35 protein-coding genes and 1 other RNA gene (1 of these 36 cut by a window edge) are annotated in these 47351 nt (G+C 54.9%); 32 read left to right on the top strand and 4 right to left on the bottom strand.

All coding sequences use genetic code 11. From position 1 onward, the window contains the following. The first annotated feature begins 404 nt into the window (after positions 1-404). The 4 genes from HOJ08_06395 to HOJ08_06380 are packed head-to-tail and all read left to right on the top strand — an operon-like array spanning position 405 to position 3459. Positions 405-941, top strand: a complete 537-nt coding sequence (locus tag HOJ08_06395; protein MBT5673063.1) for a hypothetical protein — start codon at positions 405-407, stop codon at positions 939-941. Positions 942-955: 14 nt separating this feature from the next. Further along, entirely contained in the window at positions 956-2584 is a 1629-nt protein-coding gene (locus HOJ08_06390; protein ID MBT5673062.1) for a fumarate hydratase, read from the top strand. Continuing rightward, positions 2544-3221: an alpha/beta hydrolase gene (locus tag HOJ08_06385; GenBank protein ID MBT5673061.1), complete on the top strand. Its 678-nt coding sequence runs from the start codon at positions 2544-2546 to the stop codon at positions 3219-3221. Before HOJ08_06390 ends, HOJ08_06385 begins: the two co-directional genes overlap by 41 nt. A 4-nt stretch (positions 3222-3225) precedes the next feature. Then, positions 3226-3459, top strand: a complete 234-nt coding sequence (locus tag HOJ08_06380) for a ribbon-helix-helix domain-containing protein (protein ID MBT5673060.1) — start codon at positions 3226-3228, stop codon at positions 3457-3459. A gap of 33 nt (positions 3460-3492) precedes the next feature. Here the strand turns inward: HOJ08_06380 and HOJ08_06375 are convergent, their stop codons facing one another. After that, a complete protein-coding gene (locus tag HOJ08_06375) occupies positions 3493-6888 on the bottom strand; it encodes an AsmA family protein (GenBank protein MBT5673059.1) in 3396 nt (1131 codons plus the stop codon). Positions 6889-7056: 168 nt separating this feature from the next. Here HOJ08_06375 and HOJ08_06370 point away from each other — a divergent pair, with 168 nt between their 5' ends. Continuing rightward, the gene (locus HOJ08_06370; GenBank protein ID MBT5673058.1) at positions 7057-7305 is read left to right on the top strand and encodes a DUF4169 family protein; all 249 of its coding nucleotides are present in this window, start codon (positions 7057-7059) and stop codon (positions 7303-7305) included. A gap of 27 nt (positions 7306-7332) precedes the next feature. On the opposite strand, the gene HOJ08_06365 is transcribed toward HOJ08_06370, so the two are convergent. Beyond that, entirely contained in the window at positions 7333-11004 is a 3672-nt protein-coding gene (locus HOJ08_06365; GenBank protein ID MBT5673057.1) for a 5-oxoprolinase, read from the bottom strand. 353 nt (positions 11005-11357) lie between these two features. On the opposite strand from HOJ08_06365, the gene HOJ08_06360 reads away from it, so the two are divergent. From HOJ08_06360 to HOJ08_06350, 3 genes are all read left to right on the top strand, one after another. Beyond that, positions 11358-12476 carry a hypothetical protein gene (locus tag HOJ08_06360; protein MBT5673056.1) on the top strand — a complete coding sequence of 373 codons (1119 nt, stop codon included), beginning with the start codon at positions 11358-11360 and terminating at the stop codon, positions 12474-12476. A 277-nt stretch (positions 12477-12753) separates the two neighbouring features. After that, positions 12754-14118, top strand: coding sequence for a hypothetical protein (locus HOJ08_06355; GenBank protein ID MBT5673055.1), 1365 nt, complete (start codon positions 12754-12756; stop codon positions 14116-14118). A 68-nt stretch (positions 14119-14186) separates the two neighbouring features. Further along, a complete protein-coding gene (locus HOJ08_06350; GenBank protein MBT5673054.1) occupies positions 14187-16175 on the top strand; it encodes a tripartite tricarboxylate transporter permease in 1989 nt (662 codons plus the stop codon). A 1-nt stretch (position 16176) separates the two neighbouring features. On the opposite strand, the gene HOJ08_06345 is transcribed toward HOJ08_06350, so the two are convergent. Beyond that, positions 16177-17340, bottom strand: coding sequence for an amidohydrolase family protein (locus HOJ08_06345; protein MBT5673053.1), 1164 nt, complete (start codon positions 17338-17340; stop codon positions 16177-16179). A gap of 253 nt (positions 17341-17593) precedes the next feature. On the opposite strand from HOJ08_06345, the gene HOJ08_06340 reads away from it, so the two are divergent. The 24 genes from HOJ08_06340 to ligA all read left to right on the top strand — a co-directional run bounded on the left by HOJ08_06340 (position 17594) and on the right by ligA (position 46106). Next, positions 17594-18535: a PAS domain S-box protein gene (locus HOJ08_06340; protein MBT5673052.1), complete on the top strand. Its 942-nt coding sequence runs from the start codon at positions 17594-17596 to the stop codon at positions 18533-18535. Then, entirely contained in the window at positions 18469-19956 is a 1488-nt protein-coding gene (locus HOJ08_06335) for a response regulator (protein ID MBT5673051.1), read from the top strand. The genes HOJ08_06340 and HOJ08_06335 overlap by 67 nt, the downstream gene beginning before the upstream one ends. 86 nt (positions 19957-20042) lie before the next feature. Beyond that, a complete protein-coding gene (locus HOJ08_06330) occupies positions 20043-20744 on the top strand; it encodes an N-acetylmuramoyl-L-alanine amidase (protein ID MBT5673050.1) in 702 nt (233 codons plus the stop codon). 52 nt (positions 20745-20796) lie between these two features. Next, positions 20797-21189: RNase P RNA component class A (gene rnpB / locus HOJ08_06325), an RNA gene on the top strand. A gap of 351 nt (positions 21190-21540) precedes the next feature. Next, positions 21541-22029: a division/cell wall cluster transcriptional repressor MraZ gene (gene mraZ, locus HOJ08_06320; GenBank protein MBT5673049.1), complete on the top strand. Its 489-nt coding sequence runs from the start codon at positions 21541-21543 to the stop codon at positions 22027-22029. Between the two features lie 21 nt (positions 22030-22050). After that, positions 22051-23091 carry a 16S rRNA (cytosine(1402)-N(4))-methyltransferase RsmH gene (rsmH, locus tag HOJ08_06315; GenBank protein MBT5673048.1) on the top strand — a complete coding sequence of 347 codons (1041 nt, stop codon included), beginning with the start codon at positions 22051-22053 and terminating at the stop codon, positions 23089-23091. After that, positions 23088-23420, top strand: a complete 333-nt coding sequence (locus HOJ08_06310) for a hypothetical protein (GenBank protein MBT5673047.1) — start codon at positions 23088-23090, stop codon at positions 23418-23420. Before rsmH ends, HOJ08_06310 begins: the two co-directional genes overlap by 4 nt. After that, a complete protein-coding gene (locus HOJ08_06305) occupies positions 23417-25132 on the top strand; it encodes a penicillin-binding protein 2 (GenBank protein ID MBT5673046.1) in 1716 nt (571 codons plus the stop codon). The genes HOJ08_06310 and HOJ08_06305 overlap by 4 nt, the downstream gene beginning before the upstream one ends. A gap of 4 nt (positions 25133-25136) precedes the next feature. Continuing rightward, on the top strand, positions 25137-26621 hold the full coding sequence (locus HOJ08_06300; GenBank protein MBT5673045.1) for a UDP-N-acetylmuramoyl-L-alanyl-D-glutamate--2,6-diaminopimelate ligase: 1485 nt from the start codon (positions 25137-25139) through the stop codon (positions 26619-26621). Then, on the top strand, positions 26618-28060 hold the full coding sequence (gene murF / locus HOJ08_06295) for a UDP-N-acetylmuramoyl-tripeptide--D-alanyl-D-alanine ligase (protein ID MBT5673044.1): 1443 nt from the start codon (positions 26618-26620) through the stop codon (positions 28058-28060). The genes HOJ08_06300 and murF overlap by 4 nt, the downstream gene beginning before the upstream one ends. Before the next feature lie 6 nt (positions 28061-28066). Next, positions 28067-29155, top strand: a complete 1089-nt coding sequence (locus HOJ08_06290; protein ID MBT5673043.1) for a phospho-N-acetylmuramoyl-pentapeptide-transferase — start codon at positions 28067-28069, stop codon at positions 29153-29155. Between the two features lie 4 nt (positions 29156-29159). Beyond that, positions 29160-30539, top strand: a complete 1380-nt coding sequence (locus tag HOJ08_06285) for a UDP-N-acetylmuramoyl-L-alanine--D-glutamate ligase (protein ID MBT5673042.1) — start codon at positions 29160-29162, stop codon at positions 30537-30539. Then, positions 30533-31657 carry a cell division protein FtsW gene (locus tag HOJ08_06280; GenBank protein ID MBT5673041.1) on the top strand — a complete coding sequence of 375 codons (1125 nt, stop codon included), beginning with the start codon at positions 30533-30535 and terminating at the stop codon, positions 31655-31657. Before HOJ08_06285 ends, HOJ08_06280 begins: the two co-directional genes overlap by 7 nt. Next, positions 31654-32808 (top strand): undecaprenyldiphospho-muramoylpentapeptide beta-N-acetylglucosaminyltransferase, encoded by a 1155-nt coding sequence (gene murG, locus HOJ08_06275; protein MBT5673040.1) that lies wholly within the window; start codon positions 31654-31656, stop codon positions 32806-32808. The genes HOJ08_06280 and murG overlap by 4 nt, the downstream gene beginning before the upstream one ends. Continuing rightward, complete coding sequence (locus HOJ08_06270; protein MBT5673039.1) at positions 32805-34235, top strand: UDP-N-acetylmuramate--L-alanine ligase; 1431 nt, start codon at positions 32805-32807, stop codon at positions 34233-34235. Before murG ends, HOJ08_06270 begins: the two co-directional genes overlap by 4 nt. After that, a complete protein-coding gene (gene murB, locus HOJ08_06265; protein ID MBT5673038.1) occupies positions 34235-35194 on the top strand; it encodes a UDP-N-acetylmuramate dehydrogenase in 960 nt (319 codons plus the stop codon). Before HOJ08_06270 ends, murB begins: the two co-directional genes overlap by 1 nt. After that, on the top strand, positions 35191-36108 hold the full coding sequence (locus HOJ08_06260; protein MBT5673037.1) for a D-alanine--D-alanine ligase: 918 nt from the start codon (positions 35191-35193) through the stop codon (positions 36106-36108). Before murB ends, HOJ08_06260 begins: the two co-directional genes overlap by 4 nt. After that, positions 36096-36995 (top strand): FtsQ-type POTRA domain-containing protein, encoded by a 900-nt coding sequence (locus HOJ08_06255; GenBank protein ID MBT5673036.1) that lies wholly within the window; start codon positions 36096-36098, stop codon positions 36993-36995. Before HOJ08_06260 ends, HOJ08_06255 begins: the two co-directional genes overlap by 13 nt. A gap of 13 nt (positions 36996-37008) precedes the next feature. Then, positions 37009-38274, top strand: coding sequence for a cell division protein FtsA (ftsA, locus tag HOJ08_06250; protein MBT5673035.1), 1266 nt, complete (start codon positions 37009-37011; stop codon positions 38272-38274). A gap of 62 nt (positions 38275-38336) precedes the next feature. After that, on the top strand, positions 38337-40154 hold the full coding sequence (gene ftsZ, locus HOJ08_06245) for a cell division protein FtsZ (protein MBT5673034.1): 1818 nt from the start codon (positions 38337-38339) through the stop codon (positions 40152-40154). A gap of 160 nt (positions 40155-40314) precedes the next feature. Continuing rightward, positions 40315-41265: a UDP-3-O-acyl-N-acetylglucosamine deacetylase gene (locus HOJ08_06240; protein MBT5673033.1), complete on the top strand. Its 951-nt coding sequence runs from the start codon at positions 40315-40317 to the stop codon at positions 41263-41265. A gap of 178 nt (positions 41266-41443) precedes the next feature. Next, a complete protein-coding gene (locus tag HOJ08_06235) occupies positions 41444-42295 on the top strand; it encodes an outer membrane protein assembly factor BamD (GenBank protein MBT5673032.1) in 852 nt (283 codons plus the stop codon). A gap of 6 nt (positions 42296-42301) precedes the next feature. Continuing rightward, entirely contained in the window at positions 42302-43966 is a 1665-nt protein-coding gene (gene recN, locus HOJ08_06230; GenBank protein ID MBT5673031.1) for a DNA repair protein RecN, read from the top strand. A 1-nt stretch (position 43967) separates the two neighbouring features. Further along, positions 43968-46106: an NAD-dependent DNA ligase LigA gene (gene ligA, locus HOJ08_06225; protein ID MBT5673030.1), complete on the top strand. Its 2139-nt coding sequence runs from the start codon at positions 43968-43970 to the stop codon at positions 46104-46106. Between the two features lie 9 nt (positions 46107-46115). Here the strand turns inward: ligA and HOJ08_06220 are convergent, their stop codons facing one another. Further along, positions 46116-47351, bottom strand: the 3' portion of a protein-coding gene (locus HOJ08_06220) for an aminopeptidase P family protein (protein ID MBT5673029.1). 591 nt of this gene lie beyond the right edge of the window; the window shows 1236 of its 1827 coding nt (coding positions 592-1827); its start codon lies beyond the right edge, outside the window; its stop codon occupies positions 46116-46118.

Raw genomic sequence — 47351 nt, 5'->3', positions numbered from 1 at the left:
GACCATGCCGGAATGTTCCGGGGCATTGCTATCAAAGTAGCGGGGGTCTTCACGCATCATCTGCGCCAGGCCACCATGGGCCAGACGTTTGCGGCGGGTTTTGTCAGGGTGTTCGGTCATTGCAGGACTCCTATAAAAAAAAGGCCCGGCAATTGCGGGGCCTTTTAGGGGTTGGGTTGAATTTCAGATACAAAAAAACCCGCAAGCGAACACGCTGCGGGGGATACGGGGGATGCGGGGAAGCTGATCGGCATTAAACCGATGCTGGCAAAAGCCTATGGGATTACGTCCCGGTCTGTCAAGTGACACTTACTGCGCGCCTGCAAAAAGCGCTGCAAAAATAACCTTTAGAAACCGGTGCCCTGTGGGATGACGGGGGGGATGGTTCCATGTATAAATAGACCATGGTTGATGATTCCCTACATTATGATCACATGGTTGATGCCGCGATGCGCAGCGTGATGCGTGATTCGCTGCACGTTGCCGCCCAATATGGCCTGCCCGGCGAACACCATTTTTATATCGGGTTCCTGACCCATGGGGACGGCGTGCTAATCCCGGCCCATCTGAAGGCGCAGTACCCGGAAGAAATGACCATCGTCATCCAACATAAATTCTGGAATTTGGATGTTGGCGAAGATGCCTTTTCCATCGAGTTGACCTTTGACGGCAAACCCCAGGCATTGCACATTCCCTACGCCGCCGTGACCCGGTTTGTTGATCCTTCGGTCAATTTTGGCCTTCAGTTCCAACAAGAAATTGCCAACCCTGGCATGGCATCCAATGCCGACGAACAATTGGGCCCAGAACAGGCAGGCCCCGAACAACCAGACCCGCAAGAACAGACGGCGACCACAGCGCCAGCCCCGGAAGATACAGACACCGAAAAGCCCAAATCCGAAAACGTTGTCTCCCTTGATACGTTCCGGGACAAAAAATAAGAAACGCACACGTCATGACGAATTTTACCCACCACAAAATGTTCCCCCTGGCCCCCCAGGACACACCGTGGCGAAAGCTGACATCTGATTTCGTGAAAACCGGCACCTATAATGGAGAGCCGGTATTAGAAGTCGATGGCCAAGCCCTGACACTGTTGGCGAAAGAAGCCTTTTTCGATATCGCCCATTACCTGCGTTCCGAACATCTGGGCCAGATCGCAAAGATATTTGACGACGATGAAGCATCGGACAATGACCGCTTCGTTGCCTATGAATTGTTGAAAAATGCATCCATTGCCGCAGGTGGCGTGTTGCCCATGTGCCAAGATACCGGCACGGCCATTGTTATGGCCAAGCGCGGCCACCGGGTTATGACGGCTGGCGATGACGAAGCCCGCATGGCCGAAGGCATTGCCAAAACCTATGCCGAAGATAATTTACGCTATTCCCAATTGGCGCCGCTTAGCATGTATGAAGAGGTCAATACCGGCACCAACCTTCCCGCCCAGATCGACCTGTATGGGACGACGGGTGATGCCTATGATTTCCTGTTCGTCGCCAAGGGCGGTGGTTCGGCCAACAAAAGTTTCCTCTATCAAGAAACCAAGGCGTTGTTGAACCCCGAAAGCCTGTTGAAATTTATCGACGAAAAGATGAAGACATTGGGGACTGCCGCCTGCCCGCCCTATCATCTGGCAATTGTCATTGGCGGCACTTCCGCAGAATTGACCATGAAAACGGTGAAGCTGGCATCCACCCATTATCTGGATGGGTTGCCCGATACGGGCAGCGAAGACGGCCACGCGTTTCGGGACCGGGATTTGGAAGAACAGGTTTTAAAACTGTCCCAGCAAAACGGCATCGGCGCACAATTTGGCGGCAAATATTTCTGCCACGATGTGCGCGTCATCCGCCTGCCCCGCCACGGGGCCAGCTGCCCGGTGGGCATTGGCGTCAGCTGTTCTGCCGACCGACAGGTTTTGGGCCGTATCACCGCAGAAGGCGTGTTTCTGGAACAATTGGAAACCGATCCCGCCCGCTTCATGCCAGACATTGATGAAAGCACGCTTTCGGGCGACGTGGTGAAGATCGACCTGGCCGCACCCATGGCCGATATTTTGGCGGAACTGTCAAAACACCCGGTCAAAACCCGGTTGTCGCTGAGCGGGCCATTGGTGGTCGCGCGCGATATTGCCCATGCCAAAATTAAAGAACGCCTAGATGCGGGCGATCCCATGCCGCAATACATGAAAGACCATCCGGTCTATTACGCAGGCCCTGCCAAAACACCCAAAGGCATGGCATCGGGTGCGTTTGGCCCAACCACGGCGGGGCGCATGGATTCCTATGTCGAACAATTCCAGAAAAATGGTGGCTCTATGATCATGCTGGCCAAGGGCAACCGATCACCACAGGTGACAAACGCCTGCAAAACCCATCACGGGTTTTATCTGGGATCGACCGGCGGGCCCGCTGCACGATTGGCACAAGATTGCATTAAAAAGGTAGAGGTTCTGGAGTATCCGGAATTGGGCATGGAAGCGGTGTGGAAAATTGACGTGGTCGATTTCCCGGCCTTTATTGTTGTCGATGACAAGGGCAATGATTTCTTTGCTGCCCTGTCTGTCACCGGCAAGGCGTAGTTCGTTGAAGTTCCTGTATACCGGCCCGAAAGATGCCCCCCTGACATTGGCGCTGGCCCATGGTGCCGGTGCGCCCATGGATCACATCTTTATGACCACCATCGCCAAAGGCGTTGGGGATGGTGGTTACCGCGTTGCCCGGTTTGAATTCCCCTATATGCAAAAGCGCCGGGTGGATGGCAAAAAACGCCCCCCCGATCGCGCGCCTGTCTTGATCCAGACCTTCGAAGACGTGGCCAAACAACTGGGCCCAGACAATCTGGTGATCGGCGGTAAATCCATGGGCGGGCGCATCGCATCTATGGGGGCCGATGATTTGGGCGTGCGCGGGCTGATCTGTCTTGGCTATCCGTTTCACGCGCCGGGAAAACCCGACCGCGTGCGCACCGATCATCTTAAAAAAATCAAAACCCCTGCCCTGATTGTCCAGGGTGAGCGCGACCCGTTTGGCACCCGCGACGAGATCAAGGGCTTTGGGCTCGACCGTAAAATAAAACTGCATTATCTGGGCGATGGCGAACATTCATTCAAGCCACGCAAACTATCCGGGCGCACCGAAGAACAGAACCTGACTGAGGCCATCAAGGTCATGGTTGCATTTCTGGACCGGGTGGCCCGGAAAAAGAAAAAAGCCTAGGCCCATGGGTTTGCGTCGCCACGGCATTCGCATCAACGGCCATGACACATCGATTTCTATCGAAGATGAATTCTGGGCAGAGATCAAACGCGCCGCGATCGATGACAAAAAATCCATCGCGCAATTGGTCACAGAAATCGATCAGGCCCGAATGGCCGCCACCCCATCAGACGATCCGCCGCCCAACCTATCCAGCGCGCTCAGGCTTTATGTTCTGGCTCGGCTAAAATCCGCCTGAACCAAACCGCGCAGGGCGATCATCCCGGCGGGATTACTGTTTTTTCAAAATATCCAGAATGCCGCGCAAGAATAAATCGCGCGGATCGGCCTTTGGTGCCGGTTGTGTGGCGGGCGGCTGAGGCGCCGGCTGGGTCCCGGTTGCGGGCTGTGTTTGGGGGGCAGTTTTGGGCTGTGTTTTTTTGCGAACCTTCAGCAGGCTTCGCAGCACGCTGGCGGCGCCCTGGGCACTGAGCCAATTTTGAAGGGCGTTCATTTTCAAAATTCGGGCGGGCGCATCCAGATTGCCCCGAATGGCAATGCCAAAAGGCGGGGCCTTGGCATTGCCCGAAAGCCGGAAATTGGCATTGGTATCAATCCACCAGAGCGGCAAATTAAGCACCATTTTTCCCTGCCCGGTGCCCCCATCGGCCACCAGCGTCAGATCATCGGAACGAATGACACCTTTTTTGATTTTGAAATTCCCCTTTAAACTGGAAAATTTCGTGGTGCCCCCAGCCATGGCGGTCGATGCCAAGGCCAGAAAAGACAGCGGTTTATCAAGGGATTTAAGCTGCGCGTTGACCTTTGAAAGGTTGAACCCCTGCAATGCGCCATCCCTTGCTTCAAGAATGCCAGACCCAGATAGTCCCTCAATCAAGGCAGCCTCCGTGGCGCCTTTGCTTTTTAAACCCAGCTTAAAGCCAACCTTGCCTCGTTTGATATCAAGGTCGGTCATTTTAAACATGGCCTGTTTCATGTTCATGGGGGAAATATCCACATCCAGCCGCGCAGTGGTAGCTGCGCCCTTTTTGGCTGGGGCCGCAATGGAGGCCGTCATGAGGAAATTACCGCCAGCCATTTTTCCAGAAAGACGCCGCAAATCAAAGGTTCCCTTATCCACGGTGGCATCAATGCGCGGTGTCGCCACCCGCCAATGACGCCAGGAAACACTTTTGGCCTGAATGCGAATATCCGCATTAAGCTGTTTCAGAAAGCCTAGTTCCAAAGGCGTGCGCGACCAGCGCGAAGGATTTTTAGAACGCCGAGCGGGGAAATTCTTTTTTGCATCCCCCGTTGCACCTGATGTTTCATCACGGGCCAAGAAGTGATCGGCCACAAGATCGTCGGCCGAAAGATCAACAACCAACCGGGGGCCGCCAATAAAGCCAAGGCTGCCCTTGCCCCGAAGCCGTGCCTCACCCAAACGGGCGGAAAGCTTTGCCAGTTTTAAATCAAGCCCGGCGCCGTCAACACGGGCCGTCAGTGAAAATGGCCCTTTGGGACGTTTGGCGGGCAGAAAGCCCGGATCAAACAGGCCGACAAAATTGGTGAAATCTGGATGGTTCATATTCAGGTCAAAGCCTAAACGCGGCAAGATGCCAGAGCGATCAACCGCGCCCTTCATCCCCATGTTGATCTTCCCCGCAGCCAAGGCCAGATCAAACGCCATATCTTTTTCAGATCCATCCTTCACCGTACCTTTAAGAGAAAGCGGTGAAAGCAGGTTCGCCGATGACGCCAAGTTGATCCCCACCAGATCAAGAAGCCGTTCTGATTTTTTTGCCAAAATCTTGAACCGGACATCAGGGGCTGGCTTTGAGTCCAAATTTTGAATGCCGCCACTTATGGCAACCGTGGCACCCGCAACATTGGCAATCTTTAATTTTGAAATATTGAGGTTCCCCTTAACAAGGGCACCATCGAACACAACATTTTTAAGCCCCATGCCACGGTAAGTCAGACGCCGCGCACGAAGCCTGAAATTGGCATCAATCCCACCAAGGGCCGATAGAACCCCCGGCCCTGATTTTCCCTTTGATAAGGGCCAAAGCGAAATCTGGTCTGATGGAGGTGTTGTTTTCCCCGGCCCGGGTTTGCCGCCCATGTATGCATCCAGATCAAGCTTATCCAGTTCAAGACGCGTGCCAATGCCAATCCGTTTGCGCAAGGCAACAACCATGCCGCCCCGGAGCCTGGAAGAATCAAACCGAATATCAGTGTTGTAAATCTCTACCCGTTTTGGTGCGGCCCCGATATCAAACCGGTACTTAACCCGGCGCAATCGACCCGGTGCCACCGCCCCAAGATCGCCGCCCAACCAGCGCGCAAAGGCCCTGAAATCATCAGATTTACCCCGAACCCGGCCTTCAAAATGCGGTTGATCCCGGTCCGCAAACAGCTTTCCCGAAAGCGAAAGTGTTGTGCTTCCCGGCATTTGGGCCTTGGCCTTTTTAAGGGTTAAAACACCCCGGTTCAGTCTGGCCGAGATGCTCAGATTACGAAGCACGCCTTTGTTGAGGGAAACCCCCGCAACAAACGCGTCTAAATTAACCCGGAACCCTTCTGGCAGGGAAAAGGGCTTTGAGGGTTGATCCCCCGATTTAGGGGCCGCACTGGCATTGCCCTTCTTGCTCGCCGTTTTAAACCAGGGCGCTGCATCCAACCGGTTGAGGTTTAGGGTCACATCAAATTTTGGCACCGCCCCAAGGGTCCCCGCAACCGCCCCTGTCACCCGCAAACCATCCAGATCAAGCGCCATGTCGTTGATGGAAAATTCATGAGCACGCCCCGTCAGGGCAGCATTAAGGGTGAACTTTCTGGCGATGAAAGGATGACCGTCAAAGTCACCCCCACCCGTTCGGGCCAGTTTCGATACAAGTGCAGAAAAATCGGGACCGGATAGTTCAAGCTTGCCGCGAACCGATGCTTTTTTCTGGACCTCGGCAATGGAGCCAGAAAATTTTACCTTTGATTTGCCGATGCCCATGGCAAGGGTTGCTGCCACCGGGTTTGAACCAACAAATTTTCCGGTGCTTAAATCAAAATCGAGCGGCACCCCGTGATACCGCACGCTCCCTTTTACTGTGTAGGGGCCTGTTAAGGTGGCAGCGGCAATCTGGATATCGATGGCATCAATGCGCTCAACAGTCCGTTTGCGTGAATCGCGATAGGTCAGCCGCCCGCCTTTGATGGTCACCCTGTCCAAACGAATGGCATCCCCCCCGGGGGCACCCGAACCTTCACCTTGAAAATTTGGGGGTTCATTCGAAGAAGCGGTCAGCCCGGGGAAATCCCAATTCACCCGGCCATCGGCCAAATGTTCCAGCTCGATCTCTGCGCCGCGCAAGACAACTGAATGCGCCACCACCTTGCCTTCCAGCAAGGGCCATAATGCCAAATGAACATCAAGGGCCGCCAGTTTCGCCATATCTGCGGTTTTGGCACCATCAAGATTGGCAAGCCTGACGTTGGTGACAGACAGTTTCAGGGCCGGCAGAACTGCCAGCTTGATATGGCCTTCAATGACCAAGCGGCGTCCCGTTGCCTTGCGAACTTGCGATGTGATCTCGGCACGATACGCATTCCAGTCCACAAAACTTGGCGCCACCAAGGCACCTGCAATCAGGACTAAAAATGCAATGCCCACACTGATCAGAAATTTTTTCACTTTAGTTCACCACGCAAGGCGCCACGCCTATCCCCATTTTTTTTATTTCCCAATGATCCAAGGCTTGCGATTCCACCATAAAATTGCGTTAATCTAATTGGTAAAATGTGGCGGTAAAATGGTGGAGGCCATTCCTTGCCAATTTGCTTTTAAAAGGTGTGATCATCAATGGGCGACATCATTAATCTCAATCAGTTCAGAAAGCAACGCGCCCACGTCGAAAAAGAGCGCAAAGCTAAGGAAAACCGCACCAAATTTGGGCGGACAAAAATCGACCGCGAAGCCCAACATCAGGAAATAGAGGCGGCAAAAAAAGAACTGGATGCGAAGCACATGGCCCCTTCAGGGGAATCTGCACCGGAACCGTCTGATCCCCCAAGTTCCCCTGACAGCGATCAAGGCCCAAAACTGGGCTAGTTAAATACCGGTTTTTTTAATGGCTTTCTAATTTCCAGAACCGCTTTCTGGAGACCCATACCCGCCGCCGCCGGGGGTAAGGATCACAAACACATCATCTTTGCCCATGGAAACCTCTGCTGTTGGGCCCAATTTTTCTATCCCGCCATCCATGCGTTCCACCCAGGCCGCACCCGATGCGCCATCTTCCCCACCGTTGATCCCAAATGGTTGGGTCCGATGCCGATTGGCAAGAAGGGCTGCTTTCATCGGTGCCAAAAACCGTATCCTGCGCACCACCCCGTTGCCGCCATGATATTTCCCCTGCCCGCCTGATCCTTTGCGGATTGAAAAACTTTCCAGCAAAACCGGATAGCGCCATTCCAGAACTTCTGGATCGGTCAGCCGTGAATTGGTCATATGGGTCTGCACCGCATCAGCCCCATCAAAGCCCGGCCCGGCACCGGCACCGGAACAGATGGTTTCATAATATTGATAGGTGTCATCACCAAAGGTGAAATTATTCATGGTGCCCGGCCCCGCTGCCAGACGGTTCGTTGCTGCCAACAAGCCATCCACGATGCATTGGGATGTTTCCACATTGCCCGCAACCACCGCTGCGGGCGGGGTGGGTGACAACAGCGAACCTTTAGGAATGATGATGGTGATGGGGCGAAGGCAGCCATCATTCATCGGGATGGGGTCATTCACCAGTGCGCGAAACGTGTACAGCACAGCCGCCCGACACACAGCAACGGGCGCATTAAAATTGGTGGGGGACGCAATGGATGTTCCGGTAAAATCAACCACGGCGGATCGGGCCTTTCGGTCCACCCGAACGGCAACTTTAATAAAACTGCCATCATCCAAAGGCACGGTGTGTTCCCCGTCGTCTAATTTAGAAATCATGCGGCGCACGGCTTCTTCGGCATTGTCCTGAACATGGTTCATATAGGCCCTGACCATGGGATAGCCGAACATCGCCACCATGCGATCAAGGCCGTGGGCGCCGCGCGCACAAGCCGCCGCCTGGGCCTTTAAATCGGCGATGTTCTGGTTTGCGTTGCGCGCAGGCCATGGGCCACTGGCCAAATGGCCCCGGATAAATTCTTCCTGAAAGACACCGCCTGCAATCAACCGTTCGCCTGAAAATAAAATGCCTTCTTCCGTGATGCGGGTCGATTGAGGCGGCATGGAACCCGGATGGGTGCCGCCAATGTCTGCATGATGCCCACGCGCCGCCACAAAAAAGATAATGGCTCCTTCGGGGTTAAAGACCGGGCGAATGACCGTTATATCGGGCAGGTGGGTGCCCCCGTCATAGGGTGCGTTGTGAAGAAACACATCACCGGGCGATAACGCCGCCTGATCTTTGCCATCTTTCCCCCAGCGATCAATCACCGCACGAACCGCTGCCCCCATTGACCCAAGATGCACCGGCATATGGGGTGCATTGGCAATCAATTGCGCAGAGGGGTCAAACACCGCGCAGGAAAAATCCAGACGCTCCTTTATATTGACCGAATGGGCCGTGTTCTGGAGTGCGGCCCCCATTTCCTCGGCAATCGACATAAACAGATTGTTGAACACTTCCAGCATGATCGGATCTACCGGGAGGGCTGTGTCCCACGAATCCAAAGATTTGCCCGCAGATTCTGCATTGCGCTCCAGAATCAATGCGCCACCATCATCTTCGTGTCCCTGCCAGCCCGGTTCAATGACCGTCGTCGCGCCATCTTCGGAAACAAGTGCTGGCCCATTCAGGTTTGCCATTTTAGAAATCGATGCCCGTGTAAAGACCGGCGTATCCAGAACAACCCCATCAAAAGTCACGGCAACCTTTTTTTCGGGCGCGTCTTCAGATGGCTCTGTTGAAATTGAAAGGGCATTGCCATCAATCTCAGGCCCCGCCACCGCTTCTACGGAAACGGCTTCGGCAATCAACGGGGTATCCGCCATAACAAACCCGAACTGGGTGTTGTGGCGATCGGCAAAGGCGGCACAGATTTCATCATAATCTTCACCGTCACTCTTTATAGGCACCATCAACCCCGTGTCGGTTCCCCCATACCTGAGGCGCAAATGCCGGATCACGGTAATCCTTGATGCTTCAAGGCCCTGATCCAAAAGTGCTTCGCGGGCCTGGGCTTCAATCGTTTCAAATTTGTCCTTCAAGGCCCCCATCAAGGCTGGCTCAAACGCTGCCTCTACTGCGCTTTCGCGCAATTCTCCGATGTCGGCCAACCCCATGCCCAATGCCGATAACATGCCGGCCATGGGATGGATCATGATTTTATGTATCCCCAATGCATCGGCCACCCGGCACGCATGCTGGCCCCCGGCCCCGCCAAAGGCGACCAGCCCGTAGCGGGTGACATCATGGCCGCGTTGGGTTGAAACCTTTGCGATGGCGGCGGCCATGTTATCGATGGCAATGGATAAAAATCCTTCGGCAATTTCAGCCACCGACTTGGCTTTGCCGGTTTCTTGTCGAATGATATCCCCCATGGCCTCAAAGCCAGAAAGGGCTGCATCAACATCTGGCAATTGATCGGCGTTGGGGCCAAATGCGGGCGGGAAAAATTCTGTTCGGATACGGCCCAGAACAAGATTCGCATCGGTCACCGTCAACGGCCCACCCCGGCCGTAACACGCAGGCCCCGGATCCGCCCCGGCACTTTCAGGCCCCACCTGAAACCGCCCACCATGGAATCGCAGCACCGAACCACCGCCTGCGGCAACGGTATGGATGCCCATCATCGGGGCGCGCAACCGAACCCCGGCGATGGTGGTTTCAAACACCCGTTCATAGTCGCCATCGAAATGGGCGACATCCGTTGATGTGCCACCCATGTCGAAGGTAATGATGTGATCCATGCCAGCGACCGCTGCCGTTTTCACCGCACCAACGATGCCCCCTGCCGGGCCTGATAACACCGCATCGCGGCCCTTGAACCGGGCGCTGCTGGTCAGATCGCCATTGGATTGCATGAACAAAAGTGATGCCTTTCCCAGCTGCGTTTCCACGCGATCAACATAGGTTCGCAGCACCGGTGACAAATACGCATCGGCCACGGTGGTGTCGCCACGCCCAACAAACCGCATCAACGGGCTTATCTCATGGGACAACGATATCTGGGTAAAGCCCAATTTGCGGGCAAGATCGGCAATTGCATTTTCATGATCTGGAAACCGCCAGGCATGCATAAAGACAATGGCCACCGCCCGGCACCCCGTATCATAGGCCGCCATCAACCCAATGCGTGCCGTTTCTAAATTCAGGGGAGTTAATTCCGTGCCATCGGCCATCACCCGGCCCGGCACTTCCAAAACGGATGCGTGCAAAAGAGACGGCAGCTGGATATCCAGGGCAAACAGATCAGGGCGGTTTTGATAACCAATGCGCAGGGCGTCACCAAACCCTTCGGTGGTGACCAGAATCAATTTTTCACCTTTGCGTTCCAGCAACGCATTGGTGGCCACGGTCGTGCCCATGCGAACAGAGCCTATCAGCTCGACTGCCAAGGGCGCGTCTGCGGCCAGCCCGGTTTCGCGCACCAAAATCCGGCGCATGGCCTCAATCACCGCATCCGGGTAGTGCCCCGGATTGTCCGACAACAGTTTTTCGGTCACGCATAGGCCTGAAGGTGAAAGCGCCACCACATCCGTGAAGGTGCCACCCCGATCAATCCAGAATTGCCATTTATTGTGTAGAGTCATTGGAATATATTGACTTTATTAAGTCACAAACACAAAGATGCGCTGCCCAAACAATGCCATTGATCTTCGCCATTGATCTTCTGTGACTTGGATTTGTCAATTTTACAGATCATACACAGATGCCACGCCCGATAGGGGAACTATGGTGGACCTATGGCTATGGGGATCGCCCTAATGGGCCATAGCACCTTTGAGCTGCTCCAAAAACCCTTTCGCAAAGCGGACATGCATAGCCCAATTGTCATTGGACAGGGGTGCTGCAACCCTGTACTTTCTGATAATCAATTGTCATTTCGAATTGCAACAAACCAACCATAAAATCCGGTTCAATCAATCGGACAGGGAGAGAAAAAATGGCGTCATCTATCCTTTCGGCGAGTATTCGCAGCGTGGCCCTGTTGACCGCAATGGCCGTATCATCCACGTTACCCACGCTGGCCACAGCGGCCGACATGACATCCTTCAAGGGCAAAACGGTCACCTTGATTGTCGGTTCCAGACCCGGCGGCAGCACCGATGCCTCCGCCCGTTTGCTGGCACCGTTCTTTGCCAGGTTTTTACCGGGCAAGCCCAGCGTCGTGGTCACCAACCGACCCGGAGCAAAAGGACTAAAGGCGCAAAATTATTTTGCCCAACAAGTAAAGCCCAACGGCCTTACGTTTCTGGTGGCATCGGGGTCTCAAATTGATCCGGTCAATTACCGTGTGCGCCAATCAAAATATGATCCCGCCACTTACACATTGATTGGCGGGCTTGATATCGGCGGCACCTTTATGATTATCCGCAACGATCAAATGGCTGCCTTGATGGATAAATCAAAACCGCCGGTTGCCATGGGTTCGGTCACGGGCTTCCCACGTTCAGGGATGACCATGACGGCCTGGGGAATTGAATTTCTGGGCTGGAACGCGAAATGGATTTCCGGGTATCGGGGCACTTCCAGCCTGCGTCTGGCATTAGAACGCGGCGAGATCGGCATGACCTCCTTTGCCAATCAAGCCCTGCGCCCAGAAATGCTTGATCGCAATAAATACACAATCACCTATCAATCAGGCACCCAGAATGCCAGGGCACCGGCGACCATAAAAGAGATTACAAAAATTCCTCTGTTCGCGCCATTGATTGAGGCCAAGCTTAAAACCGACCTTTCCAAGGGAGCCTTTAAATACTGGCGGGCCATGAGCTCGGTCATCAAATGGGCGGCCCTACCCCCGAAAACGCCCAAAGGGGTTGCTGCGGCTTATCGTTCAGCCTTCGCCAAGACCATTAAAAATGCTGATTTTAAAAAGCGCAGTAAAAAGATGAATGAACAGGTGGCGATCATCACGGCACAAGATTTGAGGAAAAAAGTTCAATCCCTCGCCCTGCTTCCCCCCGAAGCCCTTAAATACACCCGGGCACTTCTTAACAAACAAGGGCTTAAAATTGTCCCTCGGAAGAAAAAAAGAAAGAAGAAAAAGAAAAAACAATAGTCACAACAAATTTACGATTGCGGGGCCCCTTCGGGCCCCGCTTTTTATTGCTTTCAACAAAAAATCCACCCTGTTCACCGCACTAGACCCAACCATCATCATCACGTAACATCATTGGCAATCCGGGCTAGGGAGAAAAAAATAAAAAATAGCTGAACAGGGACGGAAAAAACCACGATCATAAAGCCATTCATGCATGGCCATTAACCAATCGTGGCTGCTGAACTGCTTCAGACCATCACCCTATTCCCATCACCATTACGGAGGAACTTTTGTTATGCGGGGACAGACATCATTCCAAAATTGGGTAACGTCGCACACTATTTTAGCATCATTTGCCGCCCTTGTTTTTACATTCGGGGTGAGCGCCAGCACCAGTGACGGTGCCCACGCGGCAGATTTTAATGCCAAAATGCACTTCAGGGGCAGAACCATCCGGTTGATCGTCGATTTCAAACCCGGTGGTGGCACCGACACCCAGGCGCGCTATTTTGCAGCATACTGGGGCAAATTTATTCCGGGAAACCCGCGCATCAGGGTTTCAAACCTGCCCCCCAATCCATCGGGGCGAAACTATGTATGGAAATCCAAACCAGACGGTTTCACGCTCAGCTTTGTCGCATCGGCGGGCACGGGACGGGAATATGTGGATTCCAGCGCAAAACACGTCACAGAAAAATTCACCCAGATCGGCACCCATGCAAAACGCGATGTGGTGTTACTGGCGCGGGGCACCGTCCCATACAATTCCCTGCGCGAAGCCAAGGGCAGCAAGGTGCCGCTGATTCTGGCCGAACCCGCAGCATCGCCCCGGGATCTGGACAGCAAACTTTTAGCAGCCGGTTTAATGGCCATGTGGATGGATGCACCCTTGAAAATTATCCCTGTTGCACGCAACGGGACGGCGGATTCTCTTCTGATGCTGGAACGCGGCGACATGACAGGCTACATCGCCGGCAGCCAGTGGTATGCACTACCAAAATTGCGTCCGGGCTGGTTTAAATCCGGCTACCTGAAACCGCTTGCAGACCTGGGCCATCCAGACACGCCGGCAGTACCGAACAGCGAAATTAAAATGCCCGTGGCCAATGCCTATACTTGGCTGACGCCTGAACAGAAAAGATTATGGGCGGGCATCGTGTTGCCGGGCATCGTTTATGGCAAAGCCATCATCGGCCCGCCAGATATGCCTGCAAACGTCGCCAAGGTACTGCGGGATGCCTATGAAAAGGCCGTCAATGATAAGGCTTTTGCATCAAAACTGGAAAAAATCCAGGGCCAGCCCATCATCTTTATCCATGGTTCAAAAATGCAAAAGATGATCAAAACAGCGACCGCTTCCTTCAAGGAAACCATGCCCGAAATCGATGGGTTGCGCAGAGCCGTTTATGAACGATATTTCAAAGGCGTCAAAGTTCCAACCATTCCCAAAAACATCACGGGGAAGGTTGTCAAAGTACGCCGGGGTGGACGCTTTATTACCGTCAAGGGGTATCGGGTCCGGCTTACCAATGCGCGATCAATCATCACCCTGAATGGCAAGGAAGTGAATCGCAAAGCCATCAAGGCCGGGCATAGCTGTGTCATCGTTGGCAGCATGCGCAAAGGCAAATACGAAGGCAACAAGGTTGACTGTAAATAGCCAAAATTGTTTGCCAAGGTCGTTTGCCAGGGATCGTTTAAAGGTATCGGGCAAGATTTAGGAAATTTATGGACGCTGTCTTTGCCGGTTTTGCGCTTCTTGGCTCTCAGGCCTACTGGCTCGCATTTCTGACCGCTGTTGCCATGGCGGCGGTCGCGGGTCTTGTGCCCGGCTTGTCTGCGAGCTTGTTGATGGCACTGGCCGTGCCGTTCATCGTTTTCAACATCCAGGACCCGGTCATCGGCATTGCCATGTTGGCAACCATCACGGCCGTGGAAGAAATGCTCGACGTACTGCCCATCGTCGCCATGGGCCATCCCGGCGGCGGACAGGTTACCTTTCTTGAAGCGCGCCCCTTGTCATCGCGGGGCCAAGCTGCGCGTGTTTTAGGCTTTGTTTATATGGTTTCGGCCATTGGTGGGCTTATTGGTGCGGTCGCGTTGCTTTTGGTGATGCCGATCATCAAGCCGTTTATCTTGCAGTTTTCTTTTGCTGAAATCGGCGCCGTTGGCGTGTTTGGGGTTGCCATGGTCGGGGCGCTGTCGCGCGGTGCCATGGTAAAGGGCATTCTGGCAGCGGCCCTTGGCATGCTTTTATCGACCGTTGGCCTATCGGTTTTCACCGGAGAAGAACGGTTCACCTTCGACTCTTTACAGCTGAGCCAGGGCTTGCCAATCATCGCCACCGCCATTGGCCTGTTTGCATTGCCAGAAATGTTTGACCTGATGCTGACCCGCAAGCCCATTGCCACGCGCGCGGGCAACTTGAAAACGTCCGAAGTCTTCAAAGGGGCGAGACTGGCCCTAAAATACTGGCGGCTGGTGATCCGCCATTCATTGATTGGTGTTTTCTTAGGTGCCATCCCCGGGGTCGGTTCCAGGGTTGTGTCGTGGCTGTCTTATGGCATTGGTATATCCATGTCCAAAAACCGCGCCCATTTCGGCAAGGGGTCCTACAAAGGGCTGGTTTTCTCAGAATCTGTGCAAAGCGCCAAGGAAGGGGGACAAGCCATCCCTACCCTGGCGCTCGGCCTGCCCGGTGGGCAAAGCTGGGTCTTTGTGCTGGTCGCCATGCTCGCCTATGGCGTGTCGCCGGGGCCACAAATGTTAACCCAGCATGGCGACATCGTCACCTTGATCGTTGTCAGTCTGGTGTTGGGAAATGTTGCGCTCGCCATCATTGGCATGTTGTGGTCAGGCCATCTGGCCAAGCTGACACGGGTGCCCTATCCGTTGCTTGGTGCCGCCATTCTTCCCATGGCATTGTTGGCAGCATTCCAGGAAACGCGGCATTGGACAGCGCTGCCCATTGTCTTTGGTTTCGCCATATTAGGGCTGGTGATGAAACAATGTCGCTGGCCGCGCCCGCCGCTGATCCTGGGCTTCATCCTTGGGGGCATTATTGAAGAAAACCTGCTGTCGGCAATTTCGCTTTACGGCATCGGCGGCGTTCTTTCTCGCCCCCTCACCATTTTCTTGTTGTTGATGGCGGTGGCCATGGGGGTCTTTTTCACCCGGTTAAAAACCACCACAGATGAGCCCGCCCCCAGCGCAAACGATGCGGCACGCGTGCCATGGCGCTGGAGCTGGCTGAATATGATCCCGGTCTTTTTCATGGTGGTGGCCGCGTGGTTCATGTGGACGGCCACAAGCTATGAAGCCAAGGCATCAAGCTTTCCCTTTGGGCTTGGCGTTTTGATTATGGTTTTGGCGGGAATTCAGTTTGTGCTGCAGGGTTGGCAACGCGGTGAAAGCGAGATTCTTGACCTTGGCATGTTAAGCACCGGCGCCGATAATCGTGGACGTTATATTGCCCTTCTTCTGGGCCTGATCGCCGTGTTCTTTTTCATCTCAGTGCTGGTTGGGCTTCAATATGGGGCCATCGGACTTGCCACATTGGCCCCAGCGGCACTGATGACCGGTCGCAGGCCCTGGGCCTGGGGGGCGTTAACCGGTGGTATTATCGCCGCCGTCGTGATCGGCTTTTTCGATAACGTCATGTATGTCATCTGGCCAGAACCCATATTGGGGACATGGCTGCTGGCCCTGCTGAGCTAGGTTACGGCTTTCCGAAAAAGTTGACCGGATTATCCCACAACAATTTTTGCATGGCTTCTTTTCCGATGGTGTCTTCCCAGGCCAAGACCTGATCGACGGATTCTGGAAAACGTGATTCTGCGTGGGGGTAATCAGACCCGAACATCAAGATATGATCGCCCATCAAATCGTTGCAAATTTTTGCCATGTCAGCACCTTCGTGCTGCTCAATGGCCGCAAAAAACCGTCCGCCTGTCAGATAGTCGCTGATTTTCTTGGTCAAATCTTCTGACACGTGTCCCACATACGTAACCTGATCATCCATGCGACGGGCCCAAAATGGCAGCCAGCCAAAACCGGATTCCAAAACGGCGTAACGCAGTTCAGGGAAGCGTTCCATCAAACCACCCCCGAAGAAGGACGCAATCGCCCGCATGGCAGCCCATGGGTGGCTTGCACAACGGCCCAGGAAAGGGTTTTCCCAAAGATCTCGATAGCCCGGGTAGCCCATTGCCAAACTGTGATGAATGACACTAAGCCCATGTTCCTGAGCAGCGGCCCAGATGGGGTGCAAATCTGGATGATCCAGAGGATAATCAAGGGGCAATTTAGGTTGCACGGCCACGGCCCAATCCGTCTTGCCCCAGCGTTTGATCTCGTTGACCGATCCTTCAATCGACATTGGATTGATGATGATGCAGCTTTTCAAGCGCGATGAATCAGTTTCACAGAAATCATTCAAGAACCGATGCTGGGCATAAATAAATTCCATGTCCATTTCCGGGTCCGGATAGCCGATGTTGCTGGCATGCACAATAAAATGGGCATCAACCCCTTCGGTATCCATGTCGGCAAGGCGCACTTCGGGGGAAAAATCCCCCCCCCCTTCGGTAGGAAACGTGCTTCCCATAAAGGTCTGAAAATGACGCTTGGCCCCGTCCCGCGGTGCGGCTTCGCCCAAAATGCGGGGCGTTGAACTGCTCCAGCCTGCGCTGCGATTAAAACGATACCAGTGTCGGTAGGGGGCCTCTCTTTTTTCACCTGCATCACCGGTATGAATTTCTACGCGATGATCTTCCAAATCTGGAATGGTGCTTAACAGCTTTTCCGACAAATAAGGCCGAAGTGATTCTGCCGATGGCCTGATATGGGTATCCGCATCAAACACCTTATAACCATTACGCATATTTTGTTTCCCCCGGTTCTTTGCAGCCTCTTGCATTGGGCCCATCTATACCCATCTTATATTAATCGAAAAAAATGCTCAGGGAAAACGGAATGCATCCATGTTCTTGACAAGAACATGGCTTAAATCAGGGATCATGCTGGCACCCCCCCCATTCTGCGAATTGGTCGCAATTAAGAATTGCAATCAGGTCACGGCGCGCCTAGCATTTCCGTCAGGGAAGAATTTTCATAGAAGGAACGGTTTTTGCCGCGTGTTGGCATGGCCGGGCGGCACATTGGTAACGCGCAAAATCGATCAACACCAAAATTCAGGCCCGGGCTATAAATCGGATCAGGTCAACGAAGGGCAAATTCTTGCCATCTTCGCGCAAAGCTCTATCGGCATGTCCATCCGTTACGATGGCACTCGAAAATTCATCTGCAATCCTGCCGCTGAACAAATGCTTGGTTATTCTTGTGAAGAACTAAATAAAATTTCAGTCAGATCCGTCATCCATCCCGATGATCAGGAACCCAATGCGACCCTGCACAATCTCTTGAGAAAAGGGGAGATCGATAATTATAAAGATATTCGACGACTTAGATGCAAGGACGGGCATTACATCTGGGTCATCAATGAAGCATTTGCCTTTTACAATGATGCAGGGGCGCTAAACTTCATACTCTACACCAATCAGGACATCACTGCCCTGAAACAGGCCGAAGAAGAAGCCGAACAAAAAACCATCCTGATGGAAACCACCATCGAAACCATGGCGCAGGGCTATTTGGTATGCGATGCCGACATGAAAATTGTCCGCTACAACGTGCAATTCGAAGAACTGTTTTCCTATCCCCCTGGGTTCTTGTCCCCCGGCATGCCCTTCAAGGAGACCGTCGATTTTCGTGCCAAACGCGGTGATTACAACGAACGCTATGCTGACCAGACTGGTGATCTGAACGGGATCATCATGCGGCGTCTTGATGAATCTTCCATCAAAACCGAACGCTCCGCTGAACACACATTGCCAACGGGACGGCGTTATATCCACCACCGCAAATCCATGCCTGACGGCGGCTGCGTCACCACCTATACCGATATCACCAAATTCAAAAAAACCGAACGCGAAGCGGCGGAAAAACTGCCATGCTGGAAGCCATCTTCGACAATATGGCCCAGGGTGTTGCGGTTTATGATGCCAACAACAAACTGACTGCCTTCAACAATCAATTCCCCAAAATTTTCGGCATACCAGAAAAATTAATGTGTGTCGGCATGGACCGTGAGGAAATTCTCACCTACCGCACCACACACGGGCTGAGCAATCGGGAGAACCCGCAAACCCAGCTTACGGACCGCAACCACCGCATCCAGGAATATTCACTTGCCGATGGCACAACCTATATATACGAGCGCATCCCCACCAACGACGGCGGGAACATCCTGACGGCAACCGACATCACCGAACTGAAAGCCACCGAAGAACGCTTGAATCAAGCCCAGAAAATGGAAGTCGTCGGTCAATTGACCGGTGGCATTGCCCATGACTTCAACAACATTTTAGCGATCATTGTTGGCAATCTGGAACTCTGTCAGGAAATCATGCTGGCAGACCCCAAAAGCACGGTTATTCCAGACAGAATGGAAGCCATCGCCCAGGCCAGCAAGCGCGGGGCCGAATTAACCCAGCGGTTGCTGGCTTTTTCACGGCGCCAAAGCCTTCAGCCCCAAACCATCAATATTGGCCAATCCATTGCCGATATGGCGGATCTCATCCGACGTACCCTTGGCGAAACCATCGACGTGCGCATTTCTGCAGTGCCCGACCTTTCAGACTGCACCATTGATCCCGGCCAGTTTGAAAATGCCCTTCTCAACCTTGCTATCAATGCCCGCGATGCCATGGGTGATGGCGGCACCCTGACCATCACAACATCGAACACCTATCTTCACGCCACCGATGGGGATGACATGGAAGAATCACCGCCCGGTGATTATGTCATGGTCCGCATTGCCGATACCGGTAGTGGCATCCCCCCCGACATTATCGAACACGTCATAGAGCCATTCTTTACAACCAAGGAGGTGGGAAAGGGTTCCGGCCTTGGCCTCTCCATGGTTTATGGTTTCATCCGACAATCCTACGGTCGCATGACCTTGGAAAGCCCCCCGGGTAAAGGCACCATCATCACTATTTACCTCCCCTCCATGAACGAACAACCAATAGAAGCTGAAGCAGCCAAATCAATGCCAGCGATCCCCACATCGCGTGGCGAAAGCATCTTGGTGGTCGAAGATGATCCCCATGTCCAACAAATGACCATCAACATGCTTGAAAGCCTTGGCTACAAAACGACCACCGCCAATGATGGCCTGGAGGCCATAAAATGTCTGGAAACAGGCCCGGCCCCAGACCTTTTGTTTACCGATGTTGTATTACCCAAAGGCATCAACGGCATCGAAGTCGCAAAGCACGCGCGGCGTCTCTTGCCTGAAATTAAGGTGCTCTACACTTCTGGCTACCCCGAAGGCATGAACCCCGTTGAAGATACCGTTCAACCCGGGATCACGTTGCTGCCAAAACCTTATCTAAGGCAAGACCTGGCAAAAACCCTGCGGACGCTTCTGGACTGATCGCCATCACCCAGGAATAGAGTGTGGCAAGGTTGGGACTAGCGTCAACGTCAGGACAGGGGTAAAAATGCTTCATGGCTTTTGACATGATCCAACAATCTTCTGCCAATTTTGATGCCCGCGCGACCGGTGCCAAAATCGACATGCTGGTCCTGCATTACACCGGCATGGAAAGTGCTGAAGCCGCATCCCATCGTCTGTGCGACCCGGCAGCCAAAGTCAGCGCACATTATATGATCGATGAACAAGGCCAAATTTTTGCCCTGGTCGATGAAGACAATCGCGCATGGCATGCCGGACTTGCCCAGTGGGAAGAAAAAACGGATATCAATTCCTGTTCTATTGCTATTGAGCTGGTTAACCCCGGCCATGAATTTGGATACCGGGATTTCCCAGAACCCCAAATGAATGCCCTGATCTCTCTTGCCCATGTCATTCTGGCGCGCCACCCAATTGCTGCGCACCGCGTTCTTGGACATTCCGACATTGCACCGCTTCGCAAGACCGACCCCGGCGAACGCTTTGACTGGCAAGCCCTGGCAGCCGAAGGCATTGGCATTTTCCCGCCAAAATCACTTATCCAGAATATGGTTTCCCCCAATAATTCACCCTTGGATCATGATGTTTTACGCCATGAGATGGAAAATTTTGGCTATTTCATCGAAAATGGGCAGGAAAATGCCGTGATTTCCGCCTTTCACAGACATTTTCGCCCTGAATTGCTGAATAAATCGCCCGACAGCACTGATTTGGCCATCCTTAACTGGCTAAATGCCGTCAAAACCTGATTTTACCGCCACAGTTGACCTTTTAGCCCTTCCGGCCCACATTAAGGGCGTGCCAGATGGCTGGATGACTGCGCTTTGGACCGCGAAAGCGCCAAAGGGAGGAAAGTCCGGGCTCCACGGGAATACGGTGCCGGGTAACCCCCGGCGGGGGCGACCCCAGGGAAAGTGCCACAGAAAGTATACCGCCCAGCTTTGTCTTCGGGCATGCTGGGTAAGGGTGAAAGGGTGCGGTAAGAGCGCACCGCGCTGCCGGTAACGGTAGTGGCAGGGTAAACCCCACCGGGAGCAAGACCGAATAGGGACCCATGCATTAGCAGGCGCGTTCTCGCGTCGGGTCCGGGTAGGTCGCGTGAGGCGTTCGGTAACGAGCGTCCCAGATGAATGGTCATCACCTATAGGGTCCGCCCTGTGGGTACAGAACCCGGCTTACAGGCCATCTGGCACTTTAATTTCCTGAAAAAACCATCAACCGAACACATTGCCGCCCCAAAAGGCAGCAAAATTCGCATTCTCAACAGCGACAGGTTTATCCAATCTCTGGCCAGAAATCGGGGCTAATTTCTGGGCGAACCGCTGGGCGGATTGCAAACCAAATTTGGGTGCCTTAACGGCACGTTAACCCTTTATTTACCACGAAATTCTATTGAATTCCCATTGACGACCATACAATCCCATGGTATCCCAGATTATCCCATAAAGGGCTGGTCCGAGGGGGACCGTTCGGGACGCACGTTACAGCGTGCAAAGGGGGCACAAATTCCTCCATGGGCATCGTGACTAGACAGGTAGTATTCAGATGGCATTGTTCCTGTCCACGTTTATCAACAAGGTGGACCAAAAAGGGCGGATTTCCGTCCCCGCACCATACAGGGCGGCCCTTAAGGGGCAATCCTTCAAGGGTGTTGTTGCCTTCCGTTCCTACCGCGCGGCCGTCATTGAAGCCTGCGCAATGGACCGCATGGAACAATTATCCCAAAGCGTTGACCTGCTGGAACAGTTCTCCGAAGAACAAGACGACCTTGCCTCTACCATTTTTGCCGATTCCCATCAGATCCCGATTGATGGGGATGGGCGCATCGTTTTGCCCCCCCAACTCATTGAACACGCAGGCATCAAAAACCAGGCCGCTTTCGTTGGCCGGGGCGCGACGTTTCAAATTTGGGAACCAAAAGCATTTGAAGACCATCAGAACGAAGCCCGGGTCCGGGCTCGGGAGAGACGCGCAACCCTGGCGCTTGCCCCCCGAGACACATCGCGCGACACATCTCGCGATAAGGATCGATGAGGTAATCCCGTCATGACCATGATGCGCGCGCAAACACCCCCAACCCATACGCCCGTCATGATCAATGAAGTGCTGAGCGCCCTTGCCCCTGTCGCTGGTGAAACCTATCTCGATGGCACCTTCGGAGGCGGGGGTTACAGCCGCGCCATTCTTGATGCTGCCGACTGTACGGTCTGGGCCATTGATCGCGATGAAACGGCCGTGGCCCGTGGGGCCGAAATGTCGCGCGACTATGATGGCCGGTTAACGGTTCTGGGTGGCTGTTTCGGTGACATGGAAAATTTGATCAAAGCCCAAGGCGTCGATGGTGTTGATGGCATTGTGCTTGATCTTGGGGTTTCCTCCTTTCAGATCGACAACCCCGAACGCGGGTTTTCATTCCAGGGCGATGGCCCGCTGGACATGCGCATGGGAAGCGATGGCACCAGTGCCGCTGATGCCGTCAACACATTGGCCGAAGAAGAACTGGCCAATGTCATCTATCAATATGGTGAAGAACGTCTGTCCCGTGCCATCGCGCGCGCCATTGTTGCTGCGCGCGCCATTGCCCCCATTGAAACGACCCAGGTCCTTGCGGACATTGTGCGGCGCACAATTTCAAAACGCACCGGCTCAAAACGCACCGGCGGGCGCGGCCGAGCCACCCTTGATCCCGCCACCCGAACCTTTCAAGCGCTTCGCATCTATGTGAACGACGAATTAGGAGAACTGGCCCGGGGCCTGAAATCGGCCGAGGCGTTACTCCGGCCCGGCGGGCGCTTGGTCGTCGTTTCATTCCATTCTCTTGAGGACCGCAGTGTTAAAACATTTTTATCTACCCGCTGCGGTTCCAAGGCGCGGCCTTCACGCCACCAGCCGTCCCTCCCCTCCCGGGGGACCGAGCGTGAGGCCGCGCCCACATTTCATCTCGTCAAACGTGGCGTAACCAAACCTTTGGACGGCGAAACCCGAAGCAATCCGCGATCCCGTTCCGCACGATTGCGCGCCGCCATCAGAACCGATACTCCCCTGGAGGCCCCCAAAGACGCCCCCCAAGACACCAAGAGAAAGGCGGGGGCATGAAGGGACGGACCACACTGTTCTGGATTATTCTTGCTGCCTTTGTTGGCTTCGGTCTCTTTCACGTCAAATACAAAGTTCAAACCCTTGAAGATCGGCTGAACCGGCTTAATGCCGCCATCATCAACGAACAAGAACAAACCCACGTGCTTCACGCCGAATGGGCTTATCTCAATCGGCCTCAGCGCCTTGAGAAACTGAGCCGACGGTTTCTCAAGCTCACCACCCCGTCCACGGCACAGATTGGCACCATTGGGTCCCTGCCCTTCCGTCCAGCAGAACTGGCCCAAATTCCCGAAGCTTCTGTGCAAGCCCGGAAGGTGGGGCCATGATCCCGCCCGTCGCAACAAGAACCCAAATGGATAGCGCCAACCGGGTCGCCATAGAAACCGGGCGCACCCGGTTGCTGGTAGGCGCGGTTCTTTTCGCCGTTGCCTTTACCGCCATTGGGTTCCGCTTGGCCGATGTTGCCATCGTCAAACCCACCGGTGAGCCCCGTCTGGCCCAGTCCAAGCGCAGCCCGAATTTCACCGCAGGACAAGCCGATATCACTGATCGCAACGGCATCGTTCTGGCAACGTCCCTTAACACCGCATCCCTGTATGCCAACCCGCGCTTGGTGATCGACCCCCGGGCTGCCACCAACAAACTGGTTCGCGCCCTACCCGATCTGCGCAAATCCATTGTAAAGACCAAACTTGCTTCTGATCGTGGCTTTGTCTGGCTTAAACGCCACCTGACACCCCGCCAGCAATATGCCGTTAACCGAGAAGGCATCCCCGGGCTCTATTTCCAACGCGAAGAACGCCGGGTTTATCCCCACGGCCGATTGGGCGCTCACTTTCTGGGCTTCACCGGCACCGATGGGATTGGGCTCGCTGGTATTGAAAAAAGATTTAACGATACCCTGCACGCCAGAACCAAGCCCCTGCAATTGTCTATTGACATTCGCATCCAGCACATTCTGCATCAGGAACTAAGCGCTGCCGTAATGCGGTTCCGTGCAGTCGGTGGGACCGGCGTGGTGATGGATGCCCAAACAGGCGAGGTCATCGCCATGGTATCGCTGCCTGACTTTGATCCCAACACCCCCAACCGCATTCCCAACAAGGCCCTTTTCAACCGGGCAACGATGGGGGTCTATGAAATGGGCTCCACATTCAAGATTTTCACAACCGCCATGGCACTGGACAGCGGCGTCGTCGGCATGCGCGGCGGCTATGATGCATCCAACCCGATCCGTGTTGCTCGATTCACCATCAGCGATTTCCATTCCAAAAAGCGCTGGCTCAGTGTCCCTGAAATTTTCATGTATTCATCCAATGTCGGCTCGGTAAAAATGGCCTTGGACGTGGGCACCAAAACCCAGAAACATTATCTAGCTCGTCTTGGTCTGCTGCGCCCGGCAAGCATTGAAGTTCCAGAAGTTGGCGCGCCTCTGGTGCCCACGCCGTGGCGCGAAATCAACACCATGACAATTTCGTTTGGCCATGGCATTGCCGTGTCCCCGGTACAGTTGACCCAGGCGGTTGCATCGGTCGTCAATGGCGGCATTTTACGCCCCGCCAGTCTTCTTAAATCATCGAAGCATGAACCAGTTGAAGGCGAACGGGTACTCAAAGCCCGCACGTCGCGGAACATGCGGAAACTTCTACGCCTTGTGGTGACCAACGGCACCGGGAAAAAAGCCCGCGCGCCGGGTTATCTGGTTGGCGGAAAAACCGGCACTGCGGAAAAGATTGGCACCCGGGGGTATCGCGCCAAAGCATTGATATCTTCTTTTGTTGGCGTCTTCCCCATGACAAAGCCGCGTTATGTCGTGCTGGCGCTGGTCGATGAACCCCATGGCAATGCCCGCACCCATGGCTACGCCACGGGCGGCTGGGTCACAGCACCGGTGGTCAGCCGGTTTATTTCCCGCGCCGCCCCCCTGTTGGGCATCGCACCAACAGACGAAAATTCCAAACAGGTCCGAAAGGCCCTGAACATTCACATTCCGACAATCGCTGGTAGGCGACGGGGTAAAGACCTTGCTTCTTTCTGAACTTATTGACGACGAAGGTGACCCATTGGCACAAAGTAAAGCAGTACAAAAAGTCGAGATTACCGGTTTGACGGCAGACAGCCGCAAGGTCCAGCCCGGCAATCTGTTTGCGGCCCTTCCCAGTGCGGGCAACCATGAAAATGGGCGCAGCTACATTTCTGATGCCCTTTCCCGGGGTGCCGCTGCCATCTTGGCACCCACAGGCACGGCCCTTGAAATTTCCGATCTGCCAAACCTTGGCAATATTCCGATCGTTGAAGATGCAGAACCAAGAAGGCGCCTGTCCATCATGGCCGCCCGGTTTTTCTCTGAACAGCCCGATACCATTTGCGCCGTAACCGGCACCAACGGCAAAACATCCGTCGCCAGTTTTGTTCGCCAAATCTGGGCGCACATGAATTTACCCGGAGCCTCCATGGGGACTCTCGGGATTAGCGCACCAGAGATAGAAGAACCGGGCACCCTCACCACGCCCGATCCTGTAACCCTGCATGACACCTTGATGCGCCTGACAATACGCGGGGTCAGTCATTTAGCGCTGGAAGCATCCTCCCACGGGCTTGATCAATTCCGCCTTGATGGTGTTCGTCTGCAAGCCGCCGCCTTCACTAACATCACCCGGGATCATCTGGATTATCACGGCACCGATCAGGACTATTTCATGGCCAAGGCCCGGCTGTTTTCGGACCTCTTGCCAGAAGGGGGCATTGCCGTTCTCAATGCCGATATTCCTGAATTTGAACGCCTTTGTGACATTGCCACCAATCGTGGCATCCGCATCATCAGCTATGGCATTGCCGGCACCGATATCAAAATTATGCGCCACCGGCCCCAGGGCCTTGGCCAATTGGTCAGTCTGGATATCAATGGCACCACCCAAGACATCAATGTGCCGCTGGTGGGCGGCTTTCAAATTCAAAACGTGGCTTGTGCTTTAGGTCTGGTCATGGCCTGTGGCGGCGAAACAAGTGCTGCCCTTGGGGCCATTCCCCATCTTGTGGGCGCGCCCGGGCGCATGGAACTGATTGGGTCCCGCAAAAATGGCGGCGCTGCCTTCGTTGATTATGCCCACACCCCCGATGCACTGGCCAATGCCCTGTCCGCCCTTCGGCCCCATGCGACGGGCCGGCTTTCAATTGTCTTTGGCTGTGGCGGCGATCGGGATCGTGGCAAACGCCCTGAAATGGGGCTGATCGCAGCCCAATCTGCGGACCGGGTTATTGTCACCGATGACAACCCGCGCAACGAAAATGCCGATACCATCCGCCGCGATATTCTTGCAGGCGTGCCGGATCAAACCGACATTCGTGTCATTGCCAATCGTCATGATGCCATTCAAACCGCCATTTCCGAACTGGGGGCGGGTGACATTCTCGTGGTTGCCGGGAAAGGCCATGAACGCGGCCAAATCATTGGCGATCAGGTTTTACCTTTCTTTGACGCCGATGAAATCACCCAAGCCATTTCCCGGGAGGATGCCCCTAAATGACGGCGACCATCCCATCTCCCACCACACCATTGTGGACCGCTACAGAGGCAGAGGCTGCCACCGGGGGACATTCAACCCAACCCTGGCTTGCACAAGGGGTAAGCATTGACACCCGCACTGTGGAACCCGGCGATCTGTTCATTGCCATCCGTGGTGAAAATCGCGATGCCCATATTTTTCTCGATGATGCCTTTGCTGCAGGGGCGGCGGCGGCAATGGTTGAACACATCCCATCAGATCACGGCGGCGGACATCCCCTATTGATCGTCGATGACACCTATGCCGGTCTGATGAAGCTGGCCCGGACTGCGCGCAAACGCGCCGATGCTAAAATCATTGCCATCACGGGCAGCGTTGGCAAAACCAGCACCAAGGAAGCCTTAGGCGCGGCATTGGCACCATCGGGGACGGTCACAACCAGCCAGGGCAATCTTAACAACCGCTGGGGGGTGCCTTTATCTTTGGCCCGGATGCATGGCGACAGCGATTTCGGTGTGTTCGAAATCGGCATGAACCATGCGGGCGAAATCACACCACTTTCACGGCTGCTCTATCCCGAAATTGCTATCATCACCACCGTCGAAGCGGTGCATCTGGAATTTTTCAAATCCGTTGAAGAAATCGCCTTTGCCAAATCCGAAATTTTCGATGGCATGCGCGGTGCGGGCACGGCCATCCTCAACCGCGACAACCCCTATTTTGACCTGCTTGCTAATGAGGCCCGAACCCGCGGCATTGACCGCATTGTGTCCTTTGGGGAAAACCCAAGCTCAGACGTTCGCCTGCTTTCTTTCCGGGGCAATGGCGCATCCATTGTCTCTGCCGATGTCATGGGCACCGTGATTGATTTCTCTCTGGCACTGCCAGGGCGCCATTCCGCACAAAACGCCATGGCTGTGCTAGCCGCAATCCAGGTTGGGGGTGGTGATCTTGATGGCGCACTACACATGCTGGGCACCATGCCAACCCCGGCTGGACGCGGGCGACGGCTTTCCGTCATTTTGAATGACGGCAGCACGGCAACGGTGATTGATGATTCATACAATGCATCCCCAGCCTCCATGCGCGCCGCCTTCAAGGTATTGGCAGAATGCATCCCCGGCGACGGTGGCCGACGCATTGCCGTTCTGGGCGATATGCTGGAATTGGGCCATGGCTCTGCCAGAACCCACGAAGGACTGGCCGAAGATCTTCTTGCATCCGGGGTCGATCTGGTCCTGACCACGGGCGACAACATGATGCACCTTGATGATGCCCTGCCCCGTTCCAAACGCGGCGGCCACACAACCCACGCTGATGAACTGGTTCCCCTGCTGGAACGCACTTTGCAATCGGGTGACGTGGTGCTGGTCAAGGCATCAAACAGCCAACATCTGGGCACGGTCGTTGAAGCGCTTTCAATACCGCCATCCACCCCAACCGCAGCGAATGGAGGCTGACCCGATATGCTCTACAACCTTCTCTCCCCGCTGGCCGTTGATTTTCCTGTGCTCAACCTATTCCGCTATCTCACCTTTCGCTCTGGTGCTGCGGTCATGACCGCGCTGATTGTCTGCTTCCTGACCGGGCCTTGCGTTATCCGCTGGCTGAAATCGCGCCAGGCCGAAGGCCAACCCATTCGTGAAGATGGTCCCGAAAGCCATCTGTTGACCAAAAAGGGGACGCCCACCATGGGCGGCTTCATTATCCTTCTTGGGGTTTCCGTCGGCACCTTATTGTGGGCTGACCTGACCAACCAATATGTCTGGGTGGTGATGCTGGTCACCCTTGGCTTCGGCGCCATTGGCTTTGCCGATGATTATCTGAAACTCACCCGCATGAATCACCGGGGCCTGAAAGGCAAACTTCGCATTTCAATGGAAATCACCATCGCGCTGATTGCAGCCCTTTGGGTGATGGAAATTACCCGCGACCCCCTTGCCACGACATTAGCGGTGCCATTCTTTAAAAACTTGCTGCTTAATCTCGGCTGGTTTTTCCCGGTATTCGCAATTCTGGTCATGGTCGGGGCATCCAATGCGGTGAATTTGACCGATGGGCTGGATGGGCTCGCCATTGTTCCGGTTATGATTGCGGCTGGTTGTTTTGCCCTGATTTCATATCTGGTGGGCAACGCCGTCTTTTCAAATTACCTGCAACTTCATTTTGTCCCCGGAACCGGAGAGCTAGCCGTGTTCTGTGGCGCTCTCGTTGGGGCCAGTCTTGGGTTTCTGTGGTTCAACGCCCCGCCCGCCATGGTCTTCATGGGCGATACCGGTTCCCTATCCGTGGGCGGTGCCCTTGGCACCATCAGCGTTATCACCAAACACGAATTGGTGCTGGCCATCATCGGTGGGTTGTTTGTTCTGGAAACAATTTCGGTGATTGTTCAGGTGGCATCCTTCAAGTTGACCGGAAAGCGCGTCTTTCGGATGGCACCGCTGCATCATCATTTTGAACAAAAAGGCTGGGCTGAGGCCACCATTGTCATTCGCTTCTGGATTATCGCCATGATCCTGGCCTTGATCGGGCTTAGCACCCTGAAGCTGAGGTGATGAGATGATCCGGCTTCCACAAACAACTGGCAATACGTATGCGGTCATGGGCCTTGGCCTATCGGGGTTGATCGCGGCCGAAGCATTGCAGCGTTCCGGTGCCAATGTCACCGCATGGGATGATGATGGCCCGAGACGCGAAGCTGCCGCCCTTAAAGGCATTCCCCTTGGCGATCTGGGTCAAGCCGATTTTTCTGATACATGTGCGCTGGTCCTTAGCCCCGGCATTCCCCACAGTTTTCCAAGCCCCCATCCTGTGGCCGAACGGGCGCGGGGCGCAGGGGTTCCCATTATTTGCGATGTTGAATTGCTGGCCGAAGCACAACGTAATGCCAATTTTATTGGCATCACCGGCACCAATGGCAAATCCACCGTGACTGCCCTTCTTGGCCATATTTTTGCAAACGCCGGGCGCAAAGCCGCAATCGGGGGGAACCTTGGACCGGCGGCTTTAGGGCTTTCCGAATTGGGCGCCGATGGCACCTATATATTGGAATTATCCAGCTATCAGATTGAACGGATCACGGCGGCGGCCTTTGACATCGCGGTGTTGATCAACATCAGCCCCGATCACCTTGACCGCCATGGCGGGATAGATGGCTACGTTGCGGCAAAGGAAAACCTGTTCGCCCTGACCCGAAATAATGCCATCGCCATCGTTGGTACCGACGATGACCATTGTCGTGCGCTCTGTGCCCGCCTGGAAGAAAAAGGCGGCATGAACATTGTCCCCATTTCGGGCAGTTCGATAATTGACGGTGGCATTGGCATCGAAAATGGCTGTGTGATCGACAACCGGGATGGGAAAAAGCATCTCATTGCCGACATCCGCGATGTAGAAAATTTACCCGGGGCACACAATCACCAAAACGCGGCGGCTGCCACGGCCACGGCGCTGGCAGCAGGCATTGATGCAGCCAGCATTGCCACGGCCCTTAAAACCTATCCCGGTCTTGCCCATCGCCAGGAATTAATCCGGCGCGCTGGCACCATCCGCTTCGTCAATGATTCAAAAGCAACCAATCCCATTGCAGCGCTACGCGCCCTTGAATGTTACGACCATGTTTACTGGATTGCCGGTGGCAGGGCCAAAGATGGCGGGTTTGAAGATTTAGCCCCGGCATTTTCAAGGATCAAACACGCCTTTTTAATCGGTGAAGCCGCTGACGACATTGCCAACACCCTTGGCGATGACGTCCCCCACAGCCATTGCGATGATCTGGACGGGGCCATTGCTGCGGCTTACGCGGCAGCCGCTTCATCGACAGAAGAATCTGTCGTTCTGCTATCGCCCGCCTGTGCGTCCTTTGATCAATTTGCAAATTTCGAAGCCCGCGGCATGGCCTTCCGCCATGGGGTTGAAGCCCTGGAGACAGGATCATGATCAGCTTTGCCCGCACTGATACCTCTGTCATGGCCAACTGGTGGTGGTCCGTGGACCGTTGGACGCTGGCCGCCATTGGCGGGCTGATTGCGTTTGGCATCTTGTTAACGCTGGCAGCATCCCCCGCCGTTGCTGAGCGCATCGGGTATGACTCTTATTACTTCGTCAACCGCCAGATGATCTATCTGATCCCCGCAACCATTGCCATCTTTGGATTATCAATGATGGAACCCCGGGGCATCCGCCGCGTTGGTGTCGCCCTGTTCCTGATTTCCATTGTCCTGATGGTGGCGACCCTGTTGATGGGAATAGAGATCAAGGGTGCTAGGCGCTGGATCAGAATTGCCAGCCTGTCTTTGCAACCCTCAGAGCTGATCAAGCCAGCCTTCGCCATTACTATTGCCTGGATGATGGCAACGGCCAAGATGAACGAAAAGTTCCCGGGCCAATGGATCGCATTCGCCCTTTATGGGCTGACCGTTCTGCTGCTTGTCCTGCAACCCGATATGGGCATGACCGCTGTGGTCACTGCCATGTTCTTTGCCCAGTTCTTTATCGCAGGCATGCCACTTTACTGGCTTGTCGGCGCGATCGTGCTGGCCGGAGGCGGGGCAGCGCTGGCTTATGCTTATTTGCCCCATTTCTCCAGCCGCATTGACCGTTTTCTGGACCCGGCCGCTGGCGATAATTTTCAGGCGCTGACCGGATTAGAAGCCTTCATGAACGGCGGCCTGTTTGGACGCGGCCCCGGTGAGGGCACGGTCAAGGAAATCCTGCCCGATGCCCATTCTGATTTCATCTTTGCCGTGGCGGGCGAAGAACTTGGTCTGTTGGCCTGTCTTATAATCGTTCTGTTGTTTGCCTTTGTGGTCTTGCGTGGGATTGCCAGAAGCCTCAATACCCATAACCTGTTCATCTTGCTGGCGGTCACCGGATTGCTGACCCAGTTTGGCCTCCAGGCGGTCATTCACATGGCATCGACCCTGAACCTCATCCCCACCAAGGGCATGACGCTTCCCTTTATCTCTTATGGCGGGTCATCGCTCATCGGCATTGCCATCACCATGGGCATGGTGCTGGCATTGACCCGAAAGCGGATTGGATTGGGGGAGACATGACGACAACCGCATCCGAAATTACACGGCGTCACCCCATCGTCCTTGTTACCGGCGGCACCGGCGGGCATGTTTTTCCGGCACAGGCGCTGGCAGAAGAATTGCAAAGGCTGGGGCAAACGCTCGCCTTGTTTACGGACCAGCGCGGCAAAACCTGGTCTGGTTCCCTGAATGATGTCACCACCCATGCCATCCCTGCCCAACGGGTCAGCGGCGTTGCCTTGGGTGCAAAAATCATGGGGTTTGCCACACTTGCGTACGGTGCCTTGCGATCGCGACGCCTGTTGCAAAGGCTGTCCCCTTCAGTGGTGGTCGGGTTTGGCGGATATCCATCTGTTGCAACCATGATGGCAGCCACCAATCTGGGCCTGCCAACGGTGATCCACGAACAAAATGCGTTGCTGGGCCGCGCCAACAGGCTTTTGGCCCCACGGGTATCGGCAATCGCCACGTCCTTCGAAGAGGTGGCCCGACTGAACCCCAGGGATGCACCAAAAGTAATCTTTACCGGCAACCCCGTTCGTGAACAGATCCGGGATTTGCGCATCCGTCCCTTCCGGGAGGCAGGGAAAAGCAACCCCATCAATTTATTGGTGACTGGTGGCAGCCAAGGTGCCAGCGTTTTCAGCACCGTGATTCCCCAAACCATGGCGGCACTTCCCAATGATTTGCGCGACCGCATCCACCTGACCCAGCAATGTCGCCCGGAAGATATGGAAATGGTCCGCGCTGCCTATGACAAAATTGGACTGAAGGTGGAATTGGCCCCGTTCTTTGACGATCTTGCCGAACGGCTGGGCAATGCGCATCTTGTGATATGCCGTTCCGGGGCATCCACCATTGCAGAACTAACCACGGCGGGCCGCCCGGCAATTCTGGTTCCCTACCCCCATGCGGCAGACGATCACCAAACCGCCAATGCCCAGGCCATGGTCGATCAGGGTGGGGCTGAAATGATCCATGAGCCCGACTTCACCCCGACAACCCTTGCCGCGCGGTTGAAATTAATTTTCAGCCAGCCCCGGGCCATAGAAACCATGGCGACAGCCGCACGGGCTGCGGGCCAAAAAGATGCCGCCAGAAACATGGCAGCGCTGGTCATGGGCATGGTGCCCACCAGCAATTGTGGTGAGCCTGGAAGGAAAGCCGCATGAAGGCACTCCCCCTTACCATTGGCACCATTCATTTTGTCGGCATCGGCGGCATCGGCATGAGTGGCATCGCCGAAATTCTTCACAATCTGGGCTACAAGGTTCAGGGTTCCGATGTTTCAGACAATCCCAACGTCGTCCGCCTTCGGGATATGGGAATTGTTGTTCATATTGGTCACGATGCCGATAACCTTGGGGAAACACAGGTTGTTGTTATTTCATCGGCCATTCCCCGCGACAACCCGGAACTGGAAGCCGCGCGCACGCGTTTGATCCCCATCGTGCGCCGCGCCGAAATGCTGGCCGAATTGATGCGCCTTAAATGGTCCATCGCCGTTGGGGGGACCCATGGCAAGACAACAACCACGTCCTTGATATCGGCCATTCTTGATGGAGCAGAACTTGATCCCACCGTGATCAATGGCGGCATTCTCAATGCCTATGGTTCCAATGCCCGGTTAGGTGAGGGGGAATGGATGGTGGTGGAAGCCGACGAATCGGATGGCACCTTTACCAAACTGCCCGCCACCATTGCAGTCGTCACCAACATTGATCCCGAACATCTGGATTTTTACGGTGATTTTGACACCCTGCGCACCGCCTTCGTTTCCTTTGTCCAAAACATCCCCTTCTATGGCTTTGCCGCATTGTGCATTGACCACGGCGAAGTTCAGGCCATGATCCCACGGGTCGCTGATCGCAGACTGATCACCTATGGCATGAGCCCCCAAGCCGATGTCCGGGCCGTTAATGTTCGGGGCGAAGCGGGCATGACCCATTTCGATGTCATCTTGACCCCTAGGGCATCATCGAATCCCCGCACCCTCGAAGCCATCACCCTGCCGATGCTGGGCGGGCACAATGTCCAGAATGCGCTGGCCGCCATCACCGTTGCCCAGGAAATGGGCGTTGATGATGGTGTTATTCGCAAATCGTTAAATGCCTTTGCCGGGGTTAAACGACGCTTCACCAAAACCGGCGAGGCCAATGGGGTCACCGTCATTGATGATTATGGCCACCATCCCGTAGAAATTGCTGCTGTTCTGGCAGGCGCGCGCGGTGCCTGTAAGGGCCGCATTTTTGCCGTGGTCCAGCCCCACCGGTACTCGCGACTGCAAGCGCTGTTCGAAGATTTCTGCACCTGCTTCAATGATGCCGACACCGTCATCGTTTCTGATGTTTATGCCGCAGGGGAAACCCCCATCATCGGCATTGACCGGGACGAACTGGTAGACGGCATCCGCGCCCACGGCCACCGCGACGTCATCGCCCTTGAAGCCCCTGAAAATTTAGCGGGCCTTATAAAAACCATGGCACGACCAGATGATCTGGTGGTCTGCCTGGGGGCAGGATCGATCACCAACTGGGCCCAAGCGCTGCCCGGTGAATTAGCTGGTAACGACAGCGAACAAAATGAGGGCCGATCATGATGGCGGCAAAACAAGAAACGGATCGTCTTCTTGATCGCCTTCCTCCGGTCAGGGGGCGCACCCGTGAAGGGGCAGACCTCAGCCAGGTCACCTGGTTTCGCGTCGGCGGGCCAGCAGAAGTGATGTTCCGTCCCAAAGACACCGAAGACCTTGCCACGTTCCTGCGCGACAAGCCCAAAGACATTGGGGTTACCATCATTGGCGTTGGGTCCAACATTCTGGTGCGCGATGGCGGCATTCCCGGTGTGGTCATCCGGCTGGGCAGGGAATTTGCAGCCATATCCCAAACCGATCATGACATCATCGCTGGCGCCGGTGCCCTTGATACCAATATCGCCAAATTTGCAGGCGCCAACGCCATTGCCGGGCTTGAATTCATGGCAGGCATTCCCGGTACCATCGGCGGTGCCTTGCGCATGAATGCCGGTGCGTATGGCCACGAAATAAAAGACGTGCTGATTTCTGCCGATGCCATTGATGGCGATGGCACCATCCATACCCTGAGCGCTGCGGATATGGGCTTTACCTATCGCCATGTCACCGTGGACGAAGACTGGATTTTCACCTCTGCCCGGTTCAAGGGCACCCCCGGCGACAGCAAAGCCATCGCCGAACAAATCACCGAAATTCAAAAGGCCCGCACAGAGACCCAGCCCGTGCGCACGCCCACCGGCGGGTCCACCTTCAAGAACCCCGAAGGCCACAAGGCCTGGGAATTGATTGATCAGGCGGGGTGTCGTGGGCTTGCATTGGGCCATGCCCGGGTATCTGAACTGCACTGCAATTTCTTGGTCAATGAAGGCGGTGCCAGTGCCGCCGAAATTGAGGCTTTGGGCGAAGAAGTTCGCCGCCGCGTCAAGGCCAAGACCGGGATCACCCTGGAATGGGAAATTCGCATCTTGGGAATCCCTGCCAAAAATGGCCCCAAAGCCATCCCGATTGAGAGGGCACAGCCATGACCCTTTCTGTCGCTGTTCTTATGGGCGGGCCTTCTGTTGAACGTGAGGTTTCTCTGGTGTCGGGTGCTGCATGTGCGAAAGCCCTTCGCGACCTTGGCCATGACGTCCGTGAAATTGATGTCAGCCGTGATTTAAGCGCGCTGTTGACGACGCTGGACCCAAAACCAGACGTGATCTTCAATGCCTTGCACGGACGCTTTGGCGAAGACGGTTGCATTCAGGGGGTCCTTGAATTTTTAGGCATCCCCTACACCCATTCCGGGGTTCTGGCATCGGCACTGGCCATGGACAAACCCAGTGCACGACGCCTGTTTACCGAAGCAGGCCTGACCTGCGCCGAAGGCCGCACCGCAGAACGATCAGACGTTCTGGCAGGCACCGTCATGGCACCGCCTTATGTTGTCAAACCCTTGGGCGAGGGCTCCAGCGTCGGGGTTCATATTGTGATTGATGAAACGGCCCCCCCGGCACTGGCAGGGGAATGGTCTTATGGCGATGCGGTGTTGGTTGAGCGGTTTATTCCCGGTCGCGAAATTCAGGTCGCCGTCATGGGCGATGAAGCGCTGGGTGCCATTGAAATTCGCCCCAAGGGCCAGTTCTATGATTATCAGGCCAAATACACCGAAGGCGGGGCGGAACATGTGATGCCAGCCCCCCTGTCAAAGGCTGCCTACGACGAAGCGCTGGAAATTGCCCAAACGGCCCATGACGCACTTGGGTGCAAAGGGGTCAGCCGGACCGACCTTCGCTATGACGATACAGGGGATAAACCGGGCCAGTTTTACATTCTTGAGGTTAATACCCAGCCCGGAATGACCCCGCTTTCTTTGGTCCCCGAAATCGCTGCCCATGAGGGCATTTCTTTTAATGATCTTGTCGCCTGGATGGTAGAGGACGCAACATGCCCGCGTTAAAACGCACAACGCCGACCAAAACACCTAAAAAACGCCCCAAACATGCCGGGCGTTCCCGGATGTGGTTATCGGCCGCTGGACGCAGGAAGCTGGTTTGGAGCCTCTTCCTTATGGTCTTTGCTGTTCTGGGTCTGGGTGGGGGATGGTTTTTCACCCTTGGGGACGGTGCCAATGTCATCAGCGCCAGCCTTGAAAAGAGCCGCCGCACGGGCCTCGATTTCAGTGCCCAAATGGGATTGCGGGTTACCCATGTTCTGGTCATTGGCAGGAATCGTGTTCCCCGCGCAAAAATCACCCGTGTCCTTGGGGCGAAACAAGGATCGGCCATCCTGGGCTTTGATCCCCATGGGGCCAAATTACGGCTTGAAAAACTTTCCTGGATTCGCGCTGCAACCGTAGAGCGCCGTCTGCCTGACACCCTTTATGTGCGTCTTGCTGAACGGGTGCCACTGGCACTTTGGCAACGCGGCGGCCGATTGGCCCTGATTGATCGCGAAGGGGTTGTGATTGATCGCAACCGACTGGGTGCTTGGCGTCATTTGCCAATGGTGGTTGGAAAAGATGCCCCGAAACACGCAGAGGCCATGATTGAAATCATGCGCGCCCACCCAAAATTAATGGACGCAACCCACGCCATGATCCGGGTATCAAAACGGCGCTGGGACCTGAAGTTCAACAATGGCGTCATTGCCCGGTTGCCTGAAAAAAATGCCGCACGGGCTGTTTTGAAGCTAGCCCGCCTTGTCACTGCTGAGCGCATTCTGGACCGCGACATTGTCATGATTGATTTGCGCCTTGCCGATCGGTTGGTGGTCCGAACATCGCCCAAGGCGAAGTCCCTTAAAAAGAAACGACATGCCCATCGTGGGCCAAGCAAGGACACTTGAGAAAGATGCCGTCATGAAAAAACGCATGGCTAAAAATAAAAACGGCTTGATCGCAGCCCTGGATATTGGGACGTCCAAGATCGCCTGCTTCATCGCGAAAGTGGGCGATGATGGCACCATACGGGTCGTGGGCATTGGCCATCACGCATCGAACGGGGTGCGCGCGGGTATTATTTCTGATGTCGAAGCGGCAGAAAATGCCATTTTGGCCACGGTCCACGCTGCCGAACAAATGGCCGGTGAAACCATCGAAGAAGTCATCGTCAATCTTTCCGGTGGTGCCCCGCAATCCGAAATTCTTCAATACGACCTTTCCATCGCCGGACATGAAGTGGGCGATGGTGATGTCCGCAAGGTTCTGGCCCAGGGCCATAGCGCATCGCAATCTGATGAACGCGAACTAATTCATTGCATCCCCGTTGGCTATTCCATAGATGGCGCGCGCGGCATCCGCGACCCGCGCGGCATGTATGGCGAACGTCTTGGCGTCAACATGCATGTGGTCACGGCCACCACCGGGGCCATACGCACCTTGGTAACCTGCCTTGCACGATGCCGTCTGGATGTCGCTGACATTGTGATCGCGCCTTATGCTTCTGGCCTTGCCGCATTGGTTGAAGACGAAGCCAATTTAGGCGCGACCGTCATTGACATGGGGGCAGGAACCACATCTTTGGCCGTATTTTACGACGGCCACCTGTTGCACAGCGCCTCCATTCCCGTCGGCGGGACCCATGTCACCTCTGATATTGCCCGCGGCCTTTCCACACCCATGGCCCATGCCGAACGCATGAAAACGCTGTACGGCAACGCCATGGCATCGGGATCCGATGATCGCGAAATGATTGATGTGCCATTGATGGGCGAAGAAGACCGCGCCCAGGCAAACCACGTACCCCGCTCCATGTTGGTCGGAATCATCCGGCCCCGGCTGGAAGAAACATTCGAACTTCTGCGCGGGCAACTGGAAATGACCGGCTACGACAAAATTGCCGGACGTCGCGTGGTGTTAACCGGCGGTGCCAGCCAGCTTCAGGGCGTTACTGAACTGGCCGGTAGTGTTCTGGACAAACAAATTCGTCTGGGCCGGCCGCTCAAGATCGCCGGGCTGGCCGATTCCACTGGCGGGCCGGCTTTTACCGCCTGCGCCGGATTACTGGCCTTTGCTGTACGACGTCCCGATGAAGCACCTGAAACAACCCAGACAATTGGAACCCGAACTGGAATGCCGACCGGTCCATTAGGCCGGGTCGGTTTATGGCTCCGTGAAAATTTTTAACAACCCACTTTTCTGCAACTGAACAATCGCACTTAACACACTTACTGCCTGAGGAGGCTGACATGACCATAAATATAAAAATGCCGAGCCCAGAACCCGATCTTAAACCCAGAATTACCGTCATTGGCGTTGGCGGTGCCGGGGGGAATGCCGTCAACAACATGATCGAGCATAATCTCGAAGGTGTTGAATTCGTTGTTGGCAATTCCGATGCCCAGGCACTCTCCCAGACCAGCGCAGAACGCCGCATCCAGCTGGGGCGCAACATTACCCAGGGCCTGGGTGCCGGATCACGACCCGATGTCGGCAAAGCGGCCGCCGAAGAAGCCATCGATGACATCATCGAACATATCCAGCAATCAAACATGGTGTTCATCACCGCCGGCATGGGCGGGGGCACCGGAACAGGGGCGGCCCCTGTCATTGCCCGGGCATCACGCGAACAGGGCATTCTGACCGTCGGCGTTGTGACCAAGCCATTCCAGTTTGAAGGGCTGAACCGCATGAAGATTGCCGAGGAAGGGATTGAAGAACTCCAACATTACGTGGACACCCTGATTATCATTCCCAATCAGAACCTGTTCCGCATTGCCAATGAAAAGACCACCTTCGCCCAAGCCTTTGAAATGGCCGATAACGTCCTTTATTCCGGCGTACGCGGCGTGACCGACCTGATGGTCATGCCCGGCTTGATCAACCTTGATTTTGCCGATGTTCGCCAAGTCATGAGCGAAATGGGCAAAGCCATGATGGGAACCGGTGAAGCCGATTGCGAAAACCGGGCCATTGCGGCAGCTGAGGCCGCCATTTCCAACCCATTGTTAGACGATGTTTCCATGGAAGGCGCCAAAGGGGTGCTCATCAACATCAGCGGCGGCGATGACATGACGTTGTTTGAAGTCGATGAAGCAGCAAACCGCATCCGCTCAGAAGTGGACCCCAATGCCAACATCATCTTTGGCTCTACCTTCGACCCAGCCCTTGATGGCCGCATTCGTATTTCGGTCATCGCCACAGGGATTGACGCCGAAGTTTCGGCCCATCCCGTCCCCTTGCAGCCGATCAGTCTGGTCAGCGATAATTCACGCAGGGCGACATCCATCATGCCTACGCCGGAAACCGCACCCGCGCCGGACATGGCACCGGTGCTTGATCTTGGGGTTGAATCCAAAATCGCTGATACCCCAGCACCGGCACCGGCACCACAGGCCACACCCGGCATTGATCTAGAAGGGATCAATCAACCCTTTATGCCGCCTGCTCCCGTTGAAGCCCCTCGCACGTCAATGGATATGACAGCCATACGTAAGCCAGACCCCATGGCCGAAGCCGACATTGTTAATGCCGGAACGACGACAGAAAAACCGGCAACACGGCCAAGCCTGTTTGAACGGGTGACGGGAAGTGGCCGGGCAAAAGCGCTTAAAGCAGAACAAATAGCCCGAACCATCCCAGCGCCCACCCCGGCACCGGTGGCAAAAGCCACCCCAGCGCCGGTGGTACCAGCGCCCGTGGTACAAGCCACGCCTGCACCGGTGGTGCCTGCAGAAGCCGCACCGGTGGAGATCAAGGCCGAAATCAAGCCAGAGGCCAGAGTTGAACCGGTTCTGCACCCCCGTGTTGAGGCACCCATTCTAGCCACGCCGGAACCCGCCCCAATGCCAACACCGGCCCCAGAACCACAGGTTCAGGCAGAACCAGAGGTGCAGGCTCAGGTACAGCCAGAACCACAACCCGAACCTAAACCCGAACCTCAGAAGGCAACCCAGCAGGATCTGGGCGGATTGGTGGCCAAATCTGAGCCCCATGCCAAGTCGGCGACGGAATCTGAAGAAGATCTGCTTGAAATTCCGGCATTTTTGCGACGCCAGGCCAATTAAGGCCTTTCATGAGGGCACTTTAAAAAACCAGGACAATTTGACCCGGGAAATGACGTAACAAATTGAAACAATTGTTGATTTGAGCACGCCAGGGGATGTTGATAGACATCCTCTGGTAGTGTTTTAACTGTGTTTTTAAAATTGAGGTCACTTTCGGGTTATGGTGAATTACGTTAAGCAAACAACCTTAAGCAACGCCATTGGTTGTTCTGGCATCGGACTGCATACTGGTGCCCATATTTCCATGACCATCTGCCCCGCCGAACCAGACACTGGCATCCGTTTCAAACGGACCGATATTTCTGGCGGCCAAGCGATCATTGATGCGCATTGGCGCAATGTTGTCCCTTCCCAGCTTTGTTCGGCCATCGCCAATGATGCCGATGTCACCATCAAAACCATTGAACACCTGATGGCCGCCTTTGCCGGTCTTGGCGTTGATAACGCATTGGTGGAAATCAATGGCCCGGAAGTCCCAATTATGGATGGCAGTGCCGCACCGTTCGTCTTTCTGATCGAATGTGCAGGCATCAAGGAACAGGACCAGAACCGTCGCGTCCTGAAAGTCCTGAAACCCGTTTCTGTAACGGATGGTGACCGCCAGGCCAGCATCATGCCCGGCGAAAATTTCTCCATCGAATTTGATATTGAGTTCGAATCAAAGGCCGTCTCTAGCCAGTCTTATGCCATTGAATTCGTCAACGGCAATTTCAAGAACGAAGTTGGCAACGCCCGCACCTTTGGCTTTGAACACGAAGTCGCCGCGCTGCGCCAAGCCGGCATGCTGCTGGGTGGGTCGCTCGATAATGCTGTGGTCGTCAGCGGCGATAAAATTCTCAATGATTCAGGCTTGCGCTATAGCGATGAATTTGTCCGCCATAAAATTCTTGATTCCGTTGGTGATCTTTATCTTGCCGGGGCCCAGATTATGGGCCACTTCAGTGGCTCGCGTTCGGGGCATGCCGTTAATCACCTGCTATTGAAAACCCTGTTTGCCGACCCCAAAGCCTGGGCGCTGGTTCCCCAAAGGGTTGGAAATACGGCCCATAGTGATGTCGAAGCCACCCTGTTTGACACCGCCCCTACCCCAGCCGCCGCCGCTGGCCGCTGATCCGCGCCCGTTTCACACCCCGTTTCAGATAGCATTTTTTACCACACCCTCTTGGTGCCAATGGTGTTCTGCCATGCTATAAGGGTGGTCGTTAACTCAATTAATATGCACCATATTTCTTATGTTCATGATGACTGCTTCTGACCCATCCTATAACCGCCGCCCGGCGTTGGTGCCCATGCACCAATCGGGGAGAAGCCATCGCTTTGCCACAGCCATTGCCGCAGCCATTGCCCTTGGGGCAATGCTGATTTTAGGAGGCTGTAGCACCCCGCCTCCTGAAATCAAACCCGACGCCACCCCGGAATCGCTTTACAACACCGGCATGACCATCATGACCCGCCAGAGCTATTCTGATGCCGTGAAATACTTCAATGAAGTTGAAAGACAGCATCCCTATTCGATCTGGGCCAACAAATCGACCCTGATGACGGCCTATAGCCGGTATCAGGTAGGGCGCTATGATGATGCCATCATCGCCCTTGACCGGTTTATTCACCTACACCCGGGAAGCCGCGACATTGCCTATGCCTATTACCTGCGCGCGCTTTGCTATTACGAAGAAATATCCGATGTGCACCGGGATCAGAAAGTCACCTACCGCGCCCAAGAAGCCCTTGATGAAGTGATCCGCCGCTTCCCCAAATCCAAATTCGCCCGGGATGCCCTGTTAAAGCGTGATCTCACCAATGATCAGGTTGCCGGTCAGAAAATGTCTGTGGGCCGATGGTACCAAAAAACCAACCAGCATATTGCTGCCATCAACCGCTTTCAGTCCGTCATCAAAAAATACCAGACGACATCACATATTCCCGAAGCCCTGCATCGGCTGACCGAAAGCTATATTGTGCTCGGTCTTGATGAAGAAGCCAAAAAAAGCGCTTCCGTGCTCGGCCACAATTTTCCGGGAAGTGAATGGTACATCGATAGCTATGCCATTATGACCGGCATTGACCCCCGCCAAGCCAGAAAAAAGATCGCCGATAAAAAACGCGGCTGGCTTGGGCGGACTTGGCACTCAATTTTCTAGGCTCTCATGCTCACGCGCCTGTCAATCCACGATGTGGTCCTTATTGACCGACTTGACCTGGATTTCCAAGGATTCCTCAGCGTATTAACGGGTGAAACCGGGGCGGGGAAATCAATTTTGCTGGATGCATTGGGGTTGGCGCTCGGTGCTCGGGGCGACAGCGCCCTGATCCGCAGTGGCGCAACCCGCGCACAGGTCAGCGCCGAATTTGATGTTTCTCCGGTCCATCCGGGCCTTGCCCTCATGGAAGACCGTGATCTGGATGCCGCGACGCCCGTGATCCTGCGCCGCATTCTGGGGGCTGATGGCCGATCGCGGGCATACGTCAACGACCAACCGATCAGCATCGGCTTTCTGTCTGAACTGGGTGACACGCTGGCTGAAATTCATGGCCAACATGAAACAAGGGGGCTTTTGAATCCCACCACCCACAGAACGCTTCTGGATGTCTATGGGAATCACGAAAAATATTTGCAAAAAACATCTCTCACATGGTCTGCATTAGAAGCCGCCCGAACAGCCGAACATGAAGCCCGTGAATTGCTAGAGGCTGCAAGCCGCGATCAGGAATTTCTGCGCCATGCGGTGACAGAAATTGAAACCTTTGCACCCGAACCCGGCGAAGAAGCCAGCCTAGCCGATGAACGGCGCTTTCTTTCATCAAGCGCGAAGCTTGCACAAGCGCTGATCAGCGCACGGGAAAGTCTGGAACGCGATGGCGGCATCGAAGGTGCCATCAGTGGTGCTTTGATTGCCCTGGAAAAGGTCCGTGATGACGCTGGTGGGCGTTTTGATGCAGCTATTACAGCCCTAGAACGCGCCAGCCTGGAATCCACGGAAGCCTTCGGAGAAATGAATGCCATCGACGGCCTGAATGCAGACCCGGGCAAGCTTTCCCAAGTCGAAGACCGGCTGTTTGGCCTGCGCGCATTGGCGCGAAAATATGACGTCAGCCCCGATGATCTGGCCGATCACGGACGCACATTGGCAGAACGCCTTAGTGCAATCGATAATTCCGGTGCAACCCTTGAACAACTGGCACAGGACACGCAATCGGCCCTGAAAAACTACGATGGGGCTGCCAATGCACTCAGTGCCGCCCGCAAGAAGGCGGCAAGCCGTCTGGACAAAGCCACAATGGCCGAATTGCCCCCCCTTAAACTTGAAAAAGCCATCTTCAAAACGGGCTTAACCCCCTTGGATGAAGCCGATTATGGGCCTTTTGGGCACGAACGGGTGGGCTTTGAAATCACCACCAATCCCGGCAGTGAACCGGGGCCTTTGCACCGCGTCGCATCAGGCGGGGAACTGGCCCGTATCATGCTGGCACTCCGCGTTGTTCTGGCCGGGGGCGGCACGGTGCCGACGCTAATATTTGACGAAGTGGATGCAGGTATTTCCGGTGCCACCGCCGATGCCGTTGGCGTGCGTTTGGCACAGTTGAGTGCCGATTTACAAATTTTGGTCATCACCCATTCCCCACAGGTCGCAGCCCGGGGGGCGCAACATTTCCGCGTCGCCAAGCAATCAGATAAGAAAGACACCACCACCGTGGTTGAACACCTGAACATTGATGACCGACGCGAAGAAGTCGCCCGCATGCTGGCAGGCAAAGACATCACCCCCGAAGCCCGCGCCGCCGCTGACAAATTGTTGGCAGCCGGAGGGTGATATGACCGAATTGGCCGAAAAATTTGTGCAAGACCTATCCGTTGAAGAAGCAAAGACAGAGCTCGCCCGCCTTGCATCAGAAATCGGCCATCACAATGGTCTCTATCACACCCACGATGCCCCAGAAATTACCGATGCCGAATTTGATGCCTTGAAACGCCGAAATGAAGAAATTGAGGCATGGTTTCCTGACCTGATCCGCGCAGACAGCCCATCAAAACAGGTGGGTGCAGCACCTCAATCGGGCTTTGCCAAGGTTCGCCACGCCATCCCTATGCTGTCACTGGACAATGCATTTGGCGAAGACGATATGCAGGGTTTCTTTGCCCGGGTGCGGCGGATGCTGCGCATGGAAGAAAGCAGCCCTTTAGAAGTCGTGGGGGAGCCCAAAATTGATGGGCTTTCCATCTCCCTGCGTTATGAAAATGGAAAATTCGTCCAAGGTGCCACCCGGGGCGATGGCCGCGAAGGCGAAGACGTCACCCAAAATTTGATGACCATGGCAGAAATTCCCAAAACCCTGCCCAAAGATGCCCCACCCATCCTGGAGGTACGCGGCGAGGTTTATATCAATAAGGCCGATTTCGCTGCCCTGAATACCCGCCGGATTAAATCTGGTGAACCTGAATTTGCTAATCCCCGTAACGCCGCCGCTGGGTCCTTGCGACAGCTTGACCCTGCCATTACCAAAACCCGTCCCCTTCGGCTTTTTGCTTATGCCTGTGGCGAGGTTAAGGATGGCAATATCGGGGAAAGCCATTGGGAATTTTTGCGAAGCCTCAAACAATGGGGGTTTCCGACCAACCCCATTGCAGAACTGTGCACAGACATTGATGGCGTGCTTGCCCTTTATAAAACGATCGCTAGCACCCGCGCGACCTTGCCCTATGACATTGACGGTGTCGTTTACAAAATCAATCGCTTTGATCTGCAAGCCAGACTTGGCTTCGTCTCTCGGGCACCACGCTGGGCCATTGCCCATAAATTCCCTGCCGAACAGGCCGAAACCATTTTGCGGGACATCGTGATACAGGTCGGGCGCACCGGCGTGCTCACCCCGGTTGCAGAATTAGAACCCGTCACCGTGGGCGGCGTGGTGGTTTCAAGGGCCACCTTGCACAATCAAGATGAAATCATCCGCAAAGATGTCCGAATAGGCGATTGCGTCATTGTCCAACGCGCAGGTGATGTCATTCCCCAAGTGGTCCGTGTCATCCCGGAAAAAAGGCCATCAAATGCTGAGGCTTATATTTTTCCCACCCTGTGCCCCTGCCCCCTTGAAACCCCGGCATTAAATGCAGAAAACGAAGTTGCCAAACGCTGTACCGGTGAACTTGCCTGCCCATACCAGCAGATCGAGCGATTGATCCATTTCGTTTCTCGCAATGCCTTTGATATTGACGGGTTTGGCAAAAAACAAGTTCAGGCATTTTTTGAATCAAAGCGTATCCAGACCCCTGCAGATATATTTGATCTGAAAGAGACCGACCCGAAGGCTGAAAGCCCCATTGGCGACCTAGAAGGCTGGGGTGATAAATCCAAAGAAAATCTTTTTGCAGCCATTGATGCGCGGCGCGTTATCAGCCTTGAACGCTTCATCTATGCATTGGGCATCCGTCAAGTCGGCACGGCCACAGCCGGGCTTCTGGCACGGGCCTATGGCAGCCTTGATGCCTGGCACAAAGCCATGGTGGATGCCGCCGATGAGCGCAAATCCAACAGGGATGCCAAAAAACCCGAAGATGTCGGCAGTGCATACACTGAACTCTGCGCCATTGAATCCATTGGCATGAATGTGGCCGATGACCTTGGCGCTTTCTTTTCCGAACCCCATAATCTTTCTATTATCAAGTCGCTGGAAGACCGGATCACTGTTTCTAATGCGGAAATTCCCACAACAGCCATCGATTCGCCTATCGCTGGCAAGACCATGGTGTTTACGGGCAGCCTTTCTGCCATGTCGCGGGGTGAGGCCAAGGCCCGTGCAGAGACTTTGGGGGCCAAGGTCACGGGATCAGTGTCTAAAAATACCGATTTCGTGGTGGCCGGAACCGATCCGGGATCAAAAGTCACCAAGGCCGAAAGCTTGGGCGTCAGGGTTTTATTGGAAAAAGAATGGCTGGAAATGGCCGGGCTTTAGGGGATCAGCTTAAATCTTTTTGGTAGCCTGTTTCAGCCATTCAGCGGTTTTCGGGTCCACCAAAGGGGTGATCAAGCGCCGCACCCGGGCGTGATAGGCATCAAGCCAATTGCGTTCTTCACCGCTTAGTAATTTACGATCAATCAAGGCCCGGTCAATCGGTGCCAGGGTTAACACATCAAAACATCGCATGGGCCGAACCCCTTTGCCTTTGCCCTTGGCCGCATCTCGCACCACCAAAAGGCTTTCGGTGCGAATGCCAAATTCCCCTTGCTGGTAAAAACCCGGTTCATTGGAAAGCAACATGCCCGGTTCTAAAACCACCGAATTGCCCGCCTGAGAAATGCGCTGGGGCCCTTCGTGAACGCTCAGGTAATGGCCAATGCCGTGTCCGGTGCCGTGATCATAATCCAGCCCCGCATCCCACAATGCCTTCCGCGCCAGAACATCCAATTGCGACCCCGTGGTCCCCACCGGAAACCGGGCGGATGCCAACCCGATATGGCCCTTGAGCACGCGGGTAAACCGTTCACGGATGGCGACACCCGATTTAAGCCCGGCTCTTGGGCCAATCAAAAAGGTCCGGGTCACATCGGTGGTGCCATCGAGATATTGCGCCCCGGAATCTAGCAAGAACACATCGCCGGATTTTACCGAACGGTTGGTTTCCTCTGTCACCCGGTAATGGATGATGGCCCCATTGGGACCCGCTGCCGATATGGTTGGAAAGGAAAGCCCCTGAAACAGGTCGTTTTCGGCGCGGGTTCCATCCACTTTTTTGGCTGCCGCCATTTCTGTCTGCCCGCCACGGGGGGCGGCCTTCGCAAACCATGCCAGAAACCGACAAAGCGCCGCCCCATCGCGGATATGGGCAGCGCGGATGCCTTTTAGTTCTGTTTTGTTTTTACGGGCCTTTGGATCGACACACGGATCAGCACCATCGCGCAATTGTGCCCCGGCGCGCTTTAAACGGTTCAATATCCAGGCAGGCGTTGAAGCGTTATCAGCCAAAACCACCCGCTTTTTCTTGCCCAATTGATCAAGAATGGCCCCAAATTTTGACGGGGCGGCGATGGTAACGCCTTCGCCCAGATGGCGACGCACACCAGCGCTAATTTTTTCCTTGTTCACAATCAAGGTTACACGCCCATCACGGGTGATCACCGCAAACGCCAGAACCAAAGGTGCGAAATCAACATCAGAGCCCCGAATATTTAAAAGCCATGCTATAGATTCAGGCGCGCT

Source organism: Rhodospirillales bacterium (assembly GCA_018666775.1).
GTDB lineage: Bacteria > Pseudomonadota > Alphaproteobacteria > SMXQ01 > SMXQ01 > JABIXC01.
This window is presented reverse-complemented; position numbering and strand designations above follow the sequence as displayed.

What these genes read in the sequence shown, in the direction of transcription:
- HOJ08_06240 (MBT5673033.1), top strand. Translation starts at nt 40,315, where the DNA reads ATGGTGAATTACGTTAAGCAAACAACCTTAAGCAACGCCATTGGTTGT.
- HOJ08_06360 (MBT5673056.1), top strand. Translation starts at nt 11,358, where the DNA reads ATGGCGTCATCTATCCTTTCGGCGAGTATTCGCAGCGTGGCCCTGTTG.
- HOJ08_06335 (MBT5673051.1), top strand. Translation starts at nt 18,469, where the DNA reads ATGCTGGAAGCCATCTTCGACAATATGGCCCAGGGTGTTGCGGTTTAT.
- HOJ08_06330 (MBT5673050.1), top strand. Translation starts at nt 20,043, where the DNA reads ATGATCCAACAATCTTCTGCCAATTTTGATGCCCGCGCGACCGGTGCC.
- HOJ08_06350 (MBT5673054.1), top strand. Translation starts at nt 14,187, where the DNA reads ATGGACGCTGTCTTTGCCGGTTTTGCGCTTCTTGGCTCTCAGGCCTAC.
- ligA (MBT5673030.1), top strand. Translation starts at nt 43,968, where the DNA reads ATGACCGAATTGGCCGAAAAATTTGTGCAAGACCTATCCGTTGAAGAA.
- HOJ08_06390 (MBT5673062.1), top strand. Translation starts at nt 956, where the DNA reads ATGACGAATTTTACCCACCACAAAATGTTCCCCCTGGCCCCCCAGGAC.
- murB (MBT5673038.1), top strand. Translation starts at nt 34,235, where the DNA reads ATGGCGGCAAAACAAGAAACGGATCGTCTTCTTGATCGCCTTCCTCCG.
- HOJ08_06285 (MBT5673042.1), top strand. Translation starts at nt 29,160, where the DNA reads ATGATCCGGCTTCCACAAACAACTGGCAATACGTATGCGGTCATGGGC.
- HOJ08_06355 (MBT5673055.1), top strand. Translation starts at nt 12,754, where the DNA reads ATGCGGGGACAGACATCATTCCAAAATTGGGTAACGTCGCACACTATT.
- mraZ (MBT5673049.1), top strand. Translation starts at nt 21,541, where the DNA reads ATGGCATTGTTCCTGTCCACGTTTATCAACAAGGTGGACCAAAAAGGG.
- HOJ08_06270 (MBT5673039.1), top strand. Translation starts at nt 32,805, where the DNA reads ATGAAGGCACTCCCCCTTACCATTGGCACCATTCATTTTGTCGGCATC.
- HOJ08_06260 (MBT5673037.1), top strand. Translation starts at nt 35,191, where the DNA reads ATGACCCTTTCTGTCGCTGTTCTTATGGGCGGGCCTTCTGTTGAACGT.
- rsmH (MBT5673048.1), top strand. Translation starts at nt 22,051, where the DNA reads ATGCGCGCGCAAACACCCCCAACCCATACGCCCGTCATGATCAATGAA.
- HOJ08_06365 (MBT5673057.1), bottom strand. Translation starts at nt 11,004, where the DNA reads ATGACTCTACACAATAAATGGCAATTCTGGATTGATCGGGGTGGCACC.
- recN (MBT5673031.1), top strand. Translation starts at nt 42,302, where the DNA reads ATGCTCACGCGCCTGTCAATCCACGATGTGGTCCTTATTGACCGACTT.
- HOJ08_06345 (MBT5673053.1), bottom strand. Translation starts at nt 17,340, where the DNA reads ATGCGTAATGGTTATAAGGTGTTTGATGCGGATACCCATATCAGGCCA.
- murG (MBT5673040.1), top strand. Translation starts at nt 31,654, where the DNA reads ATGACGACAACCGCATCCGAAATTACACGGCGTCACCCCATCGTCCTT.
- HOJ08_06290 (MBT5673043.1), top strand. Translation starts at nt 28,067, where the DNA reads ATGCTCTACAACCTTCTCTCCCCGCTGGCCGTTGATTTTCCTGTGCTC.
- ftsA (MBT5673035.1), top strand. Translation starts at nt 37,009, where the DNA reads ATGAAAAAACGCATGGCTAAAAATAAAAACGGCTTGATCGCAGCCCTG.
- HOJ08_06305 (MBT5673046.1), top strand. Translation starts at nt 23,417, where the DNA reads ATGATCCCGCCCGTCGCAACAAGAACCCAAATGGATAGCGCCAACCGG.
- HOJ08_06385 (MBT5673061.1), top strand. Translation starts at nt 2,544, where the DNA reads ATGATTTCTTTGCTGCCCTGTCTGTCACCGGCAAGGCGTAGTTCGTTG.
- HOJ08_06235 (MBT5673032.1), top strand. Translation starts at nt 41,444, where the DNA reads ATGCACCAATCGGGGAGAAGCCATCGCTTTGCCACAGCCATTGCCGCA.
- HOJ08_06370 (MBT5673058.1), top strand. Translation starts at nt 7,057, where the DNA reads ATGGGCGACATCATTAATCTCAATCAGTTCAGAAAGCAACGCGCCCAC.
- HOJ08_06380 (MBT5673060.1), top strand. Translation starts at nt 3,226, where the DNA reads ATGGGTTTGCGTCGCCACGGCATTCGCATCAACGGCCATGACACATCG.
- ftsZ (MBT5673034.1), top strand. Translation starts at nt 38,337, where the DNA reads ATGACCATAAATATAAAAATGCCGAGCCCAGAACCCGATCTTAAACCC.
- HOJ08_06255 (MBT5673036.1), top strand. Translation starts at nt 36,096, where the DNA reads ATGCCCGCGTTAAAACGCACAACGCCGACCAAAACACCTAAAAAACGC.
- HOJ08_06310 (MBT5673047.1), top strand. Translation starts at nt 23,088, where the DNA reads ATGAAGGGACGGACCACACTGTTCTGGATTATTCTTGCTGCCTTTGTT.
- murF (MBT5673044.1), top strand. Translation starts at nt 26,618, where the DNA reads ATGACGGCGACCATCCCATCTCCCACCACACCATTGTGGACCGCTACA.
- HOJ08_06395 (MBT5673063.1), top strand. Translation starts at nt 405, where the DNA reads ATGGTTGATGATTCCCTACATTATGATCACATGGTTGATGCCGCGATG.